The following is a 55,310-nucleotide window of genomic DNA, read 5'->3' as shown; positions in this document are numbered from 1 at the left end:
TTTGGCAAAAGCATCCTAAGCAATGGTAAATGATTGTCGCAACCTGCTGTATCCGTGCGGATAAAACCACTTCAACCTGACATTTTGATGGTTAACGGGTCCCGCGCGTGACAGTCATGCAAAACAAAAGGGGCCGAATCGCCCCTTTTGCGTCCATCCGTGGCAAGGCGCCTGTGTCTTCAGCCGCGCCCGCGATAGCCCGACACGCCCTGGTCGGGCAGCCACAGGGCTGCGGGCGGCGGGCCGGATTGCCAGAACACATCGATCGGAATGCCGCCGCGCGGATACCAGTAACCGCCGATGCGCAGCCACTGCGGCTTCATCTCGTCGAACAGGCGCTGGCCAATGCCCACGGTCACGTCTTCATGAAAGCCGTTATGGTTGCGGAACGCACCGAGGAAAAGCTTGAGCGACTTGGATTCGACGATGGTTTCGCCCGGCGCATAGTCGATCACCAGGTGGGCAAAATCGGGCTGGCCGGTGACCGGGCACAGCGAGGTGAATTCCGGCGCGGCAAACCGCACGAGATAGAGCGTGCCGGCACGCGGATTGGGCACATAGTCCAGCACCGCTTCCTCGGGCGATGCCGGCAGGGCGCTGGTCTGGCCCAGGTGCAGCGGGGCCGGATGGCCGGAAGCCGGACGATGGGGATCTGACATGGCGGGAAAATCCTTTCTGTTGCGCGCGCCATGCACCGAAACCCGGCGATGACGCAACCCGGCGGCTTGCGCCCGCCCGTTCAGGCACTATTCAACGCCATCCGGCCGTATCCGGCCAGTGCGACACATCATGAAACGAGGCAGTTCAGGCCAGGCCATGCGCGGCATTTTCCTCTCACGTTCATCGGCAACCGGATCACCGCGCGCCGCCCTGCTGGCATCGGCCCTATCGGCATCGGCCCTGGTCATCGCGGCACCGGCTGCTTTGGTCCCGGCACAGGCCCAGGCCCAAACGGCGGCGCCTACGGGCCAACCGGCCACCCCCCAGCCGATTACCCCGGCCGTGCCCGCGCCCACGCTGCCCACGCTCAATTCTCCCAGCCCTGCCCCGGTGATCAAGCCGGCGGCCCCGGCGGGATCGAACCTGCTGCCCACAGCGCCAACCACCGCGCCCACAGTCATCACCCTGCCACAGGCCAAGCCCAGCCGCGCCGCGGCCACGCCCGCGCGCCGGCCTGCCACACGCGCAGAAACCCCGGCGGCAGCGCCAGCACCAGCCCCCCGCCTCGTCCCCCTGCCCCAGGACACCGCAACGCCCAGCGCCACGCCGTCTCCCGTAGCCAGCCCGACGCCCGATCTGCCGCCAGCAACCCCGCTGCCCGATGCCAGCACCACCAGCGAACCGCCGCCGCTTGCCAGCGGCACGCCCGCACCGGACACCGGCGCAAGCAGCAGCGAAAACGCCTGGTGGCCCTGGGCCGCCGGGATCGCCGCGCTGGCCGTGGTGATCGTGCTGTTTGCCCGGCGCCGGCGCCGCGCGGCCGACACCACGGCGCCCGAACCGGTAATCGAGGCACCAGTGCCGGTTGCGCCGCCGCCCGCGCCTTATCGCCCAGCGCCGCGTCCCGCGCCGGCGGCGCCGGTGGAAATGCCGCCCAGCGATCTTGCCGCTACTGGCCTGCCGCGCGGGCTGGATGTGGCGCTTCACGCTGACCGCCTCAGCGCCACGCTGGTCAATGCCACGCTGTCATGCCGGCTGGTGCTGACCAACCATGCGCCCCACGCGCTGACCGACCTCGCCCTGTCGGGCGACATGACCTCGGCCCATGCCTCGCGCCCGATGGACGAGCAACTGGGTCTGGCCGGGCCGGAACTGCCGCCGCTGCGCACGATTGCCCGGCTCGAGCCGGGCCAGAGCGTGACGGTACCGGCCGAAATGCGCCTGCCGCTGTCCACCATCCTGACGATTCGCGCCGGCGCCGCGCAGTTGTTCGTGCCGATCGTGCGCGCTGGCGTCTGGGCCACGCGCGAGGACGATGGCGGCGCGGCCCATGCCCATGCCGCGTTCCTGGTCGGCCAGCCGGCCGCGCCGGGCGATCCGGCCGCGCGGCTGCAACCCTTTCGCCTCGATCAGGGGCCACGCGTATTCGAAACGCTCGATCAGCGGCCCATGCCCCTGCCTGCGCTGTGAGAGGCTGCGGCGAAAAGTGAAACGAAACGGGGCGTCGATTGGCTATTTTTGCAATCGACGCCATCGCCCCGCAGGATTAAGTTCAGCGTCCAAAATCAACCCGCGCCAGACGGGTCGCACGCAGGCAGGAGAAATTCATGGAACCGCTGGTCTCCACCCAATGGCTCGCCAACGAGATGGGTGCGAGCGATCTGCGCATCGTCGATGCCAGTTGCTTTTTGCCCGAACACAAGCGCGATGCCGCGCTGGAGTATGAGGCGTGCCACATTCCTGGCACTGTCTTCATGGATCTGGGCAACTTGGTGGACAACGCCACCGGCCTGCCCAACACGCTGCCCCCGGCGGAAAAATTCGCCAGCCGCATGCAAAGCCTGGGCCTGGGCGATGGCAGCCGCATCGTGCTTTACGATGACAGCCCGATTAAATCGTCCACCCGCGCCTGGTTTCTGCTGACACTGTTCGGCGCGCAGAACGTGGCGCTGCTCGATGGCGGGATCGCCAAGTGGAAGGCCGAAGGGCGCCCCTGCGCGCAAGGGCGCGAAACCCTGCGTCACCGCCATTTCACCGCGTGGAGCGACCTGAGCGCGCTGCGTTCCAAGGCGCAAGTGCTCGACAACCTGTCCAGCCATGCCGAACAGCTGGTCGATGCGCGCGGCGCCGGCCGCTTTACCGGCGATGTCAAGGAAACCAACCCGGCGCTGGCCAGCGGCCACATTCCCGGCGCGCGCAACGTGCCCTATGCCAGCCTGTTCGCTGCTGATGGCACCTGGAAAAAGCCCGATGGCCTGCGCGCCGCCTTTGCCGACGCCGGAGTCGATCTCGATCGCCCGGTCATCGCCAGCTGCGGTTCGGGGATGACGGCCAATGTCGTGATCTTTGCCCTGCACCTGCTCGGCAAGACCGACGTGGCGCTATATGATGGCAGCTGGAGCGAATGGGGCGCCGATCCCGCCACGCCCAAGGAAACCGGCCCGGCCACCTGCCTGGTAGATTGACCGGCGTAGATTGATCGCGTTGCATTGATCTGCCGGGCGCGGCGCATCTGTTTGCAGGCTTTCGGAATGGGCGCATCTGTGCTTTGCACGCGGGCATGACTGCCCCTTCCGACAAGCCGCTCAAGACCGCCACCCGCATCGTTGCCGCCGGGCGCCGGCCGGAATGGACCGGCACGCCCGGCCAGCCCGGCGCGGTCGTCAACCCGCCGGTGTGGCGCGCCAGCACGCACCTCTATCCCGATATGGCTGCCCTGCGCAGCCACCCCGGCAACGCCGATGGGCATTTCTATTACGGCCGGCGCGGTGCGCCCACGCAATGGGCCCTGGCCGAGGCACTGACCAGCCTGGAACCGGGCGCCGAGGGCGGCGGCACTGTGCTTTATCCCTCGGGCGTCAGCGCGATCTGCGGCGCGCTGCTCACCGTGCTGCGGCCCGGCGATACGCTGCTGCTGACCGACAATGCCTATGAGCCCAGCCGCGCCATGGCGCGCGGCCTGCTGGCCGATTTCGGCGTGAAGACGATCTGGTTCGATCCCATGGACACCGCCGCCTTTGCCGCGCTGTGCCCCGGCGCCAAGGCCGTGCTGCTGGAAGCGCCAGGCAGCCTGACCATGGAAGTGCCCGACATGCCCGCGCTGATCGGCGCGGCCAAGGCGCAGGGGCTGGCTGTGCTGGTGGACAACACCTGGGCCTCTCCCTTGGGCTTTGCCCCGCTGGCCCATGGCGCGGAAATCAGCATCATGTCGCTGACCAAGCACGTCAGCGGCCATTCCGACGTGGTGATGGGCAGCGCAACGGCCAGCGCGCACTGGTATGGCAAGCTGCGCCTGCGCAGCCAGAACCTGGGCCTGGTCGTTTCGCCAGACGATGCCGCGATCATGCTGCGCGGCCTGCGCACCATGGCGCTGCGCCTCGATGCTGCCACCTCCGCCGCGCTGCGCGTGGCACAGTGGCTGGATACCCGGCCCGAAGTGGCGCGCGTGCTATGCCCGATGCTGCCGGGATCGCCAGGCCACGAACACTGGCGCCGCGATTTCACCGGCGGCTGCGGGCTGTTCAGCTTCGTGCTCAAGGGCGGCACGGCCAAGGCGCGCGATGCCTTGATCGATGCGCTGGCCCTGTTCGGCATCGGCTACAGCTTTGGCGGGTTCGAAAGCCTGGCCACGCCCGTCGATCCCGCCGCGATCCGCACCGCCAGCCCCTGGCCCCGGCCCGACATGGACGCTGCCGATCGCTTTGCCGTGCGCCTGGCTATCGGGCTGGAAGATGCCGACGACCTGATTGCCGATCTCGAACAGGCGCTGGCCGCCTGGGCGGCAGTACGATGAGCAGCTGGGTCAGCCACAAGACGCATCGCCAGGTCGGTGATTTCCTCCAGTCGCTCGACGATCTCGGGTTTGACGTGGGGCACTATCACATCTCGGTGTTCAACGCCGGCAAGATGGTGCTGGTGGTCTTTGCCATGTTCATGCTGGCCCGGCTGGGCAGCCGGCTGGCCCGCTATTTCTTTGCCCGCGCCACCAGTCTCGATCCGGTGCAGCAGGTCTTGGGCGAAAAGATCGTCTCGCTCATGGTCTGGGCGCTGGCGTTCTTCATGGGCATCGACCTATTGGGGATCAATTTCACCGCGCTGACGGTGTTTTCCGGCGCCTTTGGCCTGGCCATCGGCTTTGGCCTGCAGAAGACGTTCGGCAACCTGATTGCCGGGCTAATCCTGCTGATGGACCGCTCGATCAAGCCCGGAGACGTCATCGCGATCAACGATGGCAAGGGCAGCACCGTGGGCCAGGTGCGCAAGATCGGCATCCGTGCGGTATCGGTGGCTACGCGCGACAACCGCGAATACCTGATTCCCAACGAAATCCTCATGACCACGCAGGTCGAAAACTGGTCCTATTCCAACACCCAGATCGTTCTGACCATTCCAGTCAGCGTGGCCTATGGCACCGATATCGACATGGCGGAAAAGCTGATGCTGCAGGCCGCCCGCGCCGCGCCGCGCGTGCTGAGCGATCCCGGGCCATCGGTGGCGATGACCGCGCTGGGTGCCAGCGGCATCGACATGGCGATCTATGTGACGATCGAAGACCCGCAGGATGGCACCGGCAACGTGCGCAGCCAGGTGCTGCGCGCGTTGTGGCAGCTGTTCCAGGAACACGGCGTGGAAGTGCCCTATCCACAGCAGGAGGTGCGCCTGCGCGATACGGCCGGCCTGCGCGCGGTGCTGGGCGCCGGCCCGGCGTCAGAGCCAGACGTGCCGCACCGCCCGCAGTGATGCCCCGCCGCTGCGGCGCGGCCACTTGGGCCGGGCGATCCGCTGCGACAGATAGATGCCGCCATGACCCGAGGCGAGATAGCCCGCCACACACGCCACGATCAGCGCCGGGGCGGCATCGATCCCGAAGAGTTCCAGGCCCATCACCGCGCAGGCCACCGGCGTGTTGGCCGCCGCGCCGAACAGCGCCACCATGCCCACTGCGGCCGCGAGCGGCACCGGCAGGCCCAGCACGAGCGAGAGCGCACTGCCCAGACCGGCGCCGATGAAGAACAGCGGGGTCACTTCCCCACCCTTGAACCCGGCGCTGAGCGTGGCAACGGTGAACACCAGCTTGATCAGCCAGCTCCACTGATCAGGGCCAGCCACGAAAAAGCCCGGCAGCGTGGGCGCGCCGGGATGGGCCGACAGCACACCCAACCCGAGATAGTCCTGCGTGCCGAACGCAAACGTCAAGCCGATGACCAGCACGCCGCCGATCACCGGCCGCGCCAGCGGATTGGCAACGAAACGCTTGTAGAGATCGGCCACGCCGTGGTTCGCCTCGGCAAACAGGCGCGCGACCACGCCGCTGGCAAGACCGAGCAGCGCGGCCTTGGCCAGCAGCGCGGCAAACCCCGCCAGATCGGTCTGTGGCAGGCTGATGTGGGGATAGAGCGTGTGGTGCGCACCCCACAGCCGGCAGCCGAAATCACCCACCAGCGCCGCCACCAGGCACGGCACCAGTGCTGCCAGGTCGAGCCCGCCCAGCGCCAGCACCTCGATCGCGAAGACCGCACCGGCCAGCGGCGTGCCGAACACCGCGCCAAAGCCGGCCGCCACCCCGCCCATCAGCAGCAGGCGCCGGGCCTTGCCGGCCAGGCCCAGGCGATCGACCAGGCCATGCGCCAGGCTGCCGCCCAGTTGCACTGCGGTGCCTTCACGCCCGGCCGATCCGCCGAACAAGTGCGTGGCCACCGTGCCGATCAGCACGAGCGGCGCCATGGCCAGTGGCACCCCGCCGCCGGGCTCGTGAATTTCATCGAGGATCAGGTTGTTGCCGCCCTCTGCCCGCGCGCCAAAGCGGCGATAGAGCCAGGCCACGGCAAGGCCACACAGCGGCAGGCCATAAAGCAGCCAGGGCGCGGCAAAGCGCAGCCGCGTGACCGCATCAAGCGACCAGAGAAAGCCGGCGCAAGCCGTGCCCACCGCCAGCGCCATGGCCAGAAGTGCCAGCACAAAGCGGATGCGGGCCGGCGTGACGAATGAACGGGTGAAAAAAGCGCGCACGATTCCTCCTGTTGCATGTGCCCGGTCGGGCAGCTTGGTTTCAGGTAGGAATCATCAGCCCTGACGCCGTTTGGCGCGGCAGGCGGTTCGGCAAAATGCCCGGCGGAAATCCATCGCCTTGCCCGCGCCTATGCCGTGCGCGGCGGGTTCCGTCAAGATTGCGGAATTACGCCCCGCCCACGGCGCCGCGCACGTCGACCTGGCCGCCGTTGTTGATGATGCGGCCGCCGACCAGGCCCTTGACCGTCACGCGGGCACCCTGCTCCACGATCAGGTCTCCGCCGATCATCCCGGCGATGGTGACATCGGCACCCGCCGCGACAGTAGCATTGCCGCCGATCATGCCGCGAAACGTGCGTTTGCCTTCCAGGCGATAATCGCCGCCAATGGTGGTGTCGTTCGCCGCTGCATCGCGCGTGCCATCATGGTGGCAGCCGGCCAGCGCGCCGCCCATGGCCATCAGCAAAGCCAGCGGCAGGGCATGGCGGGGAACGAACATCAGCGCGGTTTCCTTGGGTCAGCGTAAAGAAGCACCCTGCCCAGAACGTCCGATCGATACACCGGGCGTTCGATCAACCGCTGCCCTCACCCGATAGACGCCGCAGCCGGGGCAAGAGTAATACCAACCTGCACGGTTTCCAACCCATGAGGACGCCTTCTGGCGGCCTTTGGCAAGGCGCATCCGCCGGCGTGATGTGGGGCATCATGCCAAGGATGCAACGCAGTCCGAAGGTCGCCAGAAGGCGCCCGCAGGGTTGCGCTCCCCCGTCCGCTGGACTTTGTCGCGACCTTGCAACGATGCGCCCACATCGCCGCTGCGGCCGCTCCTTGCCAGCGAACGGGGGAGCGCAATCCTCATGGGTTGGAAACCGTGCAGGTTGGTATAAGTCGGCAGGGGCCATCAAGGCCCCTGCCGCGATCATCACCAGCGGTGACCCCAGCCACGATGCCAGTAATGGTGGTATCCCCAATAGGGACGACCACCCCAATAGCCATGGCCGTAATAGCCGCCAAAGACCGGGCGTTCGACCACGACCGTGCGCCCCATGGGATAGCAGCGGCCATCATAGGCGCGATACCATCCGCCACCACAACCATCGCGCGCCATCGCCGGCGCCGCAGTGGCGAGTGCAGCCGTGGCGATCGCCACGCTCAGCAGGATCTTTTTCATATCGACCTCACTTATCGTTGCTGCAGGCTGTTCATCCTTGCCTGACATTACTTGAACGATGGCGGCCGGTGTTTCCGTCTGTCGGTTCGTCGCAAATTTAGACCAACAAGCCAGTCATCGGCCGTGGCGCGCCGGCCAGCGGAAACAGGCGCCGCGCCACTTGCGCCGGATCGAGCGCGAGGCTTTCGGCGGCAACGCCGGCCAGCAGCGCGTCAAGCTGGCTGGTGGGTGCCAGATCGCGCCCTTCATAGAGCTGGCCATTGCCCAGCCCCGGCCAATCGGCCACCACGCGCCCGCCTTTGACGCCGCCGCCCAGCACCCAGGCGACCGACGCCGTGCCATGATCGGTGCCGCCCGTGCCATTGGCCGCGGCAGTGCGGCCAAACTCGGTGGCGACCAGCACGGTGGTTTGCGCCCAGGCCGGGCCCATCCCGTCGCGCAGCGCCGCCAGCAGCGTATCGAGCCCGCGCAGCTGCGTGGCCAGCCGGCCGTCCTGCCCGCTGTGGGTATCCCATCCTTCGGTTTCCAGCATGGCGATGCGCGGGCCGTGCGGCTTGGTCAGGAACGTGGCGGTCAGCTTGCCCAGCGAGGCGGGGTCTTGCCGCGCGCCGCTGCCCTGGGCGAGTTTGCGGGTATCGAGCGCCGCGCTCCAGGCTGCCTGCAATTGCCGGTCTGGCGCATAGAGCGCGCCCACCCGCGTCATCAGATCGTCGGTCGGGCCGGGCAGCCCCGACGGCGCATAGGATGTAACCTGCACCGGCCCGCGCAGCGCTGGCGGCACGGTGGACGCGATCGCGATCGCCGCATCGCTCGCGCGGGGCAGCATGGCCACCAGGCGATTGAGCCAGCCATCGCGTGCCTGGTAGGGCTGGCTGCCTCCGGTCTCCAGCACGTTTTGCCCATCGAAATGCGAGCGGTCGCGATAGGGCGAGGCCACCGCATGCACAAACAGCGCCTGGCCACGGGCATACATCGCCGCCGTTTCCTTGAGCGCGGGATGCAGGGCAAAGGTGCCGTCCAGCCGCGTCGCCGCCGCCGGATCGATCGCCAGCGCGCCACGCAGCCGGGCATAGCCGGGATCGGCATAGGGCACGACGATGTTGAGGCCATCGGCCGCACCACGCTGGATCACGAAGACAAAGCGGCGTTCGGTCTCGGCTGCAGCCAGGACCATGCCCGGTGCCACGAGCAGGCTGCCGGCAGCACCGCCGGCAAGGTGAAGAAAGTTTCGGCGATGGAGCATGGTTACCTCCGCAGGAAATCGGGCGAAACGAGCATCAGCGCCAGCGCGCTGGCCGGGCTTTCGGCATGGGCGATCTGTTCGGCCGTTGCCGCAGACAGCCCGCCGGGCAGCACTTGCGGCGCACGCTGGCGGGCATCGATCTGCGCGGCGCGGGGGCCAGCCAAGCGCTGGGCAAATTCCACCCGCCGCATCAGCGCATCAGGCGCGATCCAGCTGGCGGCCGTATCGTCCCACCCGGCGGGAGAGCCCGGCTTCCACACCGGCTGGCCCAGTTGCTGGGTGATCGTGGCCACCTGCAGCGTGCCGATGTCTCCCACCCCCAGCGCGCGCAACGACGATATCGTCCACTCCCACGGGGTCTTGGCCTTGAGCGGGCGCGGCTCCCACGGTTCGGGGCTGGCCACCAGCGCGCGATAGAGCGTGGGCAGATCGCCCCGGCTGCGGGCAAAGGCATCGGCCAACCGATCGACCAGCGCCTGGGGCGGTACGTCGCCGGCAAAATGGCGGGCAAGCTTGGTGGCGACATGGCTGGCCGTGGCCGGCGCATGGGCCAGATCGACCAGCACGGCCCGCGCCTGGTCCACCCCGCCCTGGGCATAGGTCTTGCCCACGATCGTGCGGGTACCAGGTTCATGCTGTTGCGGATGGAACGCGAAATCGCCCGGCGCATCATCGTTGATGCCGCCCACGGTCCACCCCGTCAGCGCGCGGGCAAATTCGGTGACGTCGGCCTGGCTATAGCCGCTGCGCACGCCCAGGGTGTGCAGTTCCATGATCTCGCGCGCCAGGTTCTCGTTCAACCCGCGCTGACGATCGGCGCCACCCTTGGCGCGCGCCCGCAGCGCCGCCGGGCTATTGGGCCCGATCGACTGGTTCTGGTTGAGATAGAGCAGCATCGCCGGGTGGCGCTCCACCGCCAGCAACATGTCTTCGAACCGGCCCAGCACATGGGGGCGAATGGCATCGCGTTCGAACGAGGCGGCCAGCGCGGTGACCGGCAGGTTGTCGACCGACACGCAGAAATGGTTGGACCAGAAATGCACCAGCCGCTCCACGAACGGCGCCTGCGTTTCCAGCGCGCTTTGCGCCCGCGCCTGCACGCCCTGGCGATAGAGCGCGTGGATATCCTCGCCCAGATCGCGGCGGGCCTGCTTCTGCTCTGGCGTGCGCGCCGGCTTTCCCGCCACCGGCACCGTGGCCGCCATAACCGGGCCAGCCGGCAGCGGGGTGGTGGCTGCGGTAACAGGTGCAGGCGGCGGCGTAGCGGCACGGGCCTGGCGCAAGGCGCGCTGTTGTTCCTGATACGCGGAAAGCAGCGCGCGGGCATCGGCCAGCGCCGCCCAGGCCGGCGGCGTGACATCGAAATGATCGAACTGCGCGATCAACCAGCCGTGCGGATCGGCGAGTGCCGCCGCGCTTGCGGCATCGGGCGTGGCGCCCAGGCCAAAACGGTTGAGCGCGATTGCGGCAGGAGACAGGGGTTGTTCCGAGACCATGGCAAAGCCCTTTGAAACGGAAACCCTTTTTTCCGTTCCTTCGTCGCGGGCTTGAACGCAGCGACCGGCCGATTCCGTCGCTGGCGATGTAACGCAGCTTATTTCCCGCTCTTGGGCTCCAGCCGATCGGCGATACGGTTGCGATCTGCCTGCGGCAGGCCGGCCACATAGGGCACCACCTGCATTTCCACGTGGGCGCGCACCATGGCATCGCCCGCGCGCAGGCGTTCAAGCTGGGCCAGCAGGGCCGGCTGATCCACCACCGGCGCGCGCAACAACGCGGCGATCTGGCGGCGCAGCGCGCGGTTGCCATCCACCTGCGGGCGCACCTCTGCCCGCGCCTGGCGCACCACCTGGCGCAGGCCACGGCGCTGTTCGGGCGCGAGTTCCGCCCCCGGCACGCGCAAGGCGCCCATGCCGATCGCGGGATGCTGGTTGTGCATGCTCCACCAAGCCGCACCCGCGCCCGCTAGCAGAAAGGCGTTGAGCAGGATCGAGCCGGCCAGCAGCACACGCAGGCGCGGGGATGCCTTCATCCTTCTTCCCCCGCGCTTTCAAACACGCTGGCGTCCAGCCGTGGCGCCACGCGCTCTGGCCCGATCACCACGGCAGCGCCGAGCCCGGCCACGGCCCCGGCCAGCACCGTGCCCACGCCGATGGCCGACCACCACAGCCGCGCCCGCACGATCCAGCCGCGCCGCCGCCGTGCCACCATGCGCTGGCGCAAGGCCGGCGTGGGTGGCGCCACCGTCCAGGCAGCCAGTTTAAAGTCCAGCGCCTCGGCCTGGGCCAGCGCTTGCGCACAAGCGGGATCGGCTGCAGCCAGGTGCCAGCCCGCGGTACGCAGCTCTGCGGGCCAGCGGTCGATCCCGCCATAGGCCTGCGCCAGCGCGGCAAAGCGCTCCGGGCTCATCGGTTCAGTCATGATCGGCCCCTTCCTCTTGCGCAAAGCGCTGCCGCAACGCGCGGCGGCCGCGCGACAGCAGGCTTTCCAATGCCTCCACGCTCACCCCCAGCACGGCGGCCGCCTCGATATTGCCCAGTTCCTGGTAATGGACCAGCACGATGGCTTCGCGCTGACGCTCGGGCAAGGCCGCCACCGCATCGGCCACCGCGCGCGACTGAGCTTGCGCGGCCAGCGCCGCATCGGCCAGCGGCGCGGTATCGGCCTGCTCGGGCGGCTCTGCCACCACCACGCCGCGCCGCCGCCGCATCCGATCGCGACACAGGTTGAGCGTGACGAGATGCAGCCAGGTATCGAACCGCGCCTGCCCCGGCCGCCACCGCCCTGCCTGTCGCCAGGCCCGCACGAACACTTCCTGCGCCACGTCCTCGGCCTCGTGCCGATCGTGCAGCAGGCGGCTCGCCAGGGCCAGCAGGCGCGGCAGCTTGGCCCCGACGAACTGGCGCACCGCGCCATCCTCGCCCTGGGCCATCCGCGCCAGCAATGCGGCGTCGGGATCTGCCTCGCTCAAGCCAGGGCCTCGCAGGCCAGCGTCCCGAAGATGGTGGGCACGGCGGCATCAGCCTCAGGACGGGTTTTGCTGCCCGTCACCCTGCATGCCGTGGTCGCCCATGCCTTCCTGGCCACCGGCACCACCGCGCATGCCGCCACCCCGCATGCCTTCACCCGGCCGCATGCGCTCGTCTGGCGTCAACACGCCATCGCCATTGCGGTCCATGCGGTTGAAGCGCTCGGTCAGGCCAGCGGTGATTTCCGCCTTGTCGAGATAGCCATCGCCATTGCTGTCCATCCGCGTGAACTGCCGGTCGGGGTCGCCCCGGCCGGCCATCATCGCGGTCAGTTCCGCCTTGCTCACGCGGCCATCGCCGTCGGTATCGGCGGCCATGATCCGCCCCATCTGCCGCGCGACAAAGGCATCGCGGGTCACGCCCTGGCCAGCAGGTGGCGGGGATTGGGTGGTGTCCTGCGCCAAGGCCGGCATCGCCGGGGTGAGCGCCAGGAACAGGGATGCCAAGCCAAGTGTTTTCATAAGACCTCCATCGAGCCTGGCCCTTTAACGGGGCATGACGCGAATTCCGTCGCACCCCGCTGCAAATGCCGAAGAGGAAGCAAGAATGTTCGCGCTAAAGCTGACCTAGCCCCCGCCCAATCGATTCTCGCTGGCACGATGGCGCCGCTGCGCCCACATGCCCCAGCATGAGTCATGCCCCCCTCCCCGGAACCGTGTTTCTGGTCGGCGCCGGCCCCGGTGATCCCGACCTGCTCACGCTGCGCGCCGCGCGCCTGCTGATGAAGGCCAAGGTCGTGGTGCACGATGGCCTGGTCGATCCGGCCGTGCTGGCCATGGCCCCGCGCGGCGCCCGCTTCGTGTCGGTGGCCAAGCAGCGCGCGCGCCACACCATGCGGCAGGAAGACATCAACGCCCTGCTGGTGGCAGAGGCACTGGCCGGGCACGATGTCGTGCGCCTCAAGGGCGGCGATCCGTTCATTTTCGGACGCGGCGGGGAAGAGGCAGAGGCCTGCCACGCCGCCGGCGTGCCGGTGCAGGTGGTGCCTGGGGTCAGCGCCGCACTGGGCGCAGCCGCTTCGGCACAGATCCCGCTGACCCATCGCGAGAATGCCTCGATCGTCTCGTTCGTGGCCGGGCAGTGCAAGGGCCTGTCGGATCAGAACTGGGCGGGCCTGGCTGGCGTTGGCCGCACCCTGGTGATCTACATGGGCGTGGCCACAGCCGCCGCCATCGCCGAAAAGCTGATGGCCGATGGCCTGGCCCCGACGATGCCGGTGGCGGTGATCGAAAATGCCTCGCGCCCGCAGATGCGCGTGGTAAGGGGCGCGCTGGCGGGGCTGGCCGACCTGGTCGAGCGCGAACGCATCAAGAGTCCGGCACTGATCGTCATCGGCGAAGTGACCGCACGGGGAGACATCATGGAATTGCAAGCGGTTGTGGAGGCAGCCCGATGAGCGAGAAGATCAAGATCATCACGGGCAACGACTTGCGCACGGGTGACGTGATCTGGTGGACCGGCGAAGGCTGGTCGCGCCATGTCGACAATGCCGTGGCGGTAACCCAAGATGCCGACGCGATCATCGCCCGCGAAAACGCCAAGCAGGTGGTGACCGACACGCACGTGATCGATGCAGTGGCCGCCGACGGCGCGGTACGCCCGGCCCACATCAAGGACCGCATCCGCGCGCTGGGGCCCACCGTGCGCCTCGATCTTTCGCTCAAGCCTGCCGATCCGCAGGCCGGCAGCTGGGTAATCTGACCATGTATCAATACGATCAACACGACCAGGCGATGGTCGATGCGCGCGTGGCCGAATTTCGCGGCCAGGTGGCACGCCGCCTCTCGGGCGAACTGACCGAAGACCAGTTCAAGCCGCTGCGCCTCAAAAACGGGCTCTACCTCCAGCTACACGCCTATATGCTGCGCGTGGCGGTGCCCTATGGCACGCTCAATTCCGCGCAGATGCGCGTGCTGGGCGACATTGCCGACAAGTATGACCGTGGCTATGGCCACTTCACCACGCGGCAGAACATCCAGTATAACTGGATCAAGTTGGCCGACGCGCCCGATATCCTGGCCGATCTGGCCAAGGTTCAGCTGCACGCGATCCAGACCAGCGGCAACTGCATCCGCAACACCACGGCCGATCACTTTGCCGGCGCGGCTGCCGATGAAGTGGCCGATCCGCGCCCCTATGCCGAACTGCTGCGCCAGTGGTCGACGTTCCACCCGGAATTCGATTACCTGCCGCGCAAGTTCAAGGTGGCGATCATCGCCAGCGAGACCGACCGCGCGGCCATGCGCCTGCACGATATCGGCATCCAGATCGTCAAGAACGAGGCGGGCGAAATCGGCTGCAAGTTCTTTGCCGGCGGTGGCATGGGCCGCACCCCGATGATCGCGCCGTGCATTGCCGAATTCGTGCCCGCGCTGCAGATGATCAGCTTCCTCGAAGCGGCGCTGCGCGTCTACAACCGCCACGGCCGCCGCGACAACAAGTACAAGGCGCGGATCAAGATCCTGGTCCACGAAATCGGCGTCGCCGAATACAGCCGCCAGGTGCAGGAAGAATTCGCCCACATCCTTACCCTGGGCCTCGAACCGCCGCCGGCCGAGCTGGAGCGGATCAAGGGCATGTTCGCCGATCCCGGCCTCGAAAGCGGGCTGTCTGACGATCTCGATCGCAGCGATCCCGATTTCGCGCTGTGGGTCGATCAGAACGTGCACACCCACAAGCAGGCCGGCTATGCCATCGTCACGATCAGCTTGAAGCCGGTGGGCGGCATTCCGGGCGATGCCACGGCCGACCAGATCCGCCTGATGGCCGACCTGGCGCGTGACTACAGCCTCGATGAACTGCGCGTCAGCCACGCGCAGAACATCGTGCTGCCGCATGTGAAGAAGGCCGATCTCTATCGCGTCTGGCAGGCGCTGGATGCCGCGGGCCTGGCCACGCCCAATCTTGACCTCATCACCGATATCATCGCCTGCCCCGGCCTCGATTACTGCGCGCTGGCCAATGCCCGCTCGCTGCCGCTGGCGCAGAAGATCACCGATCGCTTTGCCGATATCGGCCGCCAGCGGACCTTGGGTGAATTGAAGCTCAAGATTTCAGGCTGCATCAATGCCTGCGGGCACCACCACGCCGGCCACATCGGCATCCTGGGGGTGGATCGCAAGGGCGTGGAAAACTACCAGTTGCTGCTCGGTGGGGCTGAAAGCGCCGACACCTCGCTCGGCACGATCACCGGCCCGGGCTTTTCCGAAGACGGCGTGGTCGATGCCATCGAAAAGGTGACGGACGTTTACCTCGCCCGCCGCGAGGGCGCGGAACGCTTCCTCGATACCTATCGCCGCATCGGCATGGCCCCGTTCAAGGAGGCGATCTATGGTTGAGACCGTGCTGCGCTATCGCACCGACGAGCCCGTGGGTGACCCCGCCGTGACGGTGGATGCCTTTGCCGCGCAGAGCAATGCCACCGCCGTGCGCATCGAGCCGGGCGACGATGCCCTGGCGCTGTTGCCGCACCTGCAGCGCATTGCCCTGATCGAGGTGAATTTCCCCTCGTTTGCCGATGGCCGGGGCTATTCCGCCGCGCGGTCGTTGCGCGAACGCGGCTATACCGGCGAACTGCGCGCGGTGGGCGATGTGCTGATCGATCAGCTTTCGCACATGCGCCGGTGCGGGTTCGATTCCTTTGCCCCTGACAAGCCGATCAGCGCCGAGGCGGCCGAAGCCGCCTTTACCACCTGGCCGGAAGTCTATCAGCAGACCGTCGATGGCCGCGCCCCGATCTGGGCCGCGCGCCACCCGGCCGCGAAAGCCTGAAGCCATGGCCAGCCCCGCCCGCACTCCCGACACGCTCGACCTTGGCCCGCGCTTTACCGCGGCCGAGGTAGCCGCGCTCAACGCGCGGTTCGCTGATGCCTCCACGCAGGATATGCTGGCGGCCGTGCTGGGCGAAGGGCTGGCGGGGCGCGTGGCCGTGGTCTCCAGCTTTGGCGCGGAAAGCGCCGTGCTGCTGCATCTGGTGGCGCAGGTCGATCCGGCAACCCCGGTGCTGTTCCTCGACACGCACAAGCATTTTCCCGAAACGCTGGCCTATCGCGATGCCCTGGTGGCGCAACTCGGGCTGACCAACCTGGTCGTGCTGGAACCCGATGCCGCCACCGTGGCCAAGAAGGACGAAGCGGGCCTGCGCTGGTCGTGGGACCCGGATGGCTGCTGCGAAATCCGCAAGGTGATCCCGCTGGCCAAGGCCATGGCGGGCCTCGATGCCACCATCACCGGGCGAAAGGGCTTCCAGTCGTCCACCCGCGCTGGCCTGCCCCGCTTCGAGCTGGACAGCAGCGACGCAGTTGGCCGCCTCAAGATCAACCCGCTCGCCAGCTGGACCAAGGACGCGCTGGACGCCTATTTCACCGTCCATGGCCTGCCGCATCACCCACTGGTGGCGCAAGGCTATCCCTCGATCGGCTGCGCCCCCTGCACCAGCAAGGTGGCACCGGGTGAAGACCCGCGCTCGGGCCGCTGGAAGGGGTGGGACAAGACCGAATGCGGCATCCACGTGCCTGGCAGCACGGATGACGGCGACGGCAGCGAGCTGCCCCCCGGCTACGAACCGGTGTTCTGACCCGCGCCCAAGCCTGCGGTTTCCTTATGGTTCCGTGCAAAATTTGATCGGTCCCGCAGGGTTGATCCGGGCGCGCGCTTTCGTCAAGGCAGGCCAGTCCCGCCTGCCCGGAAAGCCCTGCCCTTGACTGACGAGATCGCCCCGATCACCCCGCTGCGCCGCCGCCTGATCATGTGGCTGGTCACCGGCGCGCTGTTCATGGAAATCCTCGACGGGACGATCCTGACGACCGCGCTGCCCTCGATGGCGCGCACCTTCGGTACATCGGCCGTCGCCCTCGACATCGGCATTTCGGCCTACATGCTCGCACTCGGCGTGCTGATCCCCGCCAGCAGCTGGCTGGCCGATCGCTTTGGCTCGCGCCGCATCTTCGTGACCGCGATCGCGATCTTCACGGTGGCATCGGCGCTGTGTGGGCAGGCGCAATCGGTGCCTGAATTCGTCGCGCTGCGCGTGCTCCAGGGGATTGGCGGCGCGATGATGACGCCGGTGGGGCGCCTGGTGGTGATGCGCCACACCCCGCGCGACCAGCTTATCGCCACGCTTTCAGCGCTGATCTGGCCCGCGCTGTTCGCGCCAGTGGTCGGACCGCCAGTGGGCGGCTTCATTACCGAGCACCTGGGCTGGCGCTGGATCTTCTATTTCAACGTGCCGCTGGGCATCCTCGCCCTGCTCGCGGCGCTGTGGCTGATCCCCGACGTGCGCGGCCCGCGCCGCCGGTTTGACTGGACCGGCTTTGCGCTCACCGCCGTCGGCGTGTTCGCCTTGCAGATCGGCCTGGAGCATAGCGCCCGGCGGATCGACGCTTTGGGCCTGGGCCTGGTGTGTGCCGGGCTTGCGATGCTGACGATCACCATAGCCCACTTGCGCCGCAGCCCGAATCCGCTGCTGGATCTTGGCGCGCTCAAGATCCCATCGTTTCGTGCGGCGGTCAGCGGCGGATCGCTTAGCCGCATGGCGATCGGCGCCGTGCCGTTCCTGCTGCCGCTGATGATGCAGGCCGGTTTCGGCTATGGCGCGGTGCATGCCGGCCTGTTCGTGGTGGCGCTGTTTTCCGGCGACATCACGATGAAGGCGTTGGTCGAACGCATCCTGCGCCGCTTCGGCCATCGCAACGTGCTGACGATCAACGGCGTGATCTGCGCCGCCTCGCTGCTCTCGCTTTCGGCGATCGGCCCGCATTCGCCGGCGGTGCTGGTGGCGGCCTTGCTGTTCGTCAACGGCCTGGCCCGCTCGCTCCAGTTCTCGTCGCTTTCCACACTGGCCTTTGCCGATGTGGACCGCACCGCAATGGGAGACGCCAACGGCCTGTTCAACACCATCCTGCAACTGGGCGCCGCCGCCGGCGTGACCGCGGCGGCGATGAGCGTGCATGCCGGTGATGCTCTCGCCGGCGCCGTTGGGCTGAACGGCCAGGGCGCGGACTATCGCTTCGCGTTCATTGCCATGGCTGTGCTCTCGCTCGGCGGCGTGATCAGCGCGCTGAAACTGCCGCACGAGGCCGGACGGACGCTGACCACGGGATAAAGCGCATGGCAGCGCAGCCCTATCGCGCCATCCGCCCGTTCAGGAACAGCGTGACGCAATAGCCAACATGCGCGGCCAAGGCGGCAGAATCGGGCCGTGGCGCGCCATAGAGCAGCCGGCTGACCTGGCCGGCCAACGTCAGGTCGAGGAACGCCAGCGCGTCGCGCGCCGGGTCTGCCGGGGTAATCAAGCCGGCTTGCGCCCAGGCGCTGAGCCGATCGGCCAGCGTAGCCTCGATTGGCTCCACCGCTTCGCGCCGATACAGTTCCGACACCTCGGGAAATTCCGCGCCTTCAGCCACCGCCATGCGGCCCACGAAAATATTCTCGTCGCTGGTGATCCACGCCAGCGCCAACAGCCCGAATGCCTGAAGCCAGCCCTGCGGATCATCCGCCGTGATCCCGGCCGGATCAATCGCGCTGCGCCACCGCGCGGCAATGCGCTGCACCACACCGCCAAACATCGCCCGCTTGGTGGGAAAATGCCGGAACATCGTGGGCTTGGAACCCTCAAAGCGCTCGAGAATGCGGTTGGTGCTGGCTGCGGCAAAGCCATGCGCCATGAACTCGGCCTGCGCGGCATCAAGAATGCGCTCGCGCACGGCTTCGGGCTTGCGGCTGCGAATCGGTCGGGCGGCTTGCGTCGTCATCGTTCCTGCCATAAAGAAACCATAAGGTTTGTTTAATTCGATAGTGGGAGAGCTTGGCCATGTCTGATTACGTGCGCAACCTCTGGCATATGGCGGCTTGGGAAAACGAGGTGCCCGATGATGGCGTGCTCGCCCGCCGCCTGCTCGATGCCCCTTGGGCGATCTATCGGCTGGGCGATGGCAGCTATGCCATGCTGGCCGATCGCTGCCCGCACCGGTTCGTGCCGCTCAGCCGGGGCAAGCGCGTGGGCGACATGCTGCAATGCGGTTATCACGGTCTGGGCTTTGGCGCCGATGGCCGCTGCGCGCATACGCCATTTGCCACGCCGGTCCCTGATGCCCAGGTGGCCACGCGCCCGATCGTGGCGCGGCACGGTGCCTTGTGGTTCTGGCCGGGCGACGCCGCGCTTGCCGATCCTGCGCTCATTCCCGATTTTTCGTTCGTGACCGACGGGGCGGAGGTGGTGTGTGAAAGCCTGCTGATGGATGCAGGCTATGAATTCATCACCGATAACCTGATGGACCTGAGCCACGCGGAATTCCTGCATGTCGAAACCTTCGGCGTGAACGGCTCGCTGTTCGGCGGCAAGCACAGCGTCGAAACCGATGATACCGGCGGCATCTGGAACAAGTGGGACATGGTCGATGCCAAGGCGCCGGAATGGGCCAAGCCTATGCTGCCGCCCGGCACCAATACCGACCAGAAGATGCACATCCGCTGGCACGCGCCGGCATCCATGGCGCTGTTCATCGAACTCACCCGCGGCGACACCGGCCAGCTGCTAGTCCCGCCGATGGCCAATCCGCACATCATCACCCCGGCAACGGCCACTACCTCGCACTATTTCTATACCCGCGAACCGGGCGATGCCGCCAAGGCCATGGCACTCAAGGTCTTCCTCGAAGAGGATGAGCCGATGATCCAGGCTGCCGAAGCCGGCCTCGATGGACAGGAGTTCTGGGCGGCGCGGCCGCTGATCCTGGCGTCTGATGCCGGCGCGGTGCGGGTGCGCCGCCGCATGATGCAGTTGCGCAAGCGTGAGGCAGCCGAACCTGCCCTGCAGCCCGCATAACGCAACCGGGCTGGCGTCCTACAGCCAGCCCTCTTCCTTGTACCATGCCGCCGTGGCGTGGAGACCCAGCGTGGTTTCCACCTGCGGCTCCCACAGGCTGGCTGGCGGGCGGGCGCCATCGCTCACCGTCCAGTCGGGGTGGCACATATAGCCCACGCGATCGAGCGTGAGCTTGGCCTTGTCCTTCCGCGCCCAGCGATCGGCCTTGGCCGCCCATTCCAGCACGCCGCGCGGCAGCGGCAGCGGCTTGACCCGCTTGCCCATGGCGAGGCCGATGGCGCGGGCCAGGTCGGTATGGCTCCACCCACCGGGAGTGCCATCGTCGGGCTCGAACGTCTGGCTGGTGACGTCCTCGCCGCCGGGCACCAGCGCGATCAGCAGGCGCGCCAAGTCGTTGACGTGGATGATCGAGGCGCGACCTTCGGGCGGCAGCGGCACGATGCCCTTGCGCGCCAGCTTGAACAGCTCGAACATCTCGGTGTCGCGCGGGCCATAGACTGCCGGCGGGCGCACCACGGTCCAATCCAGGCTCGAAGCGCGCACGATCATCTCGCCCTTGCGCTTGCTGGCGCCATAGACCGACAGCTGCGGCTCGCGCGCAGAGAGCGACGAGACGTGGACGAAGCGCTCTACCCCGCCCGCCAGCGCGGCGTTGACCACGTTGAGCGTGCCGGTGACGTTGCCAGTGTGAAACCCGGCCTCGTCCGGCGCGTTCACCACCCCGGCAATGTGCAGCACCACCCCGGCACGATGCACCAGCCGCTTGAGCGCGGCGGCATCGTGCAGATCGCCCTGGACCCACTCCACGCCCTCGCGGGCGGGTTGCGGACGGCGCGTCAGCGCGCGCACATCCATCCCGGCGCGCGCCGCCTGCTCCAGCAGGGCCTGGCCGACGAACCCGGTGGCACCGGTCACCGCCAGCAATTCCCCCGGTCTTTGGCGAAGCGCCATCATGCGCCGACCCTCGACACCGGCAGCCTCACAATAGCACCATCTGGTCCCGGTGGATCAACGCGGAGCGCGGCGCATAGCCCAGGATCGCCTCGTGCGCCGACGAGGGATGGCCCAGCAGCCGCGCTGCCTCTGCCGCGTCGTATTCCGCCAGGCCGCGCGCCAGGGTCTGCCCATCCGGGCCGATCACGGCAACGGCATCGCCCCGCGCGAAATCGCCGTCGATCGCGGTGACGCCGGCAGCGAGCAGGCTGGACCCGCGCGCCAGGGCAGCGGCGGCACCGGCATCGACCGTCACCGTGCCGCGCATGCGCAGGCGCCCGCCCAGCCAGGCCTTGCGCGCGGTGTGGCGGCGGCGCGGCACGAACAGCGTGCCACGCGTGGCGTCAAAGGCCGCAGCGATCGGCGAAACCGGCTGGCCATCGATGATCGCCAGAGCCATGCCGGCCATTTCGGCAATCTCAGCCGCCTGCAGCTTCGATGTCATGCCGCCCGATCCCAGGCCGGACGACGATCCGCCCGTGGCCATGGCATGGATTTCCGGCGTGACGCCCTGTACCACCGGAATGCGCACCGCATCGGGCAAGCGCGGATCGCGGTCATACAGCCCGTCGATATCCGACAAGAGCAGCACGCCCTGCGCCGCAGCTGCCTGGCCCACGCGCGCGGCGAGACGATCGTTGTCGCCAAAGCGGATTTCCTGCGTGGCGACCGAATCGTTTTCATTGATCACCGGCACCGCGCCAGCCGCCAGCAGCCGTCCCAGCGTGGCCGTGACGTTGAGATAGCGGCGGCGGTCTTCCAGGTCTTCCAGCGTCAGCAGGATCTGCGCCGCCGTAATGCCATGGCTGGCCAGCAGTTCGGCCCACAGGCCCGCCAGCGCGATCTGGCCAACGGAAGCACTGGCTTGGGCATCGGCCAAGCTGCCCCGCCCGCCCTTGGCCAGGCCCAGCTTGCGCGCACCCAGCGCAATCGCGCCCGAAGACACCACGATCACCTGCTGCCCGGCAGCGCGGGCGGCAGCGATTTCGGCCACCAGCGCCGTCAGCCAATCGCGGCGCGGCTGCCCGTCCTTGCCCACCAGCAGCGCCGAGCCGACCTTGATGACAAGGCGCGGGCACACGGCAGGATCGGCGAGGTGAGACAGCTGGGCAATGCGCATAATCGGCGCGGCTTAGGCCAAATGATCGGGCAGGTGAAGGGCGCTTGAAGGAATTGTGACACGCTTTGGCGCGGGGGTGTTTTCCGCCAGGATGCGCATGGCATCGCACCACCCCCAACCCCCTCCTCTAAAGAGGATGGGGCTTTCGGTATTACTTCTCCCCCTCCTCTTCAGAGGAGGGGGTCGGGGGGTGGTGCGATGCCTGACGCTCAGCCGAAACAATCAAATCGGCGACCAAGGCTTGGCGTCGGCCTCGTCTTCCACTTCGCCGGTCGGCCGCTCGGTGGTGGTGGCGGCCGGCAGGTAATCGAGCACGGCATCGAGCAGATCGTCCATGCCGCTGCCGGTCGCGCCCGAAATCGGGAACACGCGCGCGGCGCCCGCCTCGATCAGCTCGCGCGAAAAGGCGCGCACCAGTTCGGCATCGACCAGGTCGATCTTGTTGAGCGCCACCACGCGGGGCTTGTCTTCCAACCCGGCGCCATAGGCAGCCAGTTCCTCTTCGACGATAGCCAGCGCCTCGGCCGGATCGGTGCCGTGAATGTCGATCAGGTGGATCAGCACGCGGCAGCGCTCGATATGGCCCAGGAAGCGATCGCCAATGCCGGCGCCTTCAGCCGCGCCCGCGATCAGGCCGGGAATATCGGCCAGCACGAATTCGCGCGCGCGGTGCCGCACCACGCCCAACTGCGGCCGCGTGGTGGTAAAGGCATAGTCGCCCACCTTGGCTTTGGTGTTGGTGATCTGGTTGATGAAGGTAGACTTGCCGGCATTGGGCAGGCCCACAAGGCCCGCATCGGCCAGCAGCTTGAGCCGCAGCCAGACATACATCTCGTCACCCGGCCAGCCCGGACCGCACTGACGCGGCGCGCGGTTGGTCGAGGATTTGAACGACAGGTTCCCGCGCCCGCCGTCGCCGCCGCGCAGCAGGACGACGCGCTGGCCCACTTCGGTCAGGTCGGCCAGCACGGTCTCGCGGTCATCGTCCAGCACCTGGGTGCCGAGCGGCACCTTGATCACCAGATCGTTGCCACCCGCGCCCGTGCGGTTCTTGCCGGCGCCGCCGTGGCCGCGCTGGGCCTTGAAGTGCTGGGTATAGCGGAAATCGATCAGGGTATTGAGGCCAGTCACCGCCTCGAAAATGATGTCGCCACCCTTGCCGCCATCGCCGCCATCGGGGCCGCCATATTCGACATACTTCTCGCGCCGGAAGCTGACCGCGCCGGGGCCACCCTGCCCTGAGCGGATGAAGATCTTGGCCTGATCGAGAAAGTGCATGGCGTTGGCGTCCGGCAGTCCTGAATGGGCGCAGCCGGCGCCTTTGCAGCAAACGCCGATTGCGCCAAGGCCCGCTTTGCCCACCCGGCCCGTCGGCTGATGGCGCGTCGGAATTCAGGCTGGCAGCAGGCTGGCGAGCATGGGGACCGGAAATGGAACCGATCCGTTCAATTTTATACTGGTGGAGCCGAGGGGGATCGAACCCCTGACCTCGTCATTGCGAACGACGCGCTCTCCCAGCTGAGCTACGGCCCCGTTCCAGTATCGTCCAAAGCAGGGCCGCCTAGGCGCCCCGTGCTTCGGGAGCGCCGCCATTAGCGCAGAGCCATGGCGGCGCCAAGAGCAAAAGTGATATTTTTTAGAGCGCGCCGGTGGCCTGCGTAGTTGGTGTCCCGCTGGTCGAGTTGTCGCTGGCAACGGTCGGAATCACGATAGTGGAGCCAGGCTGGGCACCACCATATTGTGCCTGCCAGATAGCCAGATCGGTGCGATACTGGTCGTATCGGCGATAGAACGCATCGAACACGATTTCGATGTTGGGCAGGCTGCGCACCGCAAAGGCTTCGAGTTCGGCAGCGGGCACAGCGGCGCCGTCGCGCGCCACCGCCAGCGTTGCATCGCAAAAATCACCCATCGTCGCCGGAAGGGCGTAATGATTGTAAACTGCGGTCATGTACTGCTCGCGCGGGGCGATGAACTTGCTGCCGAACTTGGCCTTGAATTCCTGGTCGACAGTGCGATTGGCCTTGTCGAGCCCCTTGGCCTGCGACTTGAGGAACGTGCGATAGAGCGGCAACAGCTCGACATGGCGCGGGCCAGTGCAGTTGAGTGCGGCAACGTTGTAGGCCGAGCGCAGGTTCCAAACCATCTGCGCGGGCGTGATGTTGCGATTGACCGATTCCCGCAGGCCGGTGGCGGCCAGCGGCGGCACCGTCAGGTTGGCGCTGGCGCCATTGGGCGGCATCGGCCGCGCCGGCACGATCACGACCTTGGGCGGCGGCGGCGGGGGTGGCGGCGGGGGCGGCGGCGGGGCCTTGGCCGCACATCCAGCAAGGACCAGGCCGAGCGCGGCAGTCAATGCATAGGCAAGCGCCCGCGTGGGCCGCGCAGAGTGGCGCGCATGCGACATGGCCATATCCCCCTCATGAATTTTCGAAACGTTATTGGCGCTGGCGCGCGGCATTCCCACCATGGATAGACCCCGGATCACGTGCGTGGCGCCCTTTGGTGGAGCGCCAAACCTTTCTGAAAGCTGACTGAAATTGGTAACCTGCTTTCCCGGAAAGGAAAATGCCCGACAACCAAAAAGGTTGCCGGGCACGCAATCTACCGTATTCCCCGCTGGGCAGGCAATGGGGTGATCAGCGACGATCGCCCATCAGTTGCAAAAGCGAGGTGAACATGTTGATGAAGTCGAGGTAGAGCGTCAGCGCGCCCATCACCACGACCTTTTCGGCCATGGCCGTACCCGCCACATAGGCATACTGTTCCTTGAGGCGCTGCGTGTCATAGGCCGTCAGACCGGCAAAGATCAGCACGCCGAGGAAGCTGATACCCCAGGCCAGGCCCGGCGAGGCCAGGAACAGGTTGATCACCGAGGCGATGATCAGGCCGAACAGGCCCATGATCAGGAACGTGCCCATGCCCGACAGGCTCTTGCGCGTGGTGTAGCCGAACAGGCTCAGCCCCGCAAAAGCGCCGGCGGTGGCAAAGAACGTGGCCGCGATCGATGCGCCAGTATAGACGAAGAAGATCGACGAGAGCGACAGACCCATCGCCACGCTGAACGCCCAGAACAGCGCCTTGAGCGTCCCGGTGGAAATCTTGTTGATGCCAAAGCTCATGACCATGACGAACGCGAGCGGCGCCAGTGCGACAACCCAGCGCAGCGGGGTGCCGAACACGGCGGCGGCCATGCCGCTGGTGGCGAACACCAGTGCGACGATGCCCGAGAGCAACACGCCCGAGGCCATGTAGTTGTAGATCGAAAGCATGTAGCGGCGCAGGCCGGCGTCAAACACGTCGCCACGGCCATAGGCGCCCGACAGGCTCGGAGACGCGCCGAAGCCCGTCTGCGAGGGCCGAGGATCGTTCCAGTTTGCCATGTGCTTGCACTTTCTCCATTGCGGGCAAAAATCGCCCATGGGCACAATATCGGCCTTCCGCGCCCCGCTTTCAAGCGAAACCGGTGCCCGGAAAATGTGACAAAATGTATTCCCGGGCAGTGCCCGCCGATCAGCCGGCGGCGCGGGCTTCCTCGGTCATTTCCGCGCTGCGATCGCGGGCCGCGCGCAGCGTATCGCGCATCAGGCTGGCAAGCCGATCATCGGCATCGAGCACGTCGAGCCCCTTTTGCGTGGTGCCACCCGGGCTGGCAACGCGGCGGGCCAGTTCGCCCGGGCCATGCTCCGACGCAGCCGCCAGCGCCGCGGCGCCATCGACCATGGCCAGTGCCAGGCGATCGGCCTGCGCACGCGGCAGGCCGAGATCGGCAGCACCGGCCGCCAGGGCATCGATGACGCGATAGATGAACGCCGGGCCCGAACCAGCCAGCGCGGTAACCAGGTCCATCTCCGCCTCTTCAGAAAGCCATTCGGCCGTGCCGAGCGGGGCCATCAGCTGCGTGACTTCGGCATTGATCGCCGCGTCGCCATCACCCACCAGCGCGATGGGCGACTTGCCCAGGGCCGCCGCCAGGTTGGGCATGACCCGCACCACGGCCCCAGCCTGCGGAAACCGCGCGCGCAAAGTGGCGAGGTCGACGCCCGCCAGGATCGACAGCACGATCGTGCCCTGCCCCACCAGCGGCGTGATCGCCGGCGTGGCGGCGGCAAGACCCTGCGGCTTGAAGCCCAGCAGCACGAAACGGGGCGGCGCTTCGCCGGTCGGCGCGGTGCGCAGCAGGCGCACGCCAGCCGGCGCCTGGGGCAGATGCGGATCGACCACGGTAAAGGCCGCCGGGGCAATGCCGCTGGCGAGCCAGCCGGTCAGCATCGCGCCGCCCATGTTGCCACAGCCGAACTGGAGGAAGGAATAGGTCATCAGCAAATGGCTCCGAATTCAGGCTTCGCCGGCGGCATCGACCAGCGCGCTGGCCAGCGCATCGGCCGGGCTCTTGTCACCCCACAGGATGAACTGGAAGGCGGGATAGAAACGATCGCATTCGTCCACCGCCGCTTCGATCGCCACCTGCGCCTGGTGCAGGCTGAGCAGGCCATCGTCGCCCAGCATCAGCCCGTGGCGGTAAAGCAGCACGCTGCCGTTAGACCAGATATCGAAGTGCCCCAGCCAGACCTGCTCGTTAATCAGGGCCATGACCTCGAACATCGCGCCACGCTTGTCATCGGGCACGCGGATATCGGGCAGCGAGAGGATTTGCAGCACATGGTCTTCGGGGCGCCAGATGCAGCGCAACTGGTACGTGGCCCAGGAGCCCTGCACTTCGCCATGGATCTCGTCGTCCGACACGAATTCGCAGGGCCAGCCGCGCGCTTCGAACAGCGAGGCGAGCATGTCTACCGGCGCGGCGTCGTCGCGGTCGCTGTCGTCGTGGCCGGTTCGCATCATCACGCCCCCTCACACGGTGCCCATGCCAGCGAGAATGCCAGCGCCTTAACCAGCGACCGTGGTTTCCATTCGTTCCATCGCGGAGCGATTGGCCGCCGACAATCGACCGTTAGCCCAGCCTTGGGCAAAACTCGACAACGCTGTGCAAAACTTGTGGACAAGCGTCGCCACGCCCACCCCGGCATCACGATCCGGGGCAGGCGCGGGAGAATCACTTGGCCGAAACGCTGTCCATCGCCTGTCCGGCGGGGCTGTCGAACTGGAACGCGCCGACGCCCTTGGCCTTGAGCTTGGCCACGAATTCCTGCGCGGCGGCATCGCTCGGGAACGGCCCGGTGACCAGGCGATAGACCCGGTTCCACGATGTGACGTATGCCTTGCGGCCGTGCAGTTCGGACGCCTTGGCCTGAAGCCCGGCCCATTCCTTGCCCATCTTGGCGCGGTTGCCGCCGGTCAGGACCTGCACCCAGGTGCGTGCCGGATTGGCAGCGAGGCGCTTGGCCTCTTCCTTGGCCTTGCGCGCTTCCTCGGCCTTCTTGGCATCGGCCAGCTTCTTTTCAGCGGCAGCTTTCTTTTCGGCAGCAGCCCTCCTCGCGTCGGCCAGCTTCTTGGCCTCGGCCGCCTTGCGCGCCTCAACCGCGGCGCGTTCGGCCGCGGCACGTTCGTTGGCCGCCTGGATCGCGGCGATATCGACCGCCACGGTGGGGCGCTGCTGTTCTTCGGCGGGGGCGGTAAAGCCGGCAAAGAGCGTGGCAAAGCCATCGGGCGAAGGCGCCGCGCCAGCCGGCACTGGCTGCGGCGCGGGAGTGGGCGCCAGTTGGGCCGGTGCTGGCGAGGTCGGCTGGGGCTGCGGTTGCGCTTGCGCCAGGGTTTGCGGCGCGGGCAGCGGGGATGCGGCGGGCTGCGCCATGGCCGTCTGCACCGGTGCGGGCGGGGTATAGGCCGGTGCGCTGGGCACGGGCCGGGCCGCGGGAACCGGCGGCAGGACAATGGCCGGTGTGGGCGCAGGCGCCGGCGAATAGCTGGGCGTGGGCGCTGGCGGATAGCTGGGCGCCGGGGCTGGCACAGATGCCACCGGCGCGGCGGCAGGGCGGGTCGCCGTGGGAATGCTCGGCAAGGGCTGCGCCACGGTGTTCTGCGCCAGTTGGGTCGGCGCAGTGCGGGTCGGCGCCGGAATGCTTGGCGCAGGTGTCGGGATGATGCGGCCGCGACGATCGCGACGGATCACTGGTGTGGCGGCAGCCGGCGTGGTCGGGGCGGCCTGGGCCAGCAAGACCGGCGCCTGGCGCGGATGGCTTTGCGCGTATTGCACGATCTGGGGATCATCGCGGCCGATATCGGCCGCACGCGGGAAGCGCCCGAAATTGGCGGCGGCGGCCTGCTGCGCCGGGGTCAGCCGCGTCAGATAGCGCAGATAGGGCGCGATGCCGGCGGCCAGTTGCGGCGGCATGGAGGCATTGGCGACCGTCACCGCCTCATCAGGCTGGCCGGCAATGGCGAGGATGAAGGTGCGCACACGCCAGGCGGCGCGATCGGACTGCGCGATCTGGGGCGCCAGCACCCGCTCGGCACCGGCACGATCGCCGCCGATGGCCAGGCTCAAGGCCAGGCGGCGGGTAACCTCGGCATCGGGCGCGCGGGCCAGGGCCTGCTGGTAATAGCGCTGCGCCACGGCGTTATCGCCCACCAGATCGTGCGCCAGGCCGCGATCGCCGGCCATGGCGGCCTGATCGGCCCCGGCACGCTCTGCATCATCAAAGGCGCGGATCGCGGCAACCGGATCGTTGTGGCGCAGCACCGCCTTGCCGATCTGCGCCTTGATGCGGCCATTGCCCGGCGAAACCTCGTCAGCGCGGCGCAGGAAGCCGAGTGCGGCATCGACATCACCCAGCGCCATCGCGGCATTGCCGGCATCGAGCAGCGCATCGGGATTGCGCGGATCGCGCGCCAGGCGGGCAAGCGCGGCATCGAGCGTCTGCCCGTCGCCGGTTGGCACCGGCTGCACCACCGGGCGCGACACGCTGCCGGTCTCGATCGGGGCGGCGCTGGTGGTGGGCAGCGGCTGCACCACCGGGCTCGATACCATTGGCAGCGGCGCCACCGGGCGCGCGACCGGGCGGGCAGTGCGGCTGCCCGGCGTATCGAGCACCGATTGCTGCGGCATCTGCGAAAGATCCTGCGCCAGCACCGGCGCGGTTGCGCCGACCAGCAGGGCAAGCGCCAAGGCGGTGCGCGCGGCGCCACGAAGCTGATTCGGGCGAGCGGGGAAAGTCTGGAATGTCATCGTGGCGCCGCCTTAGTCTATTGCGTCTTAAGCCAGAACAACAAGCCGCCACTCTCGCTGGGGAAAGTGGCGGCCTGATGACGGCATCGGGAAGATGGCATCGTAAAAATGGCAGGGCAGCGGGCGGTCATCACCGACGACCGCCCGCGCCGATCACTGGTTGTTCTGGCGACCCAGGAAGCGCGGGATGCTGAGCGAGGCGGAATCCTCGCTCTCTTCCGCGTCTTCCGTGCGGGCCGCTCCGCGCGAGAGATTGGCCATGCGTTCGAACAACGTGCTGCCACCTGCCCCACCGCCAACGCGCGGGGTCGGGCGTTCCGGCTCGGCCCCGGCGCCAAGGCCAAGGCGCGGCGTGGGCGCAGCCGGCGCCGGATCGATGGTATAGTCCTGGGCCGGATCGGCACCGAGATCGAACGTCAGGTCCAGCGGATCATCAGCCGGCGGCGTTGCTTCCGGCTCGGGCGCCCAGGCCTGGGCCGGGGCAGCCGGCGGCGTGGCCGGGGCTGCGGGCGGCGGCGTGGCGGCGGCAGGTGCCTGCGGCGCGGTGGGCATGGCGATCGCCGGACGCGGCGCGGCGGCCGGGGTAAAGGCCGGGCCACGCGTGCCGCCGGGCAGATTCACCGGGCGGGCAGCCTGTTCGGCCTGCTCCATGCTCTGTTCGATGCCGGTGGCCACCACCGAAACGCGGATCTTGCCGTTGAGATCGGGATTGAACGCCGAACCCCAGATGATGTTGGCATTGGGATCGACCAGTTCGCGGATGTGGTTGGCCGCTTCGTCCACTTCCAGCAGCTTCATGTCGTCGCCGCCGATGATCGAAATGATCACGCCCTTGGCGCCCTGCATCGACACGCCATCGAGCAGCGGATTGGCAATGGCGCGTTCGGCCGCTTCGAGGGCGCGGTTGGGGCCTTCGCCCTCACCCGTGCCCATCATCGCCTTGCCCATTTCGCCCATGACCGAGCGCACGTCGGCAAAGTCGAGGTTGATCAGGCCAGGCATGATCATCAGGTCGGTGATCGAGCGCACACCCTGCTGGAGCACTTCGTCGGCCAGCTGGAACGCTTCCTTGAAGGTCGTTTCCGCCTTGGCGACCAGGAACAGGTTCTGGTTGGGAATGACGATCAGCGTATCGACGTGCTTTTGCAGTTCCTCGATGCCGGTTTCGGCCGAGCGCATGCGGCGCGTGCCTTCAAACAGGAACGGCTTGCTGACCACGCCCACGGTGAGCACGCCCTTGCGACGCGCTGCCTCGGCGATGACCGGCGCAGCGCCGGTGCCGGTGCCGCCGCCCATGCCGGCGGCGATGAACACCATGTGCACGCCATCGAGAATGCGCTCAAGCTCGGGCAGGGTTTCTTCGGCGGCGGCGCGGCCCACTTCGGGGCGGGCACCGGCACCCAGGCCCTGCGTAATCGCCGGCCCAAGCTGGATACGGTTTTCCGCGATCGAGTTGTTCAGCGCCTGCGCGTCGGTGTTGCACACGACGAAGTCGACGCCTTCGATATTGGCACCGATCATGTTGGCGATGGCGTTGCCGCCTGCGCCGCCCACCCCGATCACCGTGATACGGGGCCGAAGCTCGTCGATGGCCGGCGGTCCGATGTTGATGCTCATGTCGGTCTCCCTTACGGGTTGGCCCTTGCGGGTCGGGCGGTTGGGACGGGTCGGAGGCCGGAACGGCCGAAATGCGGATTTTCCAGCTTTGGCACGGAACGTTTCATCGAATCAAAGGCGATCGGCGCTTTTCCACAAGATCGATCGCCTATTTCGCGCCGAAATCAGCCGATCCGGTTGCTTCGTGCGACGAAAGGCCGGGATCGGCGCCATAACCGTTAAAAATATTCCTTGAGCGCGCGCACGATCCGCCGTCCCCAGCCCCACAAGGTGGTGGAACCGCCGCCTTGCGCCGCCATCGTCAGCTTGCGGATATCGATCGGATCGGACGCTGCGTGCAGCACCAGGCCCACCAGCGTGGAGGAACTGGGCGTGGCATGGCCCTGCGGCAGGCCCAGCATGGCCGGCGGCGCGCCGATGCGCACCGGCCGCCCCAGCGCCGACTGGGCATAGTCGGCCAGGCCCGGCAACTGTGCACCCCCGCCGGTGAGCACCACCTGCTGTCCGCGCGTGCCGGTAAAGCCCATGGCCTTGAGGCAGCGACCCAGTTCGTCAGTGAAGTGGCCAAGTTGCTGGGTGATCACCGAAATCAGCTCGGCACGGGGAATCCGGTTCTTGTCATCGGCATGGCGCGCCACTGGCCCTGCCCCTTCCGGATCGCCGGGGGCATTGACGGGAATCATCTCGCGATGGTCGGCCGGGCTGGCAATGGCCGAACCCGACATGCACTTGAGGCGCTCTGCCTGATAACGGCGAATGCCAAAGGCCGAGGCGACGGCATCGGTGATATCGCCCGAGCCGAACGGCAGCACCTGCATGCCCAGCAGCATGCCCCCGGCATGGACCGACACGGTGGTCACCTCGGCACCGAAATCGACGAGAGCCACGCCCAGATCACGCTCTTCCGGCATCAGGCAGGCAAGCCCGGCCGCGACCGGCGCTGCCACCACGCCATCCACCTTGAGGTGCGCGTTCTCCACCGTTTCGCGGATGTTGCGGATCGGTGCGCCATCGGCGAGCATGACGTGGATATCCACCGCCAGGCGATCGGCATGCAACCCTTTGGGATTGGGCACGCCATGCGCGCCATCGAGCGTATAATGCGCCGGCTGGGCATGCAGCACGGTGCGGCCATCGGGCTGGATCACATCACGCGCGGCCACCAGCAGGTGCTGGATGTCATCATCCTCGATCCGCCGGCCGCCGATCTCCACCTCGACCTGCGCGGTGGAACTGGCCAAGCCCGCGCCGGCACAGCCGACCAATACCTGGGTGACCGAAGTATTGGCCATCTTTTCGGCGCGCTCGATCGCGTCGCGCACCGAATGGGTCGCGGCCAGCATATCGACCACATAGCCGCGCTTGATCCCTTGCGAGGCGCGGTGGCCCGAGCCGAGCACGACCAGTTCGCCTGCTTCGGACAGGCCAGCGATCATCGCCGAGGTGCGGAACGAGCCAAGATTGACGGCGGCAAAGACCTTGGTGATGCGGGGTGCAGCCACGGGCGGTTCAGTCCTTCGCCTTGGCGGCGGCCTTGGCCTTGGCCTTGTCGCGCTGTTCCTGGGCCAGCTCGTCAGCATGGCCGGGCACCAGCAGATAGGTGCGGTCCTTGGCGCGCATGTCAAAGCTCGCCACCTTGCCGCCGAGCAGGCGATTGACCCCGTCCATCCGCGCAAATTCGAGCAGCGCGGCGGCCGATTCGTCGGCGCCTTCGGGCAGGGCCAGCACCTGGCCTGTCTTGAACGTCAGGTTCCAGCGGCGGTTGCCGATCCATTCCGCCTCGGCCACCTGCGGCTTGAGCGCGGGCGCGGCATCGAGCAGGTGGTTGAGATCGGGCACCCGCGCCGCGGCGCCATCGCCCGACAGCACGAACATGCCCTTGGCCCGGGCCGGGCTCACCGGCTCAAGTTCGTGGCCGGCTTCGTCGATCAGCATCAACTGGTCGCCCTTGCGCAGCACACCGTGCGGGGTGCGCTCCACCACGTCGACCACCAGGGTATCGGGCAACTGGCGCGATACGCGCGCATCCTTGACCCACGGCAGGCCGAGCAGCGTTTCGCGCAGGGCCGCCACGTCCACCCGCGACATCGCCTGGTCGCGCTGGCCCAGCACCTTTTCATAGATGGTCAGCTCGTTCATGCGCTTGACCCCGCGCACTTCCACCCGCTTCACATCGAAACCCGCGCCATGGGAAAGGCGCGCCACTTCGCTTTCCATCAGGGCGGGAACCCCGGCGATATTGGCCACGGTCCACACCGCGACGGCCGCGGTGCCCAGGATCACGGTCAACAAGATCCGGTGCAGCGTTTCCTCGCTGAACGGCTGCACGCGCATGACATGGCCGATGGCAGAGCCGGTCTGCTTGCGCGCCGTCTGCACCTTGGCCTTGGCCCCGCGCTGCGCGGCCACCCGCCGCACGCCCTTGCCACCACGCCGGATCGTCTGCGCCATGGTCAGCCAGCCCCCTTCCTGGTCTTGGCGGCGGCCGCATCCTTGATCGCCTCGGCCAGGATCGCCTCGACCAGGTCGGGATAGTCCATGCCCAGGTGGCGCGCCTGTTCGGGCACGAGGCTGAGCGGGGTCATGCCCGGCTGGGTGTTCACCTCGAGCAGGAACAGCCCCTCTACCCCGCGCTCGTCGTCCCAGCGGAAATCGGAACGGCTGGTGCCCTTGCAGCCCAGCAGCTTGTGCGCGCGCAAGGCAATGTCCTTGCACGCCTGGGCGATATCATCGGGGATTTCGGCGGGGCAGACATGCTCGGTCAACCCGTCGGTATACTTGGCATCGAAATCGTAGAAGCCGGTCTTGGGCTTGAGCTCGGTGACCATCAGCGCCTGGTCGCCCAGCACCGCCGTGGTCAGTTCGCGGCCACGGATGAACGGCTCGGCCAGCAGTTCGTCGAATTCCTGCCAGGGGCCGCGCGCATCCGGGCTGATCGGATTGCCATAGTTGCCTTCGGCGGTGACGATCGCCACGCCCACCGACGATCCTTCGTTGACCGGCTTCAACACATAGGGCCGCGGCAGCGGATCGTGGCTGTAGAGTTCTGCGGTCTTGGCCACGCGGCCGCCGGGCATGGGAATGCCGTGGGGCACGAGCGCCTGCTTGGTCAGTTCCTTGTCGATGGCGATGACCGAGGTGGCCAAGCCCGAATGGGTATAGGTCAGCCCCATCAGGTCCATCATGCCCTGCACCGTGCCGTCTTCACCGGGCGTGCCGTGCAGCGCGTTGAACACCACGTCGGGCGCGGCCTCTGCCAGGCGCAGCGCCACGTCACGGCCCATGTCGATCCGCGTGACGGTGTGCCCGCGCGCCTCAAGCGCACCGGCCACGCCTTCGCCGCTGGTCAACGACACCGGCCGCTCGCTCGACCAGCCACCCATCAGCACCGCCACATGAAGCCGGGGCAGATCACTCATGGCAGATTCTCGTGCTTGATTCGGCCCACCCGCTTGATTTCCCACTGCAACTCCACGCCTTGTGTCTGTTTCACACGGGCCCGCACATCTTCACCCAGCGCCTCGATCTCGGCGCTGGTGGCGGTACCGGTGTTGATCAGGAAGTTGGTGTGCTTTTCGCTCACCTGTGCGCCGCCCAGGGTCAGGCCACGGCACCCGGCGGCATCGACCAGCGCCCAGGCCTTGTGCCCATCGGGGTTCTTGAATGTGGACCCGCCGGTCTTGCTGCGCAGCGGCTGGCTTGCCTCGCGCGCGGCGGAAATGCGGTCCATCTCGGCCTGGATCGCCTCGGGCTCGCCCGGCTGCCCGCGAAAACGCGCCGAAACCACAATGTTGCCATCGGTCAGCTCGGAATGGCGATAGGCATAGCCCAGCTCTGCCACCGGCAGACGCGCCACCTCGCCAGTGCGCATCACCACGTCGCAATCGACCAGGATGTCCTTGACCTCGCGGCCATAGGCGCCACCGTTCATCCGCACGAAGCCGCCGACTGTGCCGGGGATCGAGCGCAGGAATTCAAGCCCGGCAATCCCCGCATCACGCGCGGTGGACGACACCAGAATGCCCGAGGCGCCGCCCCCGCAATCGAGCGTGACAGCATCGACCGCCATGACTTTGGCAAAGGGCTTGCCCAGGCGCACCACCACGCCCGGCACGCCGCCATCGCGCACGATGAGGTTGGAACCCAGGCCCAGCGCCATGACCGGCACTTGCGGATCGAGTGCCGCCAGGAACGCCTGCAGATCGGCCACGTCCTTGGGTTCATAGAGCCAGTCGGCGGTGCCGCCCGACTTGAACCACACTAGCGGGGCGAGCGGGGCGTTGGGGGTGAGCTTGCCGCGAAGCTCGGGTGTGGCTTCCACAACCCCCCGGCCCCCTCCTCTGAAGAGGAGGGGGGGATTGGCATCGGAAGCCCCCTCCTCTTCAGAGGAGGGGGTTTGGGGGTGGTGTTGCGACGTTTCCATCACCCCTCACCCCGCAACGCCACGATCGCCGGCGCCAGGCCGGCCGCCCACTTGGTAATATCGCCAGCCCCCAGGCACACGACCATGTCGCCAGCCTGAAGCTGCGGCGCCAGTTCGGCGGCCAAGGCTTCCGGCCCGGCGATCAGATGCGCGCTGCGGTGGCCGCGCGCCTTGACGCCTTCGACCATGGCGGCGCTGTCCACGCCCTCGATCGGCTGTTCGCCAGCGGGATAGACCGGCGCGGCATAGACCACGTCGGCATCGTTGAACGCGCCCTGGAAATCTTCCATGTGGTCACGCAGGCGGGTGAAGCGGTGCGGCTGGACCACGGCGATCACACGCCCGCGCACGCCCTCGCGCGCGGCAGCCAGCACGGCGCGGATTTCGACCGGGTGATGGCCATAGTCATCAATCACCGCCACCTCGCCACCGGGCACGGCAACCTCGCCCACCTTGGTAAAGCGACGCTTGACCCCGCCGAACTTGGCAAAGCCCGTGCGCACCAAATCGTGCGGCACGCCCATTTCCACCGCCACGGCAATCGCGGCCAGCGCGTTCTGCACGTTGTGGCGGCCGGGCATCGGCAGGTGAATGTCCTCGATCCGCTGGAACGAGCCATCGCGCTGGCGCAGCACGGCGGTGAAGCGGTTGCCACCCGGTTCGGGCGTCACGCCTTCGCCGCGCACGTCGGCCTGGGCGGAAAAGCCATAGGTCACCACGCGGCGATCGCGCACCTGCGGGATGATCGCCTGCACTTCGGGATGGTCGATGCACAGCATCGCCGCGCCATAGAACGGCACGTTCTCGATGAATTCGACAAAGGCACGCTTCACCTTGTCGAACGAGCCATAGTGATCGAGATGCTCGGGATCGATGTTGGTGACCACCGCGATCGTGCCATCGAGCCGCAAGAACGAGCCATCGCTCTCGTCGGCCTCGACCACCATCCAGTCGCTGTCACCCAGGCGGGCGTTGGAGCCGTAGGAGTTGATGATGCCGCCGTTGATCACCGTGGGATCGACGCCGCCAGCATCGAGCAGGCAGGCCACCAGCGACGTAGTCGTGGTCTTGCCATGCGTGCCCGCCACCGCGACGGTGTTTTTCAGGCGCATCAGTTCAGCCAGCATTTCCGCGCGGCGCACCACGGGAATGCGCGCTTCCAGCGCGGCCACCACTTCGGGATTGTCGCGCTTCACCGCAGTGGAGGTGACCACCACCTGGGCATTGGCGACGTTTTCCGTGCACTGGCCGATCATCACCGGGATGCCGCGCGCGCGCAGTCCTTCGACGACATAGCTTTCCGCCATGTCTGACCCCTGCACGGCATAGCCCATGTTGTGCATCACTTCGGCAATGCCCGACATGCCGATGCCGCCGATGCCGACGAAATGGATCGTGCCGATTTCGACGCCGACACCCTTCATGCTTCATTCTCCAAAGCCAGCGCTTCGCCGCCAGCCGTTGCCGGGGCGGCCGCCTTGCCGTCAACCCGGATCACATCCATCAGCGGCGCCCCGCCAAACCCTTCGACCAGATCAGCGAGGTCTTCCACCGCGCGCGGCAAGCCGCAGTTCCACGCGGCATGGGCAGCGTTGGCCAGCCCCACAGGGTTCATCGCCATGGCCTGGATCTGCTTGGCCAGCTCCTTGGGCGTGAAGCCCGGCTGGCGGATCGCGCGGGCACCGCCGGCCTTGACCATTTCGCGGGTGTTGGCGGCCTGGTGATCGTCCGTGGCGATCGGCAGCGGCACCAGGATCGCCGGGCGGCCCACGGCGGTAAGTTCGGCAATGGTCGATGCGCCAGCACGGCCAACGAACAAGTGGGCACCAGCCAGCCGGCTCGCCATGTCTTCGAAATAGGTGCCCAGTTCGGCGGGAATTTCATGCGCGGCATAGCGCGCGCGCACGGCTTCCAGGTCTTCCGGCCGGCACTGCTGTGTCACCTGCAGGCGGTGGCGCAAGGCGGGCGGCAGCATGGCCAGGCCATCGGGCACGACCTGCGCCAGCACCGACGCGCCCTGGCTGCCCCCGGTCACCAGCACGCGGAACAGGCTGTCTTCGGAAAATTCCGGGAATGGCTCTCCGCGCAGCGCCAGCACTTCCGGGCGCACAGGATTGCCCACCAGGTGTACCTTGCCCCACCAGCGCGGATCGAGGCGGTCCACCTCGGGATAGGCGGTGGCGATGGCATCGACGCCCTTGGCCAGGTAGCGGTTGACCCGGCCCAGCACCGCGTTCTGTTCGTGGATCACCGTGGGAATGCCCGCCGCGCGCGCTGCCAGCAGCGCGGGCAGCGCCGGATAGCCGCCAAAGCCGATCACGCACGACGGCGCAAAGCTTTCAAACAGGCGCAGCGCCATCGAGCGGCCCTGCCAGATCGCGCGCAGGCCCTTGAGCAGGGCAACCGGGTTCTTGCCCAGGCGCCCGGCGGGCAGCACATGAGCAGTTAGGAAATCGGGCTTGCCGGGAATCTTGGCGCCGCGCGCATCGGTGATCAGCGCCACGTGATGGCCGCGCGCGTGCAGTTCGGTGGCCAGGGCAAAGGCGGGAATCAGGTGCCCGCCCGTGCCGCCGGCGGCCAGCACGAAATGGCGCGATACGCCGGGTTGAGGTTGTGCAGTCATTTGCGCGTCAATTCGCCCAGATGGAAGGTTTCGCGCGTCAGATAGGGGTTGCGGCGCGTGATGGCGAGCAGGAAACCGACACCCAGCAACAGCGCGATGGTGGACGAACCGCCGTAGCTGATCAGCGGCAGCGTCATCCCCTTGGACGGGAACAGCTGCAGGTTGACCAGAATATTGATGAACGCCTGCCCCGCCAATTGCGCGGTCAACCCGGTGGCGGCCAGCACGGTGAACAGGTCTTCCTCGTCCACCAGGCGCAGCAACACCCGCAGGACGATGGCGCAATAGAGGATCACCACGATAGCGCAGGAAATCAGGCCGAACTCTTCGCCGATCACCGAAAAGATATAGTCGGTGTGCGCCTCGGGCAGCGCGTTCTTGCGCGCGCCCAGCCACAGGCCGGTGCCGCTCCACCCGCCAGCCACCAGCGTGCGCATGGCCAGGTCCACCTGGTCGAACTCTGCCCCGCCCGACAGGAAGTTGTCGATGCGGTGCGTGGCGTTGGGATAGAACAGATAGGCCAGGATCACCGCCACGATCGCCCCGCCCATCGCCCAGCCCACCCGCGCCAGCGGTAGGCCCGACAGCAGCACGAGCACGAACCACACCCCGGCAAACAGCACGGTAGAGCCGAAATCGGGCTGCGCCATCAGCAGCACCGCCACCACCAGCATCGGCACCATCGACAGGCGGATCACCGGCATGTGCGGATCGCGCACTTTCCACGACAGGATCCACGCGACGGCAATGGCAAAGCCAGGCTTGAGGAATTCGGATGGCTGGATGCCCAGCACCCAGCGTTTGGCGCCCTTTACCTCGGTGCCCATGATCGGCACCAGGATAAGGGCCACGACCATCACGCCGGCCAGCATGATCGCTGCGCGCCGCGCGGTATCCTTGGGCAGCAGCGACACTGCAAACATGCCGAGCAGGCCAAGCCCCTGCATTTCCAGCTGGCGCCAGAAGAAATAGAGATCGCCCAGCGCCTTTTGATGGGTGGAGAGGCGATGCGCGCTGGCCGGAGAGGCCGCGGCCACGGCAATCGCGCCCACGATCATCAAGACCAGGATCAGGCCCAGCAGCACGCGATCGATCTCGCGCCACCAGATCACCAGTTCGCTGCGCCGGGTGCGCCGGAAGCGCTGCATCGCCGAGGCCGAAGCCGCCGTGGCGGCAGGCGCGGTGCCCGATGCCGGGGGCAGGACGGGGCCGCCGGAAGCCATGCCGGTCAGTTCCCTGCCGTGAGGGCGGCGACGATCTGGCGGAAGCATTCGCCGCGCGCCTCGAAATCGCGGAACTGGTCGAAACTGGCACAGGCTGGCGACAGCATGATCACATCGCCCGGTACGGCCTGGGCCATGGCGGCGCGCACGGCATCGCCCAGCATCTCGGCGCGCGTCACCGGCAGCACCGGCTCCAGGATTTCGGCAAAGCGCGGGCCCGCCTCGCCAATGGTATAGGCGCGCACGACATGGCTGAAATGCGGCGCGCATTCGTCAAGATCATCGCCCTTGGGCAGGCCGCCAACGATCCAGTGGATGCGCGGAAAGGCGGCGAGCGCCGGCGCGGTGGAAGCCGGATTGGTGGCCTTGCTGTCGTTCACGAACAGCACGCCGTCCTTTTGCGCCACGCGTTCCATGCGATGGGGCAGGCCCACGAAGCTGGCGAGGCCGGCCTCGATCGTCGGCTCGTCCAGCCCGAGATAGCGCGCCGCGCCCACCGCAGCGGCGGCATTGGCGCGGTTGTGCGGGCCTTGCAGCGATGGCCACTGCGCCGGATCGCCGGGCAGATCGATCGCGTTGATGAATGTGAAGTTGGCGCCTTCCGGGGCAAAGCGCAGCACGTCGTCGTCAAGCTCTGCCCGCATGTCGACCAGCGCGAGGTGGCCCGGCGCCTGCATGCCAAACAGCCGCGCCTTGGACGCGACATAGCCGTCATAGCCGTCATAGCGATCGAGGTGATCGGGGCTTAGGTTGAGCAGGATCGCCACATCGGCATCGAGGCGCTGCGTCAGGTCGATCTGATAGCTCGACAGTTCCAGCACATAGACGCCGCCAGCGGGCAGCGGCTGCTGTTCCAGGATCGGCTTGCCGATATTGCCGCCCATCAAGGTGGGCACGCCCGCCTGCTGCAACAGATGATGGGTCAGCGCCGTGGTGGTGGACTTGCCGTTGGTGCCGGTAATCGCCACCACGCGATGGGGCGGCAGATCGCCGCGCGCCTGGGCAAACAGTTCGATATCGCCGATCACCGGCACGCCAGCGGCGCGGGCATGGGCGGCGATCGGATGGCGGTTGAGCGGCACGCCGGGGGAAACCACGATCCCGGCAAAACCGGCCAGATCGATCGCCAGCGGATCAGCCAGGGTCACGCGCCCTTCCAGCGCGGCGCGCGGTTCCTCGCGCGCATCCCAGGCGGTGACCAGCGCGCCGCTGGCCAGCAGGCATTCCACCGTGGCCATGCCCGAGCGCGCCAGGCCGAGCACGGCATACTTTTTTCCAGCAAAGGCAGGCGAGACGATCATCGCACCTTCAGCGTGGCAAGGCCAAGCAGCGCCAGCACGATCGAGACGATCCAGAAGCGGATCACCACGGTCGATTCCTTCCAGCCGAGCTGCTCGAAATGGTGGTGGATCGGGGCCATGCGGAACACCCGCTTGCCCGTGCGCTTGTAGACGAAGACCTGGACGATCACCGAAACGGCTTCCATCACGAACAGCCCGCCGACGATCGCCAGCACGATTTCATGGTGCGCGGCCACCGCGATCACGCCCAGCGTGCCGCCCAGCGCCAGGCTGCCGGTGTCGCCCATGAACACCGCCGCCGGCGGCGCGTTGAACCACAGGAACGCCAGGCCCGCACCCATCACGGCAGCGCAATAGATCGCCAGTTCACCCGCACCCGGCACATGGGGAATGCCCAGGTAATGGGCATAGTCGGCGCGGCCCGCCAGATAGGCGATGATCGCAAAGGTGCCGCAGGCGATGATCACCGGCATGATCGCCAGCCCATCGAGCCCGTCGGTCAGGTTCACGGCATTGCCCGCGCCCACGATGACGAAGGCGGCGAACACGAAATAGAACGGCCCCAGCGGAATGTAGAGGTTGCTGAACACCGGCACGTAGAGATGGGTTTCGGTCACCACCAGCCACGCGGCGATCCCGGCGATCACGAATTCCAGCAGCAGGCGCACCTTGGCCGGCACGCCCTGGTGGGCATATTTGGTGACCTTGTCGTAATCATCCATGAAGCCGATCAGGCCAAAGCCGAGCGTGACGATAAGGCAGGCCCAGACATAGCGGCTGGACAGGTCCATCCACAGCAGCAGGCCCAGCACCAGCGCCGTCACGATCATCAATCCGCCCATCGTCGGCGTGCCGCGCTTGGCCAGGTGGCTTTGCGGCCCATCCTCGCGGATCGGCTGGCCCTTGCCCTGGCGCATGCGCAGCATGTTGATGAAGCGCGGCCCGATCAGCAGCCCGATTAACAGCGCGGTCAGCAGCGACGCCCCGGCCCGGAACGACTGATAGCGAAAGAGATTGGTCAGGCCTTCATAATGCAGCCAGTGAGCCAGGAGATAGAGCATTCACCGTTCCTTGTCAGGCCAGCGCCCTGACCCCAACAGGTCAACCAGCGCGCCCAGACCAACCGAATTCGAACCTTTTACGAGGATGGCGTCCCCGCCCGCAATGCCGATCCGCGCCAGCACGTCTGCTGCCTCGGCACTCCTTTGCACATGATCGACTTGCAGGGGCGCTGCAAGCGCGGCCCCGTCGCTTTTCCCCAATGCGGCGGCCAATGCCGCCATTTCGGGGCCAACGAGCACGGCATGGGCAATGCCGGCGGCCAGCACGGACCCAGCCAGTTCGGCGTGATAGCGATCTTCATCGGCGCCGAGTTCGCGCATTGCGCCCAGCACCGCGATGCGCCGCGCCGCAGGCGTGGCGCCCAGGCCCGCGAGCGTTACGGCCATCGAGGCAGGATTGGCATTATAGCTTTCGTCGATCACCAGCGCGGTGCCGCTGCCATCGCCGCCATCGGCAGCCACCTGATGGCGTGCGCCGCGCCCGGCAAGCCCGGCCATTTCCGCCAGCGCCAGGCCGGCCGCACCCAGGTCTCCACCCACGGCGCGCACGGCGGCCATCACGGCCAGCGAATTGATCACCCAGTGATCGCCCGGCTGCGCCACGGTATAGCACAGCTTGCCGCCGCCTTCGCCAAAGCCACCCAGGTCGGCCGTGACAAGTGAACCACCGCCCGGCGCCGCCACCACATCGAGCAGGCGCACGTCGGCATGGGCCGCGCGGCCGAAGGCGATGATCACGCCGGCATGCTGGGCCGCCTTGGCGCGCAGGCGTTCGTAGTGCGGGTTGTCGGCCGGGATGATCGCGATGCCGCCCGGCTCCAATCCTTCAAAGATTTCGCCCTTGGCATCGGCGATGGCTTCCTCGCCGCTGAAGTGGCCGATATGCGCCGGCGCGATAGTGGTGACGATCGCCACGTGCGGGCGCACCAGCCGGGTGAGCGCCGAAAGCTCTCCGGCATGGTTCATGCCCATCTCGAACACGCCGAACTGGGTGCGCGCGGGCATGCGCGCCAGGCTGAGCGGCACGCCGACGTGATTGTTGTAGCTTTTGACCGAGCGATGCGCGCGGCCCCGGCTGCCGCGATCGAGCGCGGCAAACAGCGCTTCCTTGACCGAGGTCTTGCCCGCCGATCCAGTCACCCCGATCACCCGCGCTTCAGGGGCCAGACGCGCACGCGCCGCACGGCCCAGCGCGTCGAGCGCGGCGGTGGTATCATCGACCAGCACATGCGGGTGCAGCACCGAGTGCTCCACCACCGCAGCGGTAGCACCCTTGCCGAATGCGCCGGTGACAAAGCGGTGGCCATCCGCGCTTTCACCGCGCAGCGCGAGGAACAGATCGCCCTCCATCACCTCGCGGCTGTCGAATGCCACGCCGCCCACGGCAAACGCGACAGAGGCCTTGCCGCCGGTTGCCGCCGCGATCTCCTGCGCTGTCCACAGGGCCAGCGGGGTGTCGTCCTCGGCCTCGAGCGGCCAATCGATCAGGGCGGCGGCTGCGGTCATCCGGTTATCTCTCCCACGCATTCACGGGCCACCTGCACGTCGTCGAACGGCAGCACCCGCATGGCTTCACCACGCCCCACGATCTGTCCCTGTTCGTGGCCCTTGCCGGCCACCAGCACGATATCCCCCTTGCCCGCCTGGCCCACGGCATGGGCAATCGCGGCGCGGCGATCAGCCACTTCCACGGCGCGGCCATCGCACCCGGCCATTACGGCAGCGCGGATCGCGGCGGGATCTTCGCCACGGGGATTGTCATCGGTCACGATCACCAGGTCAGATCCGGCGCAGGCCGCCGCGCCCATCGGCGCGCGCTTGCCGGTATCGCGATCGCCGCCTGCGCCAATCACGGTGATCAGCCGCGCGCCGACATGCGGGCGCAACGCGGCGATCGCCGCCTCAATCGCGTCGGGCGTGTGGGCATAGTCGACATAGACCGGCGCTCCGGCGCGGTTGATCGCGGCGCGTTCCAGCCGCCCGCGCACCGGCTGCAGGCGGGCCAATGCATCAAGCGTTGCCGCCGCCGCGCCGCCGCTGGCGATGACCAGCCCCGCCGCCACCAGCGCGTTGGCCGCCTGATAGGCGCCGATCAGCGGCAGCGTGACCTTGCGCGTGGCGCCATCGTGCACCAGTTCCAGCACCTGGCCCAGCTGGGTCGGCGTGCGGCCAGCCAGGCGGATCGCCTCACCCTTTTCGCCTACGGTCAGCGCCTTGAGGCCGCGCGCGGCGACATGGGCCAGGGCCTTGTCGCTCCAGGCGTCATCGGCCCAGACCACCGCCGTGCCACCGTCGGCGACCACTTCGTCGAACAGGCGCATCTTGGCCGCAAAATAGGCGTCCATGGTCTCGTGATAATCGAGATGGTCGCGGCTCAGGTTGGTAAAGCCGCCGGCCACCACACGCAGCCCTTCGTTGCGGAACTGCGAAAGGCCATGGCTCGACGCTTCATAGGCAACATGGCTCACCCCTTCGCGGGCCAGGCCATGCATGTTGGCCAGGAACGTGACGATATCGGGCGTGGTCAGCCCGGTGGAGACGCTTTCATCGGCGGTGGTGACGCCCAGCGTGCCGATCGAGGCAGCGGCGTGGCCGGCCATGCGCCACAGCTGGCGCGTCATTTCCACGGTCGAGGTCTTGCCGTTGGTGCCGGTCACGGCCACCACGGTTTCGGGCACTGGGGCAAAGAACGGCGCGGCGAGATGCGCGAACAGGCGGCGCGGATTGGCATCGGCGATGTGCACGGCGCCTTCGACGCGCGCCTCTGGCCGGGCGACCACCGCGACGGCGCCAGCTGAGATGGCGGCGGGAATGAAGTCTTCGCCATTCACCTGCGCGCCGGCAAAGGCGCCAAACACCGTGCCCGGCGCCACCTTGCGGTTGTCGATGGCAAAGCCGGTTACGTTGATGTCAGCAGCCGCATCAGGCAGCGCCACGCCGGCAGACCGTGCCAGCACACCCAGCTTCATTCACCTTCTCCATTGCCGATCAACGGCGAAAGATCCGAAATATCCACGTCGCGGCTGCCATCGGGCACCACGCCCAGCAGCGGCCCGATGCGCGGCACCACGCGGCCCACAATCGGCGCCGCGTTCCAGGCCGCCGTGCGCTGGCCCGAGGTGGCCGCCGTGCCTTGCGGTTCATCGAGCATGGCGATGACCACATAGCGCGGCTTGTCCATCGGGAACGCGGCGGCAAAGGTCGCGACCAGCGACGTCTTGCGATAACCGCCATTGCCGGGCTTTTCGGCCGAGCCGGTCTTGCCGCCCACGCGGAAGCCCGAGGCATCGGCCTTGCGGCCCGTGCCATCGGCCACGATCATGCGCAGCAACTGGCGGATGCGCGCGCTGGTCGATGCCTTGAACACCCGGGTGCCGGCGGGAATGTGCGCCGGATCGACCTTGAACAGCGTGGCCGGGCGCCAGATGCCGCCATTGACCAGCGCGGCATAGGCGCAGGCCAAGTGCAGCGGCGTAACCGCGATGCCGTGGCCATAGCTGACCGTCATGGTGGTGATCCGGCTCCAGTCGCCAGCCTTGTTTTCGCCGTGGGGCCATAGCGGAAACCCGCGCGCCGGCAGCTCGATCGTAGGGCGCTGGTTCATGTGCAGCGCCATCATCGTCTGCCTCAGCAGCGGGCCGCCCAGCTTGTCGGCCACCTGCGCGGTGACGATGTTCGACGAGTGGATCAGCGCCTCGGGCACGTTGAGCGAGGCGCCGAAGTTGTGGCTGTCATGGATGGTGCGCCCGGCAATGTGCAGCGGCGCGGTTGGATAGCGCACCGACAGATCGGTCACGACGCCGGCATCGATCGCGGCGGCAATGGTGATCGGCTTGAACGTCGAACCCAGTTCATACACCTGGTTCGACACGCGGTTGAACACCAGGTCGTTGAACGCGCGGTCTGACCGGTTGGGGTTGAACGAAGGCAGCGAGGCGAGCGCGATCACTTCGCCGCTATCGACATCCAGCACGATGCCGGCAGCGCCCTTGGCATTGCTTTCCTGCATGCCGCGCAGCAGCTCGTCTTCCAGCGCGCCCTGGGCGCGCGAATCGAGCGAGAGTTCCACCGGGGTGCCGCGCTGCGCCGGATCGAGCAGGCGCGGTTCGAGCACCTGCTCCATCCCAACGTGGCCCTTGCCCTCTTCATCGACATAGCCCAGCACGTTGGCCGCCAGCGAGCCTTGCGGATAATAGCGCTGGTTCTCGCGCGGGAATTCCAGCGCCGGTTCGCCCAGGGCAAACACGCGGTTGGCTTCCTCGGGCAGCACGCGCTTGCGCAGATAGCTGCCCTTGCCCGATTTCAGCCGCGCCACCAGATCCTTGTAATCGGCATCGGGAAAGATCTGCATCAAGGCGCGGGCCACTTCCTCGGGCGTCTTGACCAGGGGATTGCCCTTTTCGCCCAGCGCCTTGGGATTGAACCACAGCGAATAGGACGGAAACGCGCGGGCCAGCGGCACGCCGTTGCGATCGGTGATCTCGCCGCGCGGAGGCAGCAATGCCTCGGCCAGAGAGCGGCGATCGGGCGCCTGTTCAAACAGGCCCAGCTGCGTCAGGCGCACCAGCGCCGTCAGCGTGAGGAAGACAAAGCCAACCGCGACCACCAGGACGCGAACCTTGGCGGTGACCAGCGAACGCTGGCGCACGCTGGCCAGCTGAACGCGGCCGGTGGCGATGGCGGCCGAGGCGGTAAGCTGGTTCACCGGCTCGTCTTCACTCCTGTCTTGCGATCCCCGCGGGCACTCTTCTGCGCAGTCTTGACCGGCGGCTTGGCTTTGGCCTTCGCCTTGTCCTTGCCGCCCTTGCCATCCCTGGCATCTGCCCGGGCAGACTTGGTGCCAGCCTTAGTCCGCGCGGCGGCCTCGCGGGAAGCCTTGGACGCGGTCTTCTCCACACCTGCCGTGTGCTTGGCGGTGGTCTTGTCGTGCTTTTCGCGCTTTTCGTCGCGTGCCGCCACCGTATGGGTGGCGGCCGCATGCAGCGTGCCGAGCTTTTCGGCCAGCGTGGCGGTTGCCTGGGCATGGTCGAGCGGGCGGCTGCGCGGCTTGCCGGCGCCAGCATCATCGCTTTCCGCCTCGTGCGTTTCCGACAGCGGGCGCACCGCCGGGTGATCGCCCGACAGCGCCGGAAACGCGGCAGCGGCAATCACGCTGTCATCCACCGTGGCCACGCGAATCGGCGCGGGCGCATCAGGTTCGGCCGGCTTGCTCAACACCGCGAGTTGGCGTTCGTTTTCCAGATACTGCCCGGCGACCGGGGCGACATAGCCGAATTCCAGATCATTCCACGCCTTGAGCTGCTGCTGGTTGGCGCGCGTTTCGAACTCGGTTTCGAGGTACATCTTCTGCTGCTTGAGCGCCACGATCTGGCCCTCGGCCCGATGCACCTGGCTGCGCAGGGCATTGACCCGGAACGACAGGATCATGACCAGCGCGCCGCACACTGCAAGCAGGGCGAGCCAACCGATCGAACGCAGGCGTTGAGCAGACAGGATCATGCCGACAGGTTCCCCGCAAGCGCGCGCGCTGGGGCAGCGGTTCGCACCGCCCAGCGCAAGGTGGCAGACCTGGCGCGCGGATTGCGCGCCTCTTCTTCAGGGCCAGGGCGGATCGCCGCCGATGGCTTTTCGAACACGGCCGCAAAGGCTTGCGCCTGGGGCGGCAGATGGCGCGAGCCCGCAGGCGTGGCGCCCGCCGCCTCGCGCAGGAACTGCTTGACGATGCGGTCTTCCAGGCTGTGGAAGCTGACCACGGCCAGCCGCCCGCCCGGCGCCAGCAGGCGCTCTGCCGCATCAAGCGCGGCACGCAACTCATCCAGTTCGCCGTTCACGTGAATGCGCACCGCCTGGAAGCTGCGCGTGGCCGGGTCCTTGGCCGCCCCAGGGCGATACCCCAGCGCCTTGCGCACCACGGCGGCGAATTGCCCAGTGGTGGTCAGCGGGCGCGCGGCCACCACCGCGCGCGCGACGCGGCGCGATTGCCGCTCTTCACCGTAGATATAAAGCACATCGGCGATCTCGGCCTCGTCAGCCTCGTTCAGGAAATCGGCCGCGCTCATCCCGTCCTGCGACATGCGCATGTCGAGCGGACCATCGCTGGAAAAGGCAAAGCCACGCTCGCGCTGGTCAAGCTGCATCGAGCTGACCCCGATATCGAGCACCACGCCCTGCACCTGGCCCACCCCGGCTTCGGCCAGGGCAGTGGCCATTTCCGAAAACCGGCGCGGATGGAGCACGAGGGTGGGCGCGGCGCCCTGGGTTTCGGGCCAGAGGCGGCCAGCGGTGATCGCATCGGGATCGCGATCAAAGGCGTGGACCGTAGCGCCCTGGGCCAGGATCGCGCGGGTATAGCCGCCCGCACCGAACGTGCCGTCGACGATCACCTCGCCCGGCTGGGGCGCCAGCGCGGCGATCACTTCATCGAGCAGCACGGGAATGTGCGGGGCCTGCGCCGGCACAGCTGCCGAGGGCGGCAGGTCGGTGGGCAACTGCTCGCTCACTTGCGCTTCGCCTTTTGCGCGGCTTCGGCCATCAGCGCGCGGCAGGTCGCCTTGGCGCTGTCCCAGCCGCTGTCCATCGTGAACAGCACCTCGGGTGCCCAGATGGTGAAAAATTCCCCGCCGCCATGAAAATAAAGCGCGTCGTTCACGCTGGCCTGCTCCCCCAGGTGATCGGGCAGGATGAAACGACCGGATTCGTCAAAGCTGGCACGCAGGAAACCATAAAGCTGGGCGGCACGGGTGTCAGGGTCAAAGTCGTCGCCGCGCTTGAAGGCCATTTCCTCTTCCCGGGCAATGCGGGCGGGAAAGGTTTCCACGCGGGACAGCCCGAAACCGGTGAGGCAGGGGAACTTGTGATGGCGATCGAGGCAAAGCAGGCGCTGGCCCTGCGAAGCGTCTTTCACGGTGGCGCGGAAGTCTGCGGGCAGGACGAAGCGGTTCTTCTCGCCACGCGGCGAGAAGCCCTGCCCCCAATAGTTTGACGGTGCTCCCGCCACGTCCCGTCACCACCTTGCCCGCCGGACAAAAGCTCCCCGTCGACGGCTGATGTGCGCACACCAGCCGAACCATCCCCCACGGATGCGACATGAAAGTTTGTCCCGATGGCGCCATGCTATCGCGGGACGCCCCGGGCGAAAAGGGGAAATTGCGGGAAAGAACGGTCAGAAGCTGATTCGATTGAGGTTTTTTATGGTATTTTACGCTTAACCATAGATATGTTCACTTTATGTTTCACATTGAAGCCCTTGGAATCCCGCCAGTTTCCGAATCACGCCCGTAATGGAGATGGTTTTTCCCGCGCTTTCCCGTGATCGAACGGGAATGATCGGTGGCCTGTCCCGTGCTTTCCCCGATCAGGGCGGGGGCGGAACGCAGCGCGGGCAGCTGCGACGCAGCGAACCGCGCGGGGGTGATCAGTGCTGCTGGTTGGGGTTCTGCTGCGCGGGGGCGGCGCCCACTGGCAATTCGGGCGCCACGCCCATGTCGACCAGCGGGTCGTTGGCGGCCGTGGCGCTCGCTTCCACCGTGGGATCGAGTGCGGCCGCGCGGTTGGCCAGGGTCACCCGCTCCATGACGACATTGGCCAGGCTGATCAGCAGGATGATCCCGCCCAGGCCAAACAGCCCCACTTGCAGGCGATAGACCGCCTGCGCGCGCAGTTCACGGGGCGAAAGCGGGACATGATGCACCGGCGCGATCGGCGCAGCCGATGCGGCCCCGAACGGAGTCAACTTGCGTTCGCGATGCAATCGGAACAGCGCCATCGCGCGGCTATAGCTTATTGCTCAAGCCACGGGAAGATGGGCAGCCCCTTGGCGCGCAGCCATTCGGGATTGTAGAGCGACGAGAGATAGCGGAAGCCGGTATCGCACAGCATCGTGGCTACCCGCGCGCCAGGGCCGAGTTGCTTGGCCAGCGCCACTGCGCCTGCCACGTTGATTCCGCTCGACAGGCCCAGGCACAGCCCTTCCTCGGCCAAGAGGCGCTCGACCCAATAAAGCCCTTCCTGGTCGGAAATGCGGAACTGGGTATCGATCGGCGCGCCTTCCAGGTTGGCGGTGATGCGCCCCTGGCCGATGCCTTCGGCGATAGAAGATCCTTCGGCCTTGAGTTCGCCATGGGCGTAATAGTTGTAGAGCGCGGCGCCATGAGGATCGGCAAGGCCCACGGTGATCTTTTCGTCAAAGGCCTTGAGGCCCATGCCGGTGCCGGCGATCGTGCCACCGGTGCCCGCCGCGCAAATGAACCCATCGACGCGACCATCCATCTGCGCCCAGATTTCGGGCGCAGTGCTTTCGATATGAGCGCGGCGGTTGGCAATGTTGTCGAACTGGTTGGCCCAGATCGCGCCTTCGGTTTCCTCGGCAATGCGGCGCGAAGTGTGGACGAAGTGGTTGGGATTGGAAAAGGGCGCCGCCGGCACCAGCACAAGCTCGGCCCGCAGCGCGCGCAGCGTGTCCATCTTTTCGCGCGACTGCGTCTCGGGCATGACGATCACGCTTTTGTAGCCCAGCGCATTGGCGACCAGCGCCAGGCCGATGCCGGTGTTGCCCGCCGTACCTTCCACGATCGTGCCGCCCGGCTGCAGCGCGCCGCGTTCCTCGGCATCGCGCACGATCCACAACGCGGCGCGATCCTTGACCGAGGCGCCGGGGTTGGCAAATTCGCACTTGCCATAGATTTCGGCGCCGGCGGCCTCACTCGGGCCGGCCAGGCGCACGAGCGGGGTATTGCCGATCAGGGAGAGGCTGTCAGGGACGATCGCGGAACCAGTCATGCCTTGCGAGGTAAGGCGCCATGACGCAAACGGCAACCCAATTGCGCTTGGGGCCGGCAAAGCTATTCGCGCGCCGCCCGGATCGCCGCTGCCCCGGCAAACGGCGCCACGGCCAGCGCTACCAGGCTGCACGCCGCCAGCAGGCCGAGCCCGCCCTCACCTCCCGGTTGCAGCGAACCAGCCCCGAAAATCAGCAGCGGCACCGTCAGCGGAATGGCCAGCAGCCCGCCCAGCGCCGCACCGGCGCGCAGGCCGGCAGTGAGCGCGGCGATCGTCACGCCAATCGCCGCAAGCCCCGGCGTGCCGAGCAGCAGACCCCATTCGACCATGGCCAGTTGCCCGGCATCGAGCGAGAGCAGCCCGGCTGCCACGGGCGCTGCCAGGAGCAGCGGCACGCCAAAGCTGATCCAGTGCGCCACGATCCGCACCATCAGCAGCACTTCTTCCGACAGGCCGCGCAACGCCCACTGATCGAACAGCCCGGCTTCGACATCGGGCTCTACCAGCCGATCAAGCGGCAGGATCGCGGCCAGCAGCGCCGCGACCCAGATCACGCCAGCCCCGGTGCGAGCCAGCAGGCGCGCATCCGGCCCCACGGCAAAGGGATAGAGCATCGCCACGGCCAGGAAGAACAGCAGCGGCAGCGCAGCCCCGCCCCGCCCCTGCGCGCCGCGCAGCAGCAGCGCCAGATCACGGCGGAAGATCGGCCAGATGCGCGCGATCATGCCCAGTCTCCATCGCCATCATCGCTTTGTAGCGCGGGCACGTGATCGGCCATGGCCAGGGTCTGCACCCCGGCCAGCGCCAGCGGCTGGTGCGAGGCGATGATCACCAGGCCCCCCGCGGCACGGTGCGCCTCGATCGCGGCTTGGGCCTTGGCCGCCCAGGCCGTGTCGAGGCCATTGAGCGGTTCGTCGAGCAGCCAGATCGGCGCCTGCGCCGCAGCCAGGCGCGCCAGCGCGGCGCGCTTCTTCTGCCCGGTGGAAAGATAGCGCACCGGCACATCGGCCAGATCAGCCAGGCCAAAGGGATCATCCGGCGTGGGCACGGTGCCATCGATCGCGTGCCAGAACGCCAGCGCCTGGCCCAGCGGCTGATGCGGATCGAGCGCGAGCCGCTCGTCGACCAGAGCCACGGCGCCGGCGCGCTCCACGCTACCGGCAAAGGGCCGCATCAGGCCCGCCAGGATGCGGATCAAGCTGGATTTACCGATGCCATTGGCGCCGGCCAGATGCAGCGCCTGCCCCGCTTCCAGCGCAAAACCCACGCCGCGAAACAGCACGCGATCGCCGCGCCGGCAGGCAAGATCACGGGCGACAAGATGGGGCGCGGTCATGTGATCAAGCCGTAGCCGTGCCACCGCCCCGCCGCAACCGGCGGCGCAGCGTGCCCGGCAGCCAGCGCGCGGCAAAGGCCAGACGCCGCGCCGTGGGGCCGACCAGCACGTGCAGGCGCGGCCCGCGCACCGCCTGCCACGCCGCCTCGGCCACGGAATCGGGGGTGCCGATCTCCAGCCCCTGGCGCACCACGGCGTCGGTGATCGTGCCGGGCGTGGCGGCATTGGGTGCGTGTTCGAGCAGCGGCGTGGCGATGAAGCCGGGCATGAGGCTGCGCACGGTAATCCCATCGCCCGCCCATTCGGCGTCGAGCGCCTCGGTCAGCGCGCGCAGGCCCGCCTTGGTGGCGGCATAGACCGACGTGCCCGGCGTGCCATAGAGCGCAGCCGCGCTGGCAGTGTTGAGCAGGCAGGCGCCCTGCCCCGCGGCCGCCTTGAGCCAGGGATAGGCCGCCCGTGCGCCCAGCGTGGCACCGGTCAGGTTGATCGCGATCACCCGTTCGATTTCGTCCACCGTGCACTGCGCCAGGGCGCCGCCCAGCGGCACGCCGGCGTTGTTGGCGACGACATGGATCACGCCGCCCCCTGCCGTTGCGGCCAAGCCCAAGGCAATGTCCCAACCAGCGGCATCGCGCACGTCGAGCAGGTGAGCTGACCAGCGCCCGGCCGGTAGCAGCGCCCCGGTCTGAACCATGCCGGCGCTATCGACATCGGCCAGCGCCACAAACCAGCCTTCCCGGGCAAAGCGGATGGCGATGGCCCGGCCGATGCCCGACGCGCCACCGGTGACGAGGATGCATTTCGTCATAGCGCGGGATTGGCATAGCAATGCCAGGTAAACAGCGCGAGGGCGCCGCGATGCGGGCGCCAGGGCTCGGCCAGAGCGCGCGTTTCCTTCTCGCTCGGCCGTTCCGGCAGGCCCAGCAACTTGCCCAGGCCAACCTGCACGGCAAGGTCTCCTGCCGGCCAGATATCGGGCCGCCCTTCGGCAAACAGCAGGTAGATTTCGGCAGACCAGCGGCCCACGCCCTTGATCTGCACCAGTTGGGCAATGGCCGCCTCATCATCATCGGGCAAGGCCGCCAGATCGAGCGCGCCCGATACCACCAGTTCGCACAGCGAGCGGGCATAGCCCTGCTTCTGGCGCGACAGGCCGCAGGCGCGCAGCGCATCGAAATCGGCCGCGAGCAGATCGGCCGGCGGAATATCCGGGCCCAGCAGCGCTTCGAGCCGCGCCCACACCGATGCGGCCGCCGCCACGCTCACCTGCTGCCCGACGATGGTGCGCAGCAGCGTACGGTAGCCGGTTTCGCGAATGCGCGGTTCGGGATAGCCGACTTTGGCCAAAGCTGCGGCAAAAGCCGGGTTCTGCGTGGCGAGATGATCCAGTCCCGCCGTGATCGCCTGGTTAGAAAGTCCCATTCGGCGCTGCATCCCTTCGCACGTGCTCAAATTTTTCTGGCCAATATTTTCCCAGGGCATTAGCAGCCGGGACGAAGGGCGAACAGAGATCGATGCGAATCCCGCCCACCATGAGGAGCTTTAGACAATGCCGAAGCTTGTTGTCGTCGATCGTGCCGGTGCCGAAAAGGCCATCGAAGTGGATAGCGGCCTTACCGTGATGGAAGCCATCCGCGATAACGGCTTTGACGAATTGCTTGCCCTGTGCGGCGGGTGCTGCTCGTGCGCCACGTGCCATGTCTATGTCGATGATGGCGCCGACGCGCTGCCGGCGATGAGCGAAGACGAGAACGACCTGCTCGACAGCTCGGACCACCGCACCGCCACGTCGCGCCTGTCGTGCCAGCTGCCGGTCGTCGATGGCCTCAAGGTCACCATCGCGCCGGAAGACTGATCTTTCGCGCGTTGACGCAAAAAAAGGCGCCGGGGCATCGCTCCGGCGCCTTTTTTTGCGGATGAGGATCGCGAATTACAGCGACAGACCCGCGGTTTCCGGTAGGCCTGCCATCAGATTGAGCGTCTGCACCGCCGCGCCGCTGGCGCCCTTGCCCAGATTGTCGAGCTGGGCGACGAGGCGCACCTGGGTGCCATCCTTGCTGCCAATCACGCTCAGCGCGAGGCCGTCCCACGCCTGGGCGCTGCGGCGCATCAGGAACTCGCCCTCGGCCGGCGCGCCGTGCTTGACGCTGACGATCGGGCTGCCGGCATAGAACGCGTCCAGCGCCGCGAACATCGCCTCTGCCGAACCGGCGCCGGGCATCGCTTGCAATGACAGTGGCACTTCCACCACCATGCCGCGCAGCGCCGGCACCACCGCCGGGCTGAACAGCGGAGCGACCGAAAGACCGGCATAGGCAGTCATTTCCGGCACGTGCTTGTGCCCGAAGGCCAGGCCATAGCCGCGCCAGGCAATGTCGGTATCGTCTTCGAACCGGGCGATCAGCGCCTTGCCGCCGCCGGAATAGCCCGACACCGCATGCACGACACAGGGCCAGTTGGCCGGCAGCAGGCCAGCGCGCACCAGTGGCGCAACCAGGGCGATGAACCCGGTGGGATAGCAGCCGGGATTGGATACGCGGCGCGCATTGGCCACGGCATCGCGACCGACCACTTCGGGCAGGCCATAAGTCCAGCCTTCGGCCACGCGGTGCGCGGTGGAGGCATCGATCACGCGCGTGGTATCGTTGGCGACCATCGCCACGGCCGCGCGCGCGGCATCGTCGGGCAGGCACAGGATCACCACGTCGGCGGCGTTGATTGCCTCGGCGCGGGCGGCATCATCCTTGCGGCGGGCTTCATCCAGCGTGATCAGCGCAAATTCGCTACGCCCGGCGAGCCGCTCGGCAATTTCCAGGCCGGTCGTGCCGGCGGCGCCATCGATGAAAACCTGCGTGGTCATGCTACCAACTCCAGCGCAGAAAGCGGCACATAGCCCACCAGGCCGCCTTCATCCGATGCCTGGCCCCAGGCCCAGCCGCCGGCCATGTCCAGCACGGCAAAGCTTTCACCCGCCGGCAGTTGCGCGATGGCCTCGGCATCGCTGCGCCCGGCCTTGAGCAAAGCCGTTTCAGCGACCACGCGGTGCAGCATCGGCACGGCATAGTGCGGCACGAAGACGCGGCCAGCCAGGCGGACATGCGCCAGATCGCCACGAACCGGCAGGCGCAGCGGATCGACCTTGGCCGAAGGGCCGGAAAGAGCCAGTTCTCCCTCGGGCGCTACGGCCGGGGAAACGACAAGGGCAAGATCGGATTCGGCAGACAAGGCGGGTTCCCGGACATTCGCAAAGGCGCGCGCTTAGCCGCCCTTGCCCCGGGATTCAAGTTTTGCGCCTTCCGCGCCGCGTTCAGCCCGCCGCGTAGCGCCCCTGCAGCAGGCCCCAGGCCGCGCGCAGCCCCAGCGCTTCACCACCCTTGGGCCGGCCCGGCTTGCCCACCGGGCGCCAGGCAAAGGTATCGAAATGCAGCCAATCGATCCCCTCGCCAACAAAGCGATCGAGGAACAGCGCCGCCACGCTGGCCCCGGCAAAACCATTGCTGGGCGAATTCTGCAGATCGGCGACATCGGATTTCAGCCATTCGCGATAGGCATCGTGCAGCGGCAATTGCCAGCACGGATCATCGCGCCCGATCCCAGCGGCGAGCAGAGCCTGCGCCGTCTCGTCGCGCCGAGCAAACATCCCGGGCAGATCGGGGCCCAGTGCCACCCGCGCCGCGCCGGTCAGCGTGGCAAAGTCGATCACCAGTTCGGGCTTGGCCTCGCTCGCACGGGTCAGCGCGTCGCCCAGCACCAAGCGCCCTTCGGCATC

The 55,310-nt window shown here is 67.5% G+C and carries 56 protein-coding genes, 1 tRNA gene and 1 riboswitch (1 of these 58 only partly in view); of the genes, 12 read left to right on the top strand and 45 right to left on the bottom strand.

Features of this window, described 5'->3' with window-relative positions; all coding sequences use genetic code 11:
• Positions 1 to 179: 179 nt before the first annotated feature.
• Positions 180 to 659, bottom strand: coding sequence for a preQ(1) synthase (gene queF, locus FHW97_RS02870; RefSeq protein ID WP_171797922.1), 480 nt, complete (start codon positions 657 to 659; stop codon positions 180 to 182).
• Positions 660 to 816: 157 nt separating this feature from the next.
• Between queF and FHW97_RS02865 the strand changes: the two genes are divergently transcribed.
• The 4 genes from FHW97_RS02865 to FHW97_RS02850 all read left to right on the top strand — a co-directional run bounded on the left by FHW97_RS02865 (position 817) and on the right by FHW97_RS02850 (position 5,400).
• Positions 817 to 2,130: a hypothetical protein gene (locus tag FHW97_RS02865; protein ID WP_171797921.1), complete on the top strand. Its 1,314-nt coding sequence runs from the start codon at positions 817 to 819 to the stop codon at positions 2,128 to 2,130.
• 137 nt (positions 2,131 to 2,267) lie between these two features.
• Positions 2,268 to 3,125, top strand: coding sequence for a 3-mercaptopyruvate sulfurtransferase (sseA, locus tag FHW97_RS02860; protein ID WP_022675168.1), 858 nt, complete (start codon positions 2,268 to 2,270; stop codon positions 3,123 to 3,125).
• A 95-nt stretch (positions 3,126 to 3,220) separates the two neighbouring features.
• Positions 3,221 to 4,453, top strand: coding sequence for a cystathionine beta-lyase (gene metC, locus FHW97_RS02855; RefSeq protein ID WP_171797920.1), 1,233 nt, complete (start codon positions 3,221 to 3,223; stop codon positions 4,451 to 4,453).
• Positions 4,450 to 5,400, top strand: coding sequence for a mechanosensitive ion channel family protein (locus FHW97_RS02850; RefSeq protein ID WP_054130568.1), 951 nt, complete (start codon positions 4,450 to 4,452; stop codon positions 5,398 to 5,400). The genes metC and FHW97_RS02850 overlap by 4 nt, the downstream gene beginning before the upstream one ends.
• Here FHW97_RS02850 and FHW97_RS02845 read toward each other — a convergent pair.
• The 9 genes from FHW97_RS02845 to FHW97_RS02805 form a co-directional block, all read right to left on the bottom strand.
• Positions 5,368 to 6,669 carry a chloride channel protein gene (locus tag FHW97_RS02845; RefSeq protein ID WP_370525282.1) on the bottom strand — a complete coding sequence of 434 codons (1,302 nt, stop codon included), beginning with the start codon at positions 6,667 to 6,669 and terminating at the stop codon, positions 5,368 to 5,370. The genes FHW97_RS02850 and FHW97_RS02845 overlap by 33 nt on opposite strands.
• A 38-nt stretch (positions 6,670 to 6,707) precedes the next feature.
• Positions 6,708 to 6,796, bottom strand: a riboswitch (Fluoride riboswitch).
• A 39-nt stretch (positions 6,797 to 6,835) separates the two neighbouring features.
• On the bottom strand, positions 6,836 to 7,168 hold the full coding sequence (locus tag FHW97_RS02840; RefSeq protein WP_171797690.1) for a hypothetical protein: 333 nt from the start codon (positions 7,166 to 7,168) through the stop codon (positions 6,836 to 6,838).
• Positions 7,169 to 7,591: 423 nt separating this feature from the next.
• Complete coding sequence (locus FHW97_RS02835; RefSeq protein WP_022677932.1) at positions 7,592 to 7,840, bottom strand: GCG_CRPN prefix-to-repeats domain-containing protein; 249 nt, start codon at positions 7,838 to 7,840, stop codon at positions 7,592 to 7,594.
• Between the two features lie 97 nt (positions 7,841 to 7,937).
• Positions 7,938 to 9,083, bottom strand: coding sequence for a DUF1501 domain-containing protein (locus FHW97_RS02830; RefSeq protein ID WP_022677933.1), 1,146 nt, complete (start codon positions 9,081 to 9,083; stop codon positions 7,938 to 7,940).
• 2 nt (positions 9,084 to 9,085) lie between these two features.
• Positions 9,086 to 10,579 carry a DUF1800 family protein gene (locus FHW97_RS02825; RefSeq protein ID WP_171797919.1) on the bottom strand — a complete coding sequence of 498 codons (1,494 nt, stop codon included), beginning with the start codon at positions 10,577 to 10,579 and terminating at the stop codon, positions 9,086 to 9,088.
• 98 nt (positions 10,580 to 10,677) lie between these two features.
• Positions 10,678 to 11,115, bottom strand: coding sequence for a periplasmic heavy metal sensor (locus FHW97_RS02820; RefSeq protein WP_054130572.1), 438 nt, complete (start codon positions 11,113 to 11,115; stop codon positions 10,678 to 10,680).
• Complete coding sequence (locus FHW97_RS02815) at positions 11,112 to 11,504, bottom strand: hypothetical protein (protein WP_133726759.1); 393 nt, start codon at positions 11,502 to 11,504, stop codon at positions 11,112 to 11,114. Before FHW97_RS02815 ends, FHW97_RS02820 begins: the two co-directional genes overlap by 4 nt.
• A complete protein-coding gene (locus FHW97_RS02810; RefSeq protein ID WP_107715856.1) occupies positions 11,497 to 12,054 on the bottom strand; it encodes an RNA polymerase sigma factor in 558 nt (185 codons plus the stop codon). The genes FHW97_RS02815 and FHW97_RS02810 overlap by 8 nt, the downstream gene beginning before the upstream one ends.
• A gap of 54 nt (positions 12,055 to 12,108) precedes the next feature.
• Positions 12,109 to 12,573: an EF-hand domain-containing protein gene (locus tag FHW97_RS02805; protein WP_062785319.1), complete on the bottom strand. Its 465-nt coding sequence runs from the start codon at positions 12,571 to 12,573 to the stop codon at positions 12,109 to 12,111.
• 167 nt (positions 12,574 to 12,740) lie between these two features.
• On the opposite strand from FHW97_RS02805, the gene cobA reads away from it, so the two are divergent.
• The 6 genes from cobA (at position 12,741) to FHW97_RS02775 (ending at position 18,215) form a co-directional block, all read left to right on the top strand.
• The gene (gene cobA, locus FHW97_RS02800; RefSeq protein ID WP_054130575.1) at positions 12,741 to 13,508 is read left to right on the top strand and encodes a uroporphyrinogen-III C-methyltransferase; all 768 of its coding nucleotides are present in this window, start codon (positions 12,741 to 12,743) and stop codon (positions 13,506 to 13,508) included.
• Positions 13,509 to 13,516: 8 nt separating this feature from the next.
• Positions 13,517 to 13,813 (top strand): DUF2849 domain-containing protein, encoded by a 297-nt coding sequence (locus FHW97_RS02795; RefSeq protein ID WP_171798193.1) that lies wholly within the window; start codon positions 13,517 to 13,519, stop codon positions 13,811 to 13,813.
• Positions 13,814 to 13,815: 2 nt separating this feature from the next.
• The gene (locus FHW97_RS02790; RefSeq protein WP_171795723.1) at positions 13,816 to 15,450 is read left to right on the top strand and encodes a nitrite/sulfite reductase; all 1,635 of its coding nucleotides are present in this window, start codon (positions 13,816 to 13,818) and stop codon (positions 15,448 to 15,450) included.
• The gene (locus tag FHW97_RS02785; protein ID WP_171797918.1) at positions 15,443 to 15,883 is read left to right on the top strand and encodes a DUF934 domain-containing protein; all 441 of its coding nucleotides are present in this window, start codon (positions 15,443 to 15,445) and stop codon (positions 15,881 to 15,883) included. The genes FHW97_RS02790 and FHW97_RS02785 overlap by 8 nt, the downstream gene beginning before the upstream one ends.
• Before the next feature lie 4 nt (positions 15,884 to 15,887).
• The gene (locus FHW97_RS02780; protein WP_022674676.1) at positions 15,888 to 16,688 is read left to right on the top strand and encodes a phosphoadenylyl-sulfate reductase; all 801 of its coding nucleotides are present in this window, start codon (positions 15,888 to 15,890) and stop codon (positions 16,686 to 16,688) included.
• A 123-nt stretch (positions 16,689 to 16,811) separates the two neighbouring features.
• Positions 16,812 to 18,215, top strand: coding sequence for an MFS transporter (locus FHW97_RS02775; RefSeq protein ID WP_216647604.1), 1,404 nt, complete (start codon positions 16,812 to 16,814; stop codon positions 18,213 to 18,215).
• Positions 18,216 to 18,234: 19 nt separating this feature from the next.
• On the opposite strand, the gene FHW97_RS02770 is transcribed toward FHW97_RS02775, so the two are convergent.
• Complete coding sequence (locus tag FHW97_RS02770; RefSeq protein WP_171797917.1) at positions 18,235 to 18,864, bottom strand: TetR/AcrR family transcriptional regulator; 630 nt, start codon at positions 18,862 to 18,864, stop codon at positions 18,235 to 18,237.
• A gap of 59 nt (positions 18,865 to 18,923) precedes the next feature.
• On the opposite strand from FHW97_RS02770, the gene FHW97_RS02765 reads away from it, so the two are divergent.
• Entirely contained in the window at positions 18,924 to 19,937 is a 1,014-nt protein-coding gene (locus FHW97_RS02765) for an aromatic ring-hydroxylating dioxygenase subunit alpha (protein WP_171797916.1), read from the top strand.
• Positions 19,938 to 19,955: 18 nt separating this feature from the next.
• Here the strand turns inward: FHW97_RS02765 and FHW97_RS02760 are convergent, their stop codons facing one another.
• The 31 genes from FHW97_RS02760 to FHW97_RS02610 all read right to left on the bottom strand — a co-directional run bounded on the left by FHW97_RS02760 (position 19,956) and on the right by FHW97_RS02610 (position 52,963).
• The gene (locus FHW97_RS02760) at positions 19,956 to 20,891 is read right to left on the bottom strand and encodes an NAD(P)-dependent oxidoreductase (RefSeq protein WP_171797915.1); all 936 of its coding nucleotides are present in this window, start codon (positions 20,889 to 20,891) and stop codon (positions 19,956 to 19,958) included.
• Between the two features lie 25 nt (positions 20,892 to 20,916).
• The gene (gene proB / locus FHW97_RS02755; RefSeq protein WP_107715864.1) at positions 20,917 to 22,050 is read right to left on the bottom strand and encodes a glutamate 5-kinase; all 1,134 of its coding nucleotides are present in this window, start codon (positions 22,048 to 22,050) and stop codon (positions 20,917 to 20,919) included.
• A gap of 222 nt (positions 22,051 to 22,272) precedes the next feature.
• Positions 22,273 to 23,328, bottom strand: coding sequence for a GTPase ObgE (gene obgE / locus FHW97_RS02750; protein ID WP_028658298.1), 1,056 nt, complete (start codon positions 23,326 to 23,328; stop codon positions 22,273 to 22,275).
• A gap of 179 nt (positions 23,329 to 23,507) precedes the next feature.
• Positions 23,508 to 23,583 (bottom strand) — tRNA-Ala (locus tag FHW97_RS02745).
• A gap of 103 nt (positions 23,584 to 23,686) precedes the next feature.
• On the bottom strand, positions 23,687 to 24,457 hold the full coding sequence (locus tag FHW97_RS02740; RefSeq protein WP_133726760.1) for a hypothetical protein: 771 nt from the start codon (positions 24,455 to 24,457) through the stop codon (positions 23,687 to 23,689).
• A gap of 232 nt (positions 24,458 to 24,689) precedes the next feature.
• Positions 24,690 to 25,433, bottom strand: a complete 744-nt coding sequence (locus tag FHW97_RS02735) for a Bax inhibitor-1/YccA family protein (RefSeq protein ID WP_022678353.1) — start codon at positions 25,431 to 25,433, stop codon at positions 24,690 to 24,692.
• A gap of 130 nt (positions 25,434 to 25,563) precedes the next feature.
• On the bottom strand, positions 25,564 to 26,370 hold the full coding sequence (locus tag FHW97_RS02730) for a pyrroline-5-carboxylate reductase (RefSeq protein ID WP_171797914.1): 807 nt from the start codon (positions 26,368 to 26,370) through the stop codon (positions 25,564 to 25,566).
• 18 nt (positions 26,371 to 26,388) lie between these two features.
• Entirely contained in the window at positions 26,389 to 26,892 is a 504-nt protein-coding gene (locus FHW97_RS02725; RefSeq protein WP_028658410.1) for a YbjN domain-containing protein, read from the bottom strand.
• Positions 26,893 to 27,106: 214 nt separating this feature from the next.
• The gene (locus tag FHW97_RS02720; RefSeq protein WP_171797913.1) at positions 27,107 to 29,179 is read right to left on the bottom strand and encodes an SPOR domain-containing protein; all 2,073 of its coding nucleotides are present in this window, start codon (positions 29,177 to 29,179) and stop codon (positions 27,107 to 27,109) included.
• A gap of 153 nt (positions 29,180 to 29,332) precedes the next feature.
• Positions 29,333 to 30,796, bottom strand: a complete 1,464-nt coding sequence (gene ftsZ, locus FHW97_RS02715; RefSeq protein WP_171795716.1) for a cell division protein FtsZ — start codon at positions 30,794 to 30,796, stop codon at positions 29,333 to 29,335.
• 218 nt (positions 30,797 to 31,014) lie between these two features.
• Positions 31,015 to 32,298 carry a cell division protein FtsA gene (gene ftsA, locus FHW97_RS02710; RefSeq protein ID WP_022675976.1) on the bottom strand — a complete coding sequence of 428 codons (1,284 nt, stop codon included), beginning with the start codon at positions 32,296 to 32,298 and terminating at the stop codon, positions 31,015 to 31,017.
• Between the two features lie 7 nt (positions 32,299 to 32,305).
• Positions 32,306 to 33,247, bottom strand: a complete 942-nt coding sequence (locus FHW97_RS02705; RefSeq protein ID WP_171797912.1) for a cell division protein FtsQ/DivIB — start codon at positions 33,245 to 33,247, stop codon at positions 32,306 to 32,308.
• A gap of 2 nt (positions 33,248 to 33,249) precedes the next feature.
• Positions 33,250 to 34,215: a D-alanine--D-alanine ligase gene (locus tag FHW97_RS02700; protein WP_171797911.1), complete on the bottom strand. Its 966-nt coding sequence runs from the start codon at positions 34,213 to 34,215 to the stop codon at positions 33,250 to 33,252.
• On the bottom strand, positions 34,212 to 35,117 hold the full coding sequence (murB, locus tag FHW97_RS02695) for a UDP-N-acetylmuramate dehydrogenase (protein WP_370525283.1): 906 nt from the start codon (positions 35,115 to 35,117) through the stop codon (positions 34,212 to 34,214). The genes FHW97_RS02700 and murB overlap by 4 nt, the downstream gene beginning before the upstream one ends.
• Positions 35,118 to 35,218: 101 nt before the next feature.
• Complete coding sequence (gene murC, locus FHW97_RS02690) at positions 35,219 to 36,643, bottom strand: UDP-N-acetylmuramate--L-alanine ligase (protein WP_171794258.1); 1,425 nt, start codon at positions 36,641 to 36,643, stop codon at positions 35,219 to 35,221.
• On the bottom strand, positions 36,640 to 37,842 hold the full coding sequence (murG, locus tag FHW97_RS02685) for an undecaprenyldiphospho-muramoylpentapeptide beta-N-acetylglucosaminyltransferase (protein WP_028657777.1): 1,203 nt from the start codon (positions 37,840 to 37,842) through the stop codon (positions 36,640 to 36,642). The genes murC and murG overlap by 4 nt, the downstream gene beginning before the upstream one ends.
• On the bottom strand, positions 37,839 to 38,990 hold the full coding sequence (locus FHW97_RS02680) for an FtsW/RodA/SpoVE family cell cycle protein (protein ID WP_028657776.1): 1,152 nt from the start codon (positions 38,988 to 38,990) through the stop codon (positions 37,839 to 37,841). Before FHW97_RS02680 ends, murG begins: the two co-directional genes overlap by 4 nt.
• An 80-nt stretch (positions 38,991 to 39,070) precedes the next feature.
• Positions 39,071 to 40,366 (bottom strand): UDP-N-acetylmuramoyl-L-alanine--D-glutamate ligase, encoded by a 1,296-nt coding sequence (gene murD, locus FHW97_RS02675; RefSeq protein ID WP_171794704.1) that lies wholly within the window; start codon positions 40,364 to 40,366, stop codon positions 39,071 to 39,073.
• Positions 40,363 to 41,427 carry a phospho-N-acetylmuramoyl-pentapeptide-transferase gene (mraY, locus tag FHW97_RS02670; protein WP_171797909.1) on the bottom strand — a complete coding sequence of 355 codons (1,065 nt, stop codon included), beginning with the start codon at positions 41,425 to 41,427 and terminating at the stop codon, positions 40,363 to 40,365. Before mraY ends, murD begins: the two co-directional genes overlap by 4 nt.
• Positions 41,428 to 42,933: a UDP-N-acetylmuramoyl-tripeptide--D-alanyl-D-alanine ligase gene (gene murF / locus FHW97_RS02665; protein ID WP_171797908.1), complete on the bottom strand. Its 1,506-nt coding sequence runs from the start codon at positions 42,931 to 42,933 to the stop codon at positions 41,428 to 41,430. It lies immediately after the preceding gene.
• Positions 42,930 to 44,396 (bottom strand): UDP-N-acetylmuramoyl-L-alanyl-D-glutamate--2,6-diaminopimelate ligase, encoded by a 1,467-nt coding sequence (locus FHW97_RS02660; RefSeq protein ID WP_171797907.1) that lies wholly within the window; start codon positions 44,394 to 44,396, stop codon positions 42,930 to 42,932. Before FHW97_RS02660 ends, murF begins: the two co-directional genes overlap by 4 nt.
• Positions 44,393 to 46,132 carry a penicillin-binding protein 2 gene (locus tag FHW97_RS02655; protein WP_062786370.1) on the bottom strand — a complete coding sequence of 580 codons (1,740 nt, stop codon included), beginning with the start codon at positions 46,130 to 46,132 and terminating at the stop codon, positions 44,393 to 44,395. The genes FHW97_RS02660 and FHW97_RS02655 overlap by 4 nt, the downstream gene beginning before the upstream one ends.
• Positions 46,129 to 46,926, bottom strand: a complete 798-nt coding sequence (locus FHW97_RS21990) for a hypothetical protein (protein WP_253941529.1) — start codon at positions 46,924 to 46,926, stop codon at positions 46,129 to 46,131. Before FHW97_RS21990 ends, FHW97_RS02655 begins: the two co-directional genes overlap by 4 nt.
• Positions 46,923 to 47,927: a 16S rRNA (cytosine(1402)-N(4))-methyltransferase RsmH gene (gene rsmH, locus FHW97_RS02645; RefSeq protein WP_370525284.1), complete on the bottom strand. Its 1,005-nt coding sequence runs from the start codon at positions 47,925 to 47,927 to the stop codon at positions 46,923 to 46,925. Before rsmH ends, FHW97_RS21990 begins: the two co-directional genes overlap by 4 nt.
• On the bottom strand, positions 47,924 to 48,424 hold the full coding sequence (locus tag FHW97_RS02640) for a division/cell wall cluster transcriptional repressor MraZ (protein ID WP_022676168.1): 501 nt from the start codon (positions 48,422 to 48,424) through the stop codon (positions 47,924 to 47,926). The genes rsmH and FHW97_RS02640 overlap by 4 nt, the downstream gene beginning before the upstream one ends.
• A 417-nt stretch (positions 48,425 to 48,841) precedes the next feature.
• Positions 48,842 to 49,192, bottom strand: coding sequence for a hypothetical protein (locus tag FHW97_RS02635; RefSeq protein WP_171797906.1), 351 nt, complete (start codon positions 49,190 to 49,192; stop codon positions 48,842 to 48,844).
• 14 nt (positions 49,193 to 49,206) lie between these two features.
• A complete protein-coding gene (locus FHW97_RS02630; protein ID WP_171797905.1) occupies positions 49,207 to 50,205 on the bottom strand; it encodes a cysteine synthase A in 999 nt (332 codons plus the stop codon).
• Positions 50,206 to 50,267: 62 nt separating this feature from the next.
• Complete coding sequence (gene ccmB, locus FHW97_RS02625; protein ID WP_054130594.1) at positions 50,268 to 50,930, bottom strand: heme exporter protein CcmB; 663 nt, start codon at positions 50,928 to 50,930, stop codon at positions 50,268 to 50,270.
• The gene (ccmA, locus tag FHW97_RS02620; protein ID WP_171797904.1) at positions 50,927 to 51,541 is read right to left on the bottom strand and encodes a heme ABC exporter ATP-binding protein CcmA; all 615 of its coding nucleotides are present in this window, start codon (positions 51,539 to 51,541) and stop codon (positions 50,927 to 50,929) included. Before ccmA ends, ccmB begins: the two co-directional genes overlap by 4 nt.
• Before the next feature lie 4 nt (positions 51,542 to 51,545).
• Positions 51,546 to 52,349, bottom strand: a complete 804-nt coding sequence (locus FHW97_RS02615) for an SDR family oxidoreductase (protein ID WP_171797903.1) — start codon at positions 52,347 to 52,349, stop codon at positions 51,546 to 51,548.
• A complete protein-coding gene (locus tag FHW97_RS02610) occupies positions 52,346 to 52,963 on the bottom strand; it encodes a DNA-3-methyladenine glycosylase (protein ID WP_171797902.1) in 618 nt (205 codons plus the stop codon). Before FHW97_RS02610 ends, FHW97_RS02615 begins: the two co-directional genes overlap by 4 nt.
• A gap of 127 nt (positions 52,964 to 53,090) precedes the next feature.
• Between FHW97_RS02610 and FHW97_RS02605 the strand changes: the two genes are divergently transcribed.
• Positions 53,091 to 53,396 (top strand): 2Fe-2S iron-sulfur cluster-binding protein, encoded by a 306-nt coding sequence (locus tag FHW97_RS02605; RefSeq protein ID WP_107715879.1) that lies wholly within the window; start codon positions 53,091 to 53,093, stop codon positions 53,394 to 53,396.
• Between the two features lie 75 nt (positions 53,397 to 53,471).
• Here the strand turns inward: FHW97_RS02605 and argC are convergent, their stop codons facing one another.
• The 3 genes from argC to FHW97_RS02590 form a co-directional block, all read right to left on the bottom strand.
• Positions 53,472 to 54,401: an N-acetyl-gamma-glutamyl-phosphate reductase gene (gene argC / locus FHW97_RS02600; RefSeq protein WP_171797901.1), complete on the bottom strand. Its 930-nt coding sequence runs from the start codon at positions 54,399 to 54,401 to the stop codon at positions 53,472 to 53,474.
• Positions 54,398 to 54,766 carry an SH3 domain-containing protein gene (locus FHW97_RS02595; RefSeq protein ID WP_171797900.1) on the bottom strand — a complete coding sequence of 123 codons (369 nt, stop codon included), beginning with the start codon at positions 54,764 to 54,766 and terminating at the stop codon, positions 54,398 to 54,400. Before FHW97_RS02595 ends, argC begins: the two co-directional genes overlap by 4 nt.
• Positions 54,767 to 54,848: 82 nt before the next feature.
• Positions 54,849 to 55,310: the end of a M17 family metallopeptidase gene (locus FHW97_RS02590; protein WP_171797899.1), read on the bottom strand. The gene runs 936 nt beyond the window's last position; only the last 462 of its 1,398 coding nucleotides appear in the window; the start codon falls outside the window, past its right edge; it ends in the stop codon at positions 54,849 to 54,851.

The organism is Novosphingobium sp. SG754, from assembly GCF_013149315.1.
GTDB lineage: Bacteria > Pseudomonadota > Alphaproteobacteria > Sphingomonadales > Sphingomonadaceae > Novosphingobium > Novosphingobium capsulatum.
The sequence above is the reverse complement of the archived record's forward strand: the minus strand, read 5'-3'. Positions and strand labels throughout refer to the sequence as shown.

Excerpts from the sequence above, each read along its gene's own strand:
- proB (WP_107715864.1), bottom strand. The coding sequence starts at position 22,050 with ATGCGCATTGCCCAGCTGTCTCACCTCGCCGATCCTGCCGTGTGCCCG.
- ftsZ (WP_171795716.1), bottom strand. The coding sequence starts at position 30,796 with ATGAGCATCAACATCGGACCGCCGGCCATCGACGAGCTTCGGCCCCGT.
- FHW97_RS02605 (WP_107715879.1), top strand. The coding sequence starts at position 53,091 with ATGCCGAAGCTTGTTGTCGTCGATCGTGCCGGTGCCGAAAAGGCCATC.
- FHW97_RS02615 (WP_171797903.1), bottom strand. The coding sequence starts at position 52,349 with ATGACGAAATGCATCCTCGTCACCGGTGGCGCGTCGGGCATCGGCCGG.
- FHW97_RS02780 (WP_022674676.1), top strand. The coding sequence starts at position 15,888 with ATGGCCAGCCCCGCCCGCACTCCCGACACGCTCGACCTTGGCCCGCGC.
- FHW97_RS02660 (WP_171797907.1), bottom strand. The coding sequence starts at position 44,396 with ATGAAGCTGGGTGTGCTGGCACGGTCTGCCGGCGTGGCGCTGCCTGAT.
- mraY (WP_171797909.1), bottom strand. The coding sequence starts at position 41,427 with ATGCTCTATCTCCTGGCTCACTGGCTGCATTATGAAGGCCTGACCAAT.
- FHW97_RS02805 (WP_062785319.1), bottom strand. The coding sequence starts at position 12,573 with ATGAAAACACTTGGCTTGGCATCCCTGTTCCTGGCGCTCACCCCGGCG.
- FHW97_RS21990 (WP_253941529.1), bottom strand. The coding sequence starts at position 46,926 with ATGATCCTGTCTGCTCAACGCCTGCGTTCGATCGGTTGGCTCGCCCTG.
- FHW97_RS02770 (WP_171797917.1), bottom strand. The coding sequence starts at position 18,864 with ATGACGACGCAAGCCGCCCGACCGATTCGCAGCCGCAAGCCCGAAGCC.
- FHW97_RS02765 (WP_171797916.1), top strand. The coding sequence starts at position 18,924 with ATGTCTGATTACGTGCGCAACCTCTGGCATATGGCGGCTTGGGAAAAC.
- FHW97_RS02740 (WP_133726760.1), bottom strand. The coding sequence starts at position 24,457 with ATGTCGCATGCGCGCCACTCTGCGCGGCCCACGCGGGCGCTTGCCTAT.
- FHW97_RS02865 (WP_171797921.1), top strand. The coding sequence starts at position 817 with ATGCGCGGCATTTTCCTCTCACGTTCATCGGCAACCGGATCACCGCGC.
- argC (WP_171797901.1), bottom strand. The coding sequence starts at position 54,401 with ATGACCACGCAGGTTTTCATCGATGGCGCCGCCGGCACGACCGGCCTG.
- FHW97_RS02700 (WP_171797911.1), bottom strand. The coding sequence starts at position 34,215 with ATGAGTGATCTGCCCCGGCTTCATGTGGCGGTGCTGATGGGTGGCTGG.
- FHW97_RS02820 (WP_054130572.1), bottom strand. The coding sequence starts at position 11,115 with ATGAAGGCATCCCCGCGCCTGCGTGTGCTGCTGGCCGGCTCGATCCTG.
- murC (WP_171794258.1), bottom strand. The coding sequence starts at position 36,643 with ATGAAGGGTGTCGGCGTCGAAATCGGCACGATCCATTTCGTCGGCATC.
- ccmB (WP_054130594.1), bottom strand. The coding sequence starts at position 50,930 with ATGATCGCGCGCATCTGGCCGATCTTCCGCCGTGATCTGGCGCTGCTG.
- FHW97_RS02720 (WP_171797913.1), bottom strand. The coding sequence starts at position 29,179 with ATGACATTCCAGACTTTCCCCGCTCGCCCGAATCAGCTTCGTGGCGCC.
- FHW97_RS02835 (WP_022677932.1), bottom strand. The coding sequence starts at position 7,840 with ATGAAAAAGATCCTGCTGAGCGTGGCGATCGCCACGGCTGCACTCGCC.
- murG (WP_028657777.1), bottom strand. The coding sequence starts at position 37,842 with ATGACTGCACAACCTCAACCCGGCGTATCGCGCCATTTCGTGCTGGCC.
- queF (WP_171797922.1), bottom strand. The coding sequence starts at position 659 with ATGTCAGATCCCCATCGTCCGGCTTCCGGCCATCCGGCCCCGCTGCAC.
- FHW97_RS02705 (WP_171797912.1), bottom strand. The coding sequence starts at position 33,247 with ATGGCGCAGACGATCCGGCGTGGTGGCAAGGGCGTGCGGCGGGTGGCC.
- FHW97_RS02850 (WP_054130568.1), top strand. The coding sequence starts at position 4,450 with ATGAGCAGCTGGGTCAGCCACAAGACGCATCGCCAGGTCGGTGATTTC.
- FHW97_RS02725 (WP_028658410.1), bottom strand. The coding sequence starts at position 26,892 with ATGCGAACCGGCCACGACGACAGCGACCGCGACGACGCCGCGCCGGTA.
- sseA (WP_022675168.1), top strand. The coding sequence starts at position 2,268 with ATGGAACCGCTGGTCTCCACCCAATGGCTCGCCAACGAGATGGGTGCG.
- cobA (WP_054130575.1), top strand. The coding sequence starts at position 12,741 with ATGAGTCATGCCCCCCTCCCCGGAACCGTGTTTCTGGTCGGCGCCGGC.
- ccmA (WP_171797904.1), bottom strand. The coding sequence starts at position 51,541 with ATGACCGCGCCCCATCTTGTCGCCCGTGATCTTGCCTGCCGGCGCGGC.
- FHW97_RS02840 (WP_171797690.1), bottom strand. The coding sequence starts at position 7,168 with ATGTTCGTTCCCCGCCATGCCCTGCCGCTGGCTTTGCTGATGGCCATG.
- murD (WP_171794704.1), bottom strand. The coding sequence starts at position 40,366 with ATGATCGTCTCGCCTGCCTTTGCTGGAAAAAAGTATGCCGTGCTCGGC.
- FHW97_RS02785 (WP_171797918.1), top strand. The coding sequence starts at position 15,443 with ATGGTTGAGACCGTGCTGCGCTATCGCACCGACGAGCCCGTGGGTGAC.
- FHW97_RS02610 (WP_171797902.1), bottom strand. The coding sequence starts at position 52,963 with ATGGGACTTTCTAACCAGGCGATCACGGCGGGACTGGATCATCTCGCC.
- FHW97_RS02735 (WP_022678353.1), bottom strand. The coding sequence starts at position 25,433 with ATGGCAAACTGGAACGATCCTCGGCCCTCGCAGACGGGCTTCGGCGCG.
- FHW97_RS02630 (WP_171797905.1), bottom strand. The coding sequence starts at position 50,205 with ATGACTGGTTCCGCGATCGTCCCTGACAGCCTCTCCCTGATCGGCAAT.
- metC (WP_171797920.1), top strand. The coding sequence starts at position 3,221 with ATGACTGCCCCTTCCGACAAGCCGCTCAAGACCGCCACCCGCATCGTT.
- FHW97_RS02825 (WP_171797919.1), bottom strand. The coding sequence starts at position 10,579 with ATGGTCTCGGAACAACCCCTGTCTCCTGCCGCAATCGCGCTCAACCGT.
- FHW97_RS02815 (WP_133726759.1), bottom strand. The coding sequence starts at position 11,504 with ATGACTGAACCGATGAGCCCGGAGCGCTTTGCCGCGCTGGCGCAGGCC.
- murF (WP_171797908.1), bottom strand. The coding sequence starts at position 42,933 with ATGACCGCAGCCGCCGCCCTGATCGATTGGCCGCTCGAGGCCGAGGAC.
- FHW97_RS02790 (WP_171795723.1), top strand. The coding sequence starts at position 13,816 with ATGTATCAATACGATCAACACGACCAGGCGATGGTCGATGCGCGCGTG.
- FHW97_RS02830 (WP_022677933.1), bottom strand. The coding sequence starts at position 9,083 with ATGCTCCATCGCCGAAACTTTCTTCACCTTGCCGGCGGTGCTGCCGGC.
- FHW97_RS02760 (WP_171797915.1), bottom strand. The coding sequence starts at position 20,891 with ATGATGGCGCTTCGCCAAAGACCGGGGGAATTGCTGGCGGTGACCGGT.
- FHW97_RS02730 (WP_171797914.1), bottom strand. The coding sequence starts at position 26,370 with ATGACCTATTCCTTCCTCCAGTTCGGCTGTGGCAACATGGGCGGCGCG.
- FHW97_RS02680 (WP_028657776.1), bottom strand. The coding sequence starts at position 38,990 with ATGCAGCGCTTCCGGCGCACCCGGCGCAGCGAACTGGTGATCTGGTGG.
- FHW97_RS02635 (WP_171797906.1), bottom strand. The coding sequence starts at position 49,192 with ATGGCGCTGTTCCGATTGCATCGCGAACGCAAGTTGACTCCGTTCGGG.
- obgE (WP_028658298.1), bottom strand. The coding sequence starts at position 23,328 with ATGCACTTTCTCGATCAGGCCAAGATCTTCATCCGCTCAGGGCAGGGT.